Annotated in this window: 48 protein-coding genes (2 of these 48 running past the window's edge); 32 read left to right on the top strand and 16 right to left on the bottom strand. The window is 68.0% G+C overall.

What is annotated here, in order from left to right:
* Positions 1 to 585, bottom strand: partial view of a GntR family transcriptional regulator gene (locus AC1RGU_RS10130; RefSeq protein WP_095745340.1) — the 5' portion only. The gene continues 99 nt to the left of window position 1, outside the view; only the first 585 of its 684 coding nucleotides appear in the window; the start codon lies at positions 583 to 585; the stop codon falls past the left edge of the window.
* A gap of 123 nt (positions 586 to 708) precedes the next feature.
* Here AC1RGU_RS10130 and AC1RGU_RS10125 point away from each other — a divergent pair, with 123 nt between their 5' ends.
* Genes AC1RGU_RS10125 through AC1RGU_RS10115 form a run of 3 tightly spaced genes read left to right on the top strand, consistent with a single transcriptional unit; the run spans position 709 to position 3,794 of the window.
* Positions 709 to 1,395: a DUF2848 domain-containing protein gene (locus tag AC1RGU_RS10125; protein ID WP_492696309.1), complete on the top strand. Its 687-nt coding sequence runs from the start codon at positions 709 to 711 to the stop codon at positions 1,393 to 1,395.
* 16 nt (positions 1,396 to 1,411) lie between these two features.
* Entirely contained in the window at positions 1,412 to 2,770 is a 1,359-nt protein-coding gene (locus AC1RGU_RS10120) for an amidase (protein ID WP_492696307.1), read from the top strand.
* Positions 2,771 to 2,807: 37 nt separating this feature from the next.
* Positions 2,808 to 3,794, top strand: coding sequence for a Bug family tripartite tricarboxylate transporter substrate binding protein (locus tag AC1RGU_RS10115; RefSeq protein ID WP_492696305.1), 987 nt, complete (start codon positions 2,808 to 2,810; stop codon positions 3,792 to 3,794).
* A 48-nt stretch (positions 3,795 to 3,842) separates the two neighbouring features.
* Here the strand turns inward: AC1RGU_RS10115 and AC1RGU_RS10110 are convergent, their stop codons facing one another.
* From AC1RGU_RS10110 to AC1RGU_RS10085, 6 genes are all read right to left on the bottom strand, one after another.
* A complete protein-coding gene (locus AC1RGU_RS10110) occupies positions 3,843 to 4,628 on the bottom strand; it encodes a peptidylprolyl isomerase (protein WP_062471282.1) in 786 nt (261 codons plus the stop codon).
* Between the two features lie 129 nt (positions 4,629 to 4,757).
* Positions 4,758 to 5,039: a BolA family protein gene (locus AC1RGU_RS10105; protein ID WP_492696303.1), complete on the bottom strand. Its 282-nt coding sequence runs from the start codon at positions 5,037 to 5,039 to the stop codon at positions 4,758 to 4,760.
* Positions 5,036 to 5,575: a septation protein A gene (locus tag AC1RGU_RS10100; protein ID WP_099789138.1), complete on the bottom strand. Its 540-nt coding sequence runs from the start codon at positions 5,573 to 5,575 to the stop codon at positions 5,036 to 5,038. Before AC1RGU_RS10100 ends, AC1RGU_RS10105 begins: the two co-directional genes overlap by 4 nt.
* Positions 5,572 to 5,985 (bottom strand): peptide-methionine (R)-S-oxide reductase MsrB, encoded by a 414-nt coding sequence (gene msrB / locus AC1RGU_RS10095; protein WP_070060682.1) that lies wholly within the window; start codon positions 5,983 to 5,985, stop codon positions 5,572 to 5,574. Before msrB ends, AC1RGU_RS10100 begins: the two co-directional genes overlap by 4 nt.
* The gene (locus tag AC1RGU_RS10090) at positions 5,982 to 7,463 is read right to left on the bottom strand and encodes a protein adenylyltransferase SelO (RefSeq protein ID WP_492696300.1); all 1,482 of its coding nucleotides are present in this window, start codon (positions 7,461 to 7,463) and stop codon (positions 5,982 to 5,984) included. The genes msrB and AC1RGU_RS10090 overlap by 4 nt, the downstream gene beginning before the upstream one ends.
* A 73-nt stretch (positions 7,464 to 7,536) precedes the next feature.
* On the bottom strand, positions 7,537 to 8,628 hold the full coding sequence (locus tag AC1RGU_RS10085) for an AraC family transcriptional regulator (RefSeq protein WP_095948695.1): 1,092 nt from the start codon (positions 8,626 to 8,628) through the stop codon (positions 7,537 to 7,539).
* A 149-nt stretch (positions 8,629 to 8,777) separates the two neighbouring features.
* Between AC1RGU_RS10085 and AC1RGU_RS10080 the strand changes: the two genes are divergently transcribed.
* The 23 genes from AC1RGU_RS10080 (at position 8,778) to AC1RGU_RS09970 (ending at position 36,515) form a co-directional block, all read left to right on the top strand.
* Positions 8,778 to 10,610 carry a carboxylesterase/lipase family protein gene (locus tag AC1RGU_RS10080; protein ID WP_492696298.1) on the top strand — a complete coding sequence of 611 codons (1,833 nt, stop codon included), beginning with the start codon at positions 8,778 to 8,780 and terminating at the stop codon, positions 10,608 to 10,610.
* Positions 10,611 to 10,701: 91 nt separating this feature from the next.
* Positions 10,702 to 12,576: a CocE/NonD family hydrolase gene (locus tag AC1RGU_RS10075; RefSeq protein ID WP_492696296.1), complete on the top strand. Its 1,875-nt coding sequence runs from the start codon at positions 10,702 to 10,704 to the stop codon at positions 12,574 to 12,576.
* Positions 12,577 to 12,690: 114 nt separating this feature from the next.
* Positions 12,691 to 14,334, top strand: coding sequence for a 3-(methylthio)propionyl-CoA ligase (locus AC1RGU_RS10070; RefSeq protein WP_070060678.1), 1,644 nt, complete (start codon positions 12,691 to 12,693; stop codon positions 14,332 to 14,334).
* Positions 14,335 to 14,474: 140 nt separating this feature from the next.
* Positions 14,475 to 15,704, top strand: coding sequence for a branched-chain amino acid ABC transporter substrate-binding protein (locus AC1RGU_RS10065; RefSeq protein ID WP_062471303.1), 1,230 nt, complete (start codon positions 14,475 to 14,477; stop codon positions 15,702 to 15,704).
* A 201-nt stretch (positions 15,705 to 15,905) separates the two neighbouring features.
* Positions 15,906 to 17,147, top strand: coding sequence for a branched-chain amino acid ABC transporter substrate-binding protein (locus AC1RGU_RS10060; RefSeq protein WP_062471306.1), 1,242 nt, complete (start codon positions 15,906 to 15,908; stop codon positions 17,145 to 17,147).
* 83 nt (positions 17,148 to 17,230) lie between these two features.
* A complete protein-coding gene (locus tag AC1RGU_RS10055) occupies positions 17,231 to 18,184 on the top strand; it encodes a branched-chain amino acid ABC transporter permease (RefSeq protein WP_095745331.1) in 954 nt (317 codons plus the stop codon).
* Between the two features lie 4 nt (positions 18,185 to 18,188).
* Positions 18,189 to 19,514 carry a branched-chain amino acid ABC transporter permease gene (locus tag AC1RGU_RS10050; RefSeq protein WP_062471312.1) on the top strand — a complete coding sequence of 442 codons (1,326 nt, stop codon included), beginning with the start codon at positions 18,189 to 18,191 and terminating at the stop codon, positions 19,512 to 19,514.
* Positions 19,515 to 20,291: an ABC transporter ATP-binding protein gene (locus AC1RGU_RS10045; protein WP_062471315.1), complete on the top strand. Its 777-nt coding sequence runs from the start codon at positions 19,515 to 19,517 to the stop codon at positions 20,289 to 20,291.
* A gap of 1 nt (position 20,292) precedes the next feature.
* On the top strand, positions 20,293 to 20,988 hold the full coding sequence (locus tag AC1RGU_RS10040) for an ABC transporter ATP-binding protein (RefSeq protein ID WP_492677068.1): 696 nt from the start codon (positions 20,293 to 20,295) through the stop codon (positions 20,986 to 20,988).
* A gap of 237 nt (positions 20,989 to 21,225) precedes the next feature.
* The gene (locus tag AC1RGU_RS10035; protein WP_492696294.1) at positions 21,226 to 23,328 is read left to right on the top strand and encodes a 3-hydroxyacyl-CoA dehydrogenase NAD-binding domain-containing protein; all 2,103 of its coding nucleotides are present in this window, start codon (positions 21,226 to 21,228) and stop codon (positions 23,326 to 23,328) included.
* Positions 23,329 to 23,357: 29 nt separating this feature from the next.
* A complete protein-coding gene (locus AC1RGU_RS10030) occupies positions 23,358 to 24,836 on the top strand; it encodes a M20 family peptidase (protein WP_492696292.1) in 1,479 nt (492 codons plus the stop codon).
* 49 nt (positions 24,837 to 24,885) lie between these two features.
* Complete coding sequence (locus tag AC1RGU_RS10025) at positions 24,886 to 26,061, top strand: acetyl-CoA C-acyltransferase (protein ID WP_070060672.1); 1,176 nt, start codon at positions 24,886 to 24,888, stop codon at positions 26,059 to 26,061.
* Between the two features lie 2 nt (positions 26,062 to 26,063).
* A complete protein-coding gene (locus tag AC1RGU_RS10020) occupies positions 26,064 to 26,543 on the top strand; it encodes a PaaI family thioesterase (RefSeq protein ID WP_492696290.1) in 480 nt (159 codons plus the stop codon).
* Between the two features lie 18 nt (positions 26,544 to 26,561).
* Complete coding sequence (locus AC1RGU_RS10015; protein WP_492696288.1) at positions 26,562 to 28,415, top strand: acyl-CoA dehydrogenase; 1,854 nt, start codon at positions 26,562 to 26,564, stop codon at positions 28,413 to 28,415.
* Between the two features lie 2 nt (positions 28,416 to 28,417).
* Positions 28,418 to 28,657 (top strand): hypothetical protein, encoded by a 240-nt coding sequence (locus AC1RGU_RS10010; protein ID WP_062471340.1) that lies wholly within the window; start codon positions 28,418 to 28,420, stop codon positions 28,655 to 28,657.
* A gap of 20 nt (positions 28,658 to 28,677) precedes the next feature.
* On the top strand, positions 28,678 to 28,980 hold the full coding sequence (locus AC1RGU_RS10005; RefSeq protein ID WP_062471343.1) for a Dabb family protein: 303 nt from the start codon (positions 28,678 to 28,680) through the stop codon (positions 28,978 to 28,980).
* The gene (locus tag AC1RGU_RS10000) at positions 28,970 to 30,367 is read left to right on the top strand and encodes a DUF2252 domain-containing protein (protein WP_492696286.1); all 1,398 of its coding nucleotides are present in this window, start codon (positions 28,970 to 28,972) and stop codon (positions 30,365 to 30,367) included. Before AC1RGU_RS10005 ends, AC1RGU_RS10000 begins: the two co-directional genes overlap by 11 nt.
* Before the next feature lie 70 nt (positions 30,368 to 30,437).
* A complete protein-coding gene (locus AC1RGU_RS09995; RefSeq protein WP_095745325.1) occupies positions 30,438 to 31,238 on the top strand; it encodes an SDR family oxidoreductase in 801 nt (266 codons plus the stop codon).
* A gap of 1 nt (position 31,239) precedes the next feature.
* Positions 31,240 to 31,710 (top strand): PaaI family thioesterase, encoded by a 471-nt coding sequence (locus tag AC1RGU_RS09990; RefSeq protein ID WP_082817985.1) that lies wholly within the window; start codon positions 31,240 to 31,242, stop codon positions 31,708 to 31,710.
* 24 nt (positions 31,711 to 31,734) lie between these two features.
* Complete coding sequence (locus tag AC1RGU_RS09985) at positions 31,735 to 32,751, top strand: NADP-dependent oxidoreductase (RefSeq protein WP_492696284.1); 1,017 nt, start codon at positions 31,735 to 31,737, stop codon at positions 32,749 to 32,751.
* A gap of 127 nt (positions 32,752 to 32,878) precedes the next feature.
* Entirely contained in the window at positions 32,879 to 34,525 is a 1,647-nt protein-coding gene (locus tag AC1RGU_RS09980) for an isovaleryl-CoA dehydrogenase (RefSeq protein ID WP_492696282.1), read from the top strand.
* A 36-nt stretch (positions 34,526 to 34,561) separates the two neighbouring features.
* On the top strand, positions 34,562 to 35,500 hold the full coding sequence (locus tag AC1RGU_RS09975; protein WP_492696280.1) for a glutathione S-transferase family protein: 939 nt from the start codon (positions 34,562 to 34,564) through the stop codon (positions 35,498 to 35,500).
* 109 nt (positions 35,501 to 35,609) lie between these two features.
* Positions 35,610 to 36,515: an SDR family oxidoreductase gene (locus tag AC1RGU_RS09970; protein WP_062471360.1), complete on the top strand. Its 906-nt coding sequence runs from the start codon at positions 35,610 to 35,612 to the stop codon at positions 36,513 to 36,515.
* Between the two features lie 33 nt (positions 36,516 to 36,548).
* Here AC1RGU_RS09970 and AC1RGU_RS09965 read toward each other — a convergent pair whose 3' ends face one another.
* Complete coding sequence (locus AC1RGU_RS09965; protein ID WP_492696278.1) at positions 36,549 to 37,232, bottom strand: FMN-dependent NADH-azoreductase; 684 nt, start codon at positions 37,230 to 37,232, stop codon at positions 36,549 to 36,551.
* Positions 37,233 to 37,366: 134 nt separating this feature from the next.
* On the opposite strand from AC1RGU_RS09965, the gene AC1RGU_RS09960 reads away from it, so the two are divergent.
* On the top strand, positions 37,367 to 38,278 hold the full coding sequence (locus tag AC1RGU_RS09960; protein WP_492696276.1) for a LysR substrate-binding domain-containing protein: 912 nt from the start codon (positions 37,367 to 37,369) through the stop codon (positions 38,276 to 38,278).
* Positions 38,279 to 38,283: 5 nt separating this feature from the next.
* Here AC1RGU_RS09960 and AC1RGU_RS09955 read toward each other — a convergent pair whose 3' ends face one another.
* Positions 38,284 to 42,768 (bottom strand): Mur ligase family protein, encoded by a 4,485-nt coding sequence (locus tag AC1RGU_RS09955; protein ID WP_492696274.1) that lies wholly within the window; start codon positions 42,766 to 42,768, stop codon positions 38,284 to 38,286.
* Positions 42,769 to 42,851: 83 nt separating this feature from the next.
* Here AC1RGU_RS09955 and AC1RGU_RS09950 point away from each other — a divergent pair, with 83 nt between their 5' ends.
* Positions 42,852 to 43,493: an ABC transporter ATP-binding protein gene (locus AC1RGU_RS09950; RefSeq protein ID WP_492696272.1), complete on the top strand. Its 642-nt coding sequence runs from the start codon at positions 42,852 to 42,854 to the stop codon at positions 43,491 to 43,493.
* Here AC1RGU_RS09950 and AC1RGU_RS09945 read toward each other — a convergent pair whose 3' ends face one another.
* On the bottom strand, positions 43,494 to 44,021 hold the full coding sequence (locus AC1RGU_RS09945) for a GNAT family N-acetyltransferase (protein WP_492696270.1): 528 nt from the start codon (positions 44,019 to 44,021) through the stop codon (positions 43,494 to 43,496).
* Positions 44,022 to 44,048: 27 nt separating this feature from the next.
* On the bottom strand, positions 44,049 to 45,029 hold the full coding sequence (locus tag AC1RGU_RS09940) for a GlxA family transcriptional regulator (protein WP_492696268.1): 981 nt from the start codon (positions 45,027 to 45,029) through the stop codon (positions 44,049 to 44,051).
* 156 nt (positions 45,030 to 45,185) lie between these two features.
* On the opposite strand from AC1RGU_RS09940, the gene AC1RGU_RS09935 reads away from it, so the two are divergent.
* A complete protein-coding gene (locus tag AC1RGU_RS09935) occupies positions 45,186 to 46,025 on the top strand; it encodes a dienelactone hydrolase family protein (protein ID WP_492696266.1) in 840 nt (279 codons plus the stop codon).
* Here the strand turns inward: AC1RGU_RS09935 and AC1RGU_RS09930 are convergent.
* Positions 45,989 to 47,185: an MFS transporter gene (locus AC1RGU_RS09930; protein WP_492696264.1), complete on the bottom strand. Its 1,197-nt coding sequence runs from the start codon at positions 47,183 to 47,185 to the stop codon at positions 45,989 to 45,991. The genes AC1RGU_RS09935 and AC1RGU_RS09930 overlap by 37 nt on opposite strands.
* 90 nt (positions 47,186 to 47,275) lie before the next feature.
* Between AC1RGU_RS09930 and AC1RGU_RS09925 the strand changes: the two genes are divergently transcribed.
* Positions 47,276 to 48,238 carry a LysR family transcriptional regulator gene (locus AC1RGU_RS09925; RefSeq protein WP_492696262.1) on the top strand — a complete coding sequence of 321 codons (963 nt, stop codon included), beginning with the start codon at positions 47,276 to 47,278 and terminating at the stop codon, positions 48,236 to 48,238.
* On the opposite strand, the gene AC1RGU_RS09920 is transcribed toward AC1RGU_RS09925, so the two are convergent.
* The 3 genes from AC1RGU_RS09920 to AC1RGU_RS09910 form a co-directional block, all read right to left on the bottom strand.
* The gene (locus AC1RGU_RS09920) at positions 48,187 to 48,951 is read right to left on the bottom strand and encodes a fumarylacetoacetate hydrolase family protein (protein WP_492696260.1); all 765 of its coding nucleotides are present in this window, start codon (positions 48,949 to 48,951) and stop codon (positions 48,187 to 48,189) included. The two genes, AC1RGU_RS09925 and AC1RGU_RS09920, sit on opposite strands and share 52 nt — an antisense overlap.
* 302 nt (positions 48,952 to 49,253) lie before the next feature.
* Positions 49,254 to 50,231 (bottom strand): Bug family tripartite tricarboxylate transporter substrate binding protein, encoded by a 978-nt coding sequence (locus AC1RGU_RS09915; protein ID WP_070060655.1) that lies wholly within the window; start codon positions 50,229 to 50,231, stop codon positions 49,254 to 49,256.
* 130 nt (positions 50,232 to 50,361) lie between these two features.
* On the bottom strand, positions 50,362 to 51,606 hold the full coding sequence (locus AC1RGU_RS09910) for a pyridoxal-phosphate-dependent aminotransferase family protein (RefSeq protein WP_307638170.1): 1,245 nt from the start codon (positions 51,604 to 51,606) through the stop codon (positions 50,362 to 50,364).
* A 121-nt stretch (positions 51,607 to 51,727) separates the two neighbouring features.
* Here AC1RGU_RS09910 and AC1RGU_RS09905 point away from each other — a divergent pair, with 121 nt between their 5' ends.
* A complete protein-coding gene (locus AC1RGU_RS09905; protein ID WP_095745311.1) occupies positions 51,728 to 52,441 on the top strand; it encodes a GntR family transcriptional regulator in 714 nt (237 codons plus the stop codon).
* Between the two features lie 9 nt (positions 52,442 to 52,450).
* Positions 52,451 to 55,507, top strand: a complete 3,057-nt coding sequence (locus AC1RGU_RS09900; protein WP_492696258.1) for an FAD-binding and (Fe-S)-binding domain-containing protein — start codon at positions 52,451 to 52,453, stop codon at positions 55,505 to 55,507.
* A 27-nt stretch (positions 55,508 to 55,534) separates the two neighbouring features.
* On the opposite strand, the gene AC1RGU_RS09895 is transcribed toward AC1RGU_RS09900, so the two are convergent.
* Positions 55,535 to 57,147: the end of a pilus assembly protein gene (locus AC1RGU_RS09895; RefSeq protein ID WP_492696257.1), read on the bottom strand. 2,230 nt of this gene lie beyond the right edge of the window; the window shows 1,613 of its 3,843 coding nt (coding positions 2,231-3,843); its start codon lies off the right edge, out of view; its stop codon occupies positions 55,535 to 55,537.

Raw genomic sequence — 57,147 nt, 5'->3', positions numbered from 1 at the left:
GATGGTGCGGTGCTCTTCGATCACCTCGGCGAGGTGCCCCTCCGCGGCCAGTGAGATCGCCCAGAAGCGCTGCGAGCGCGCGTGCAGCACGCTCAGGATGTCCTGCAGCATCGCGTTGCGCGCCGCCGCAGCGATCTTTTCGTGGAAGAGGCGGTCGAGGTTCATGACCGACATCGCATCGCGCCGCTGCGCCGCGGCTTCGAACTGTTCGGCGATGGCCTGCAGCTCGGCCAGCTCGGCCTCGGTGATGGCCGCCGCGGCCAGGCGCATGCACAGCACCTCGTTCACCAGCCGGACCTCGATGAGCTCCAGCGCGTCGTTGATCGACAGCGGCGAAGCCATCGCGCCCTTGCGCGGAATGATGCGGACCAGGCCCTCGGCCGACAGGCGGTGCAGCGCCTGGTTCACCGGCGTGCGGCCCACGCCCAGCCGCTCCATCACCTGGGCGGTGTTGAGGTATTCCCCGGGCTTGTAGGCCAGGGTCACCAGGGCTTCCTTCAGGCGCAGGTAGGCGGTTTCGTTGAGGGAGATGGCTGCTTCGGGCCGCCGGACGGGGGCTTTGCGGGCGGGCGTGGCTGCGTTCATCGGGGCGGGAGGGTCATGGTGGAGTTCCCCGATGGTACCTGCGGGAAATCCCTTTGAAGTTTTTGTGGACTCACTGTAATATCGTTGTGAAATTTCACTGAAACTTCAATCGAGCTGCCACCCATGAAACTGTCTTTCGAACTTCCCGAGGGGAATGTCCCGCAAACGCTGAGCTTCGAGGCCCGGCACCTCGTGATCGCCGGCTGGACCGGGCGCGATACCGCCGCCATCGAGCACCACATCGAGGAACTCGCCGAGCTCGGCGTGCCTGCGCCCAGCGCCGTGCCGCTGTTCTACCGGGTGGCCACCCAGCAGCTGAGCCAGGCCGATGTCGTGCAGGTGGTGGGGGCCGACACCTCGGGCGAGGTCGAGCCGCTGCTGTTCCTGCACGGCGGCGAGTTCTTCGTCTCGATCGGCTCGGACCACACCGACCGCGCGCTGGAAGCGCACAGCGTGGCGCTGTCCAAGCAGATCTGCGTGAAACCCGTGGCGCGCAGCGCCTGGCGGCTGGCCGACGTGCAGGACCGCTGGGGCACGCTGGTGCTGCGCTCGTGGATCGAGGAGGGCGGTGAATGGCGCCTGTACCAGGAAGGCACGCTGGCCGCGCTGCGCCCGCCGGCCGATCTGCTGGCGCGCTGCGCCGCGGCCGACGGCGAACCGGCCGACGGCTTCGCGATGACCTGCGGCACGGTCGGCGCCATTGGCGGCATCCGCCCGGCGGCGCGCTTTCGCATGGAGCTGGTCGACGAACACACGGGCCGCCGCATCGCGCACGAGTACCGCGCGGTCTCGCTGCCGATCGTCGCCTGATGCACGAGGACCGCACATGCCCGCCGCGATCTCCCTCGAAGCCGCCCGCGCCGAACTGGCCACGGGCCGCACCACCTCTGTCGCGCTGACCGCATTGGCGCTGCAACGCATCGCCGACCCTGCCGGCGAAGGCGCACGTACCTTCACGCGCGTGCTGACAGAGCGCGCCCAGCACCTGGCGCGTGCCTCCGACAGCCTGGGCGAAGCCAGCGTCGTGCGCTCGCCGCTCGAAGGCCTGCCGGTCTCGGTCAAGGACCTGTTCGACGTGGCCGGCGAAACGACGACCGCCGGCTCCGTCGTGCTGCGCGATGCGCCACCCGCCGCGCACGACGCCGAGGCCGTGCGGCGCCTGCTGGCGGCCGGCGCGGTGCTGGTGGGCAAGACCAACATGACCGAGTTCGCGTACTCCGGCCTCGGCCTCAACCCGCACTACGGGACGCCGGCCAATCCGTGGCAGCGCGGCGAGCGGCGCATTCCCGGCGGCTCGTCCTCGGGCGCGGCCGTGGCGGTGGCCGACGGCCTGTGCGTCGCCAGCGTCGGCAGCGACACCGGCGGCTCGGCGCGCATTCCGGCGGCGCTGTGCGGCATCACCGGCTTCAAGCCGACGGCGCGCCGCATGCCCGGCACCGGGCTCGTGCCGCTGTCGCACAGCCTCGACGCGGTCGGTGTGATGGCGCTCGACGTGGCCGGCTGCGCGGCCATGGATGCGGTGCTGTCCGGCGTGTCAGAGGCGCCTCGGCTGCGGCACCTGCGGCAGGCGCGCTTCGCAGTGCCGACCACCTTGGTGCAGGACGGCATGGACGCGCACGTCGCTGCAACCTTCCAACGTGCGCTGCAGCGCCTCTCGGCCGCCGGCGCGCAGCTGGTCGAACTGGCGGTGCCCGAGTTCGACGAGCTTGCCGCCATCAACGCCGCAGGCGGCTTCAGCGCCGCCGAGTCATGGGCGTGGCATGCCGAGCTGATCGAACGCTGCGGCAGCGGCTACGACCCGCGCGTGCTCAGCCGCATCCTGCGCGGCAAGGACTTCACGGCGCGGGCCTACCTCACGCTGCAGGCACAGCGGGCCGACTGGCAGCGCCGCGTGGCGGTGCGCCTGGGCGAGTTCGATGGCTGGCTCATGCCGACCGTGCCGCTGGTGGCGCCGCGCATCGAGGCGCTCGAAGCCGACGAGGCGCAGTACGTCGCCGTCAACGCCGCGATGCTGCGCAACCCCTCCATCGTCAACTTCATGGACGGCTGCGCCATCTCCTTGCCCTGCCACGCGGCCGGCGACGCGCCCGTGGGCCTGAGCCTTGCTGGCCTGCCGATGCGCGACGCCGCGCTGCTCGCGTGGGCCGCCGACATCGAACGCACCCTGCGCGCCACCGCCGATTGACCCGTCTGCCCACCCTCAAGAAACTCCGGAGAACCTCATGACCCAGCGCTTCCGTTTCCCGCTCGCCTCGCTTGCCTGTCTTGCCGCCGGCCTGGCGTGCATCGTGCCCGCCGCCCATGCGCAGGATGCCTATCCGTCCAAGCCGATCCGCATGGTCGTGCCGTTCCCACCGGGCGGCAGCATCGACATGACGGCGCGCCTGGTCGGCCAGAAGCTCTCGACGGCGCTGGGCCAGCCCGTGCTGGTGGACAACCGTCCCGGCGCCAGCGGCAACATCGGCATGGACTACGTCGCCAAGGCCCCGAAGGACGGCTACACCTTGCTGATGGTGCACACCGGCCTGGCCTCCAACGGGCACATGTTCGCGAAGCTGCCCTATGACCCGATCAAGGACCTGGCACCCGTGATCCGCGTGGCCGACCAGCCCAACGTGCTCATCATGAATCCCAAGTGGACGTTCAAGAACGTCGGCGAGCTGGTGGCTTACGCCAAGGCCAACCCCGGCAAGCTCAGCGTCGGCACTTCGGGCGTGGGCGGCCCACAGGACGTGGCGGCGCGCCGCTTCATGCAGATGACCGGCACCGATTTGCTCAACGTGGCCTACAAGGGCGGGGCGCCCGCGCTGTCCGACCTGGTCGGCGGGCAGATCGACATGATGTTCGAAACCTCGCCCACCGCCGTGCCCTACGCCAAGAGCGGCAAGCTGAAGGCGCTGGCGGTCACGGGCGACAAGCGCGTTTCGACCTTGCCCGACGTGCCGACGGTGGCCGAGTCCGGCGTGCCGGGCTATCGCTTCATGGGCTGGGTCGGCCTGGTGGCACCGGCCGGAACGCCGGCACCGATCATCGCCAAGCTCAACGAGCAGGTGCAGGCGCTGCTCAAGAACGCCGACACGCAAAAGCAGTTCACCGACCTCAGCCTCGAGGTCATCGGCGGCTCGACGGCGGACTTCACAAGTTTCGTGCGCAAGGAGTCGAACGACTACGCCCGGTTCGTCAAAGACTTCAACATCACGCCGCAATGAAAAAAGCCCCGCGACTGCGGGGCTTTTTACTGGGCGATGGCTTGAGGCTTACTCGACCTTGGCCTTCGCGCGCAGGTCTTCCTGGTACTTCTGCAGGCGCTGCTGTTGCAGCTGCTGCGTGATCTGCGGCTTCACTTCTTCCAGCTTCGGCAGTTGGGCCTGGCGGATGTCGTCGACGCGGATGATGTGGTAGCCGAACTGGGTCTTGACCGGGGCAGGGGTGGTCTCGCCCTTCTTGAGCTTGATCATCGCTTCCGAGAACTCGGGCACGAAGCTGGCGGGGTTGGCCCAGTCGAGGTCGCCGCCGTTGGCGCCCGATCCCGGGTCCTTGCTTTGCTTCTTGGCGATGTCTTCGAACTTGGCGCCCTTCTTCAGGTCGGCCATGATCTTCTTGGCCTGGTCTTCGGTCTCGACCAGGATGTGGCGGGCCTTGAATTCCTTGCCGCCGTTGGCCGCCACGAACTTGTCGTACTCGGCCTTCACGTCGGCGTCGGACACAGCATTGGTCTTGCGGTAGTTCTCGAACAGCGCGCGGATCAGGATGGCCTGGCGGGCGAGTTCGAGCTGGTTCTTGTAGTCCTCGGTGGCGTCCAAGCCTTGCTTTTGCGCTTCCTGCATGAACACTTCGCGCGCCACGATCTCCTCGCGCAGCTGGCTTTGCATCTCGGGCGTCACCGGGCGGCCGGCTGCCGCCAGCTGCTGGGCCAGGACGTCCATGCGGGCCTTGGGCACCGGCTTGCCGTTGACGATGGCTGCGTTCTGCGCCAGGGCCGACAGGGGGAGTGCACCGATCAGCGCTGCGGCCGCAACGGCCTGCAAGATGTGTTTTTTCATGAAATGAATATCAGGCTGGAGAGGAAATGCGCGTGTAGGAAAAGGCGCGGGAAAGAAAGCAGGAATCAGGAGAAAAGAAGGAGAGGGTGGGCGGCCGCGGCGAACGCGGCAAGCAACCGATTGGACGACTCAGAGCACCTCGATGGCGATGGCGTGCAGACCCTGTGCGATAAAAACTTGGAGGGCATCATACACAAGCCGATGCCGCGCCACGCGGGGCTTTCCGTCGAACAGCGGGGAGGCGATGCGCACCCGGAAATGCGTGCCGTAGCCCTCGGCGTTGGCGCCCGCGTGGCCCGCGTGGGACGCGCTTTCGTCGATCACTTCGAGTTGCGTGGGCGCAAGCGCCGCGCGCAGCGCCGCCTCGAGTGCGGCCACGGTGGGCAGGGGGAAGGTGGTGGCGTCGGTCATGCGGTCGGCTTGTCTTCCTTGAGGTGCGGCGCGATGTACAGGCCCTGGGCCACCAGGAAGACGATCGGGAACACGTAGCCCCAGAGCTTGAAGTTGACCCAGGCCTCGGTCGTGAAGTAGGCCGCCACGTAGCCGTTGATGAGCGCCATGAAGAGGCAATAACCGATCCACGCCACGTTGAGCCGGCCCCAGATGCGCTCGGGCAGCTCGAGCTGTGCGCCCAGCAGCATCTTCAGGAAGTTCTTCTTCAGCGCCCACAGCGCCACCGCCAGCGCGATCGCCATGGCGCCGTACAGCACCGTCGGCTTCCACTTGATGAAGCGGTCGTCGTGCAGCACTAGCGTGAGCGTGCCGAACAGCAGGATCAGCACCAGCGTGGCCTTCTGCATCGCCTGCAGCTTGCGCTCCATCGCGTAGATGACGGCCATCTGCACCACGGTGGCGGCCATCAGCACGCCGGTGGCGGTGTAGATGTCGGCGAACTTGTAGGCGCCGAAGAACAGCAGGATCGGAAAGAAGTCGAGGAGCAGTTTCATTTCTTCTTCTGGAAGTCGAGCGACGCCGAGTTCATGCAGTAGCGCAGGCCGGTTTCGGTGGGTCCGTCGGGGAACACGTGGCCCAGGTGGGCGCCGCAATTGGCGCACACGTTCTCGGTGCGCACCATGCCGTGCGAGCGGTCGACGATGTTGCGGATGGCGCCGGGCACCGCTTCTTCGGAGAAGCTGGGCCAGCCGCAGCCGGCGTCGAACTTGGTGGCGGCTTCGAACAGCTTGGCGCCGCAGCAGATGCAGTGGTAGGTGCCGTCGTCCCAGTGGGCTTCGTACTTGCCGGTGAAGGGGCGTTCGGTGGCGGCGTGGCGCGTCACCTCGAAGGCGGCGGGTTCGGCGCCCTTCTCAGCGAGCAGGGCTTTCCATTCGGCGTCGGTTTTCTGTACGGGCGTGGTCATGAGGAGCAGCTGATTTCGATCGTGGAGGCCCAGTCGGGCGGGAAGCCGGCGTAGTCGTCGGCACCGGGGTGTTCTTCACATGGGGTTTGGAGCAGCGTCAGCAAGGTTGCCACACCCGCGTGGTCCTTTTGCTGACTGGCTTCGATGGCCTGCTGGCCCAGGTGGTTCCGCAGCACGAACTTGGGGTTCGACTGCAGCATCAATTTTGCCGCTTCGGCACGCTGCGATTGTGCATGGCGCTCCGAAAAAGAGAGCATCCAGGCATCGAAGCCGGCCCGGTCGAGGAACAGGTCGCGCACCGGCTCGACGTTGCCGTCGGCCATGTGGTTCGACAGGCGGCGCCAGAAGATGGTGTGGTCGACCTTCTCGGCCGCCATCAGCTTGAGCACGCCCTCGATGAGCGCACGGTCGCCCTCGGCGGGTGCCGTGAGGCCCAGCTTGGCGCGCATGCGGTCTTCGAAGGCGTTGGGAAACACGGTCTTGTACGACTCCAGCGCGGCCACGGCGATTTCCTGGTCGCCGATCAGCGGCAAGAGTGCCTGCGCCAGGCAGAACAGGTTCCAGTAGGCGACGTTGGGTTGCTGGTTGAAGGCGTAGCGGCCCTGGGTGTCGCTGTGGTTGCAGATGTGGCGCGGGTCGAAGCCATCGAGGAACTGGAACGGCCCGTAGTCGATGGTGAGCCCGAGGATGCTCATGTTGTCGGTGTTCATCACCCCGTGGCAGAAGCCCACGGCCTGCCATTGGGCGAGCAGGGCGGCGGTGCGTTCGCTCACGGCCTCGAGGAAGGCGGCGTAGGCATTGCCGTTGAAGCGCGCGGTGGCGCGGCATTCGGGGTAATAGCGGTCGATGACGTAGTCGGCCAGCGCGCGCAGCTCGTCTTCGCGCTGATTGGCGGCGAAGTGCTCGAAGTGGCCAAAGCGGATGAAGCTGGGCGCCACGCGTGTGACCACGGCAGCGCTTTCCAGCTCTTCGCGGCGCACGCGGGCGTCCGAGCCGGTCACGCACAGCGCGCGCGTGGTCGGAATGCCCAGGCCGTGCATGGCTTCGCTGCACAGGAACTCGCGGATGCTCGAGCGCAGCACGGCGCGGCCGTCGCCGCCGCGCGAGTAGGGCGTGCGGCCCGCGCCCTTGAGCTGCACCTCGAGCCCGCCCTCGGTCTCGCCGAGCAGGATCGCGCGCCCGTCGCCCAGTTGCCCGGCCCAGACGCCGAACTGGTGACCGCTGTAGACCGTGGCGAAAGGCCGCGTGCCGGCGACCGGCAGGCTGCCAGTGAGCGCGGCCAGCGTGGCGTCCGACTCGCGCCAGCCGGGCGGCAAGCCCAGCTCGCGCGCCACGGCGTCGCTGTGGCCGACCCAGTACGGGTCGGGCAGCGGCGTGGGGCGCAATTCGGTGAAAAAGGCGGGGCCCAGCGTCGAGAAGCCGGGCTTCCAGCGCAGGCCCAGGTCGGCGACCGGGGTGTCTTCGGCTAACAAGCTCATGCCCGGATTGTCCGGCAGCGCGCGAAACCCCTGGCCGCGGAGGCCATCGGGCGCGTGGGGCGGGTGCCGCCGGTCAGTTCAGCAGCGCGCCGCGCAGCGCCCCGGCGCCGTCGAGCGCGAGGCTGGCGCGGTACTGGGCCGGCGGCAGGCCGAACCAGCGCTTGCAGGCGCGAAAGAAGTTGCTGACGTCCACGAAGCCCAGCCGGTCGGCCACGTCCGCGAGCGTGTGGCGCTGTTCGGCCAGGTACTGCCTGGCGAGTTCGCGGCGGGTGCGGTCGAGCAGCGCCTGGAACGACACCGACTCCTCCTGCAGGCGGCGCTGCAGCGTGCGGTCGGCCAGCCCAAGGCCCGAGGCCACGTCCTGGCGGCGCGGCTCGCCGTGCTGCAGCCGGCGCGCGATCTCGGCGCACACCAGGCTGGCGGTGGTGGTCTGTCCCAGCAGGTTGAGCTGGTCGTCGAGCAGGTGCTCCTGCATCTCGCCCAGCGCCGGGTGGTGGGTGGGCAGCGGCATGGTCATGTCGGCCGACGACAGCAGCACGCGGTTGGCGGGCGCGTTGAAGCGGATCTCGCAGCCGAAGGCCTCGCGGTGCAGCCGGTCGTTGGCCGGCGGCGGGTAGACGAACTCCATGGCCAGCGGCTGCAGCTCGCGCCGCGTGAGCCACTGGCACTGCATGAGCACGGTCAGCAGGGCGTACTCGACGCGCTGGCGCGGGATCGGCAGGCTGCCACCGGTGTGTTCCATGACCATCCAGCAGCCGCGCGCGTCGGACTGCAGCGAGAACGCGGTGGCGTCGGAGATCACGGCCATGTAGCGCGTGAGCCGCGTGAGCGCCGCGCCCAGGGTGGGGCTGCAGGCCATGGCGTGGCCCACGGTGCCCAGCTTGCTGTGCGTGGCGGCCAGGTCGCGGTCCAGGCCCAGCGTGGGCCGACCGGCGTGCGCCACTGCCACCTGCCACAGCACGGAGATCTCGTCGACCGGGATGCGCGCGTTCTGGCGGTGCAGCGAGTCGGGGTCGAAGCCGGCATCGCGCAGCAGCGCGGGCACGTTCAGCCCCTCGGCCTCGAACATCGACAGCACCCCCTCCAGCCATGCGGCCGAGCTGGTGCGCAGCTCGGGCTGCGGACATCCGGGGCGGCGCGACGGCCGGCGCGAATGGCGCGGCAGGGAGGCTTCTGAAGTCATTCGATTGGCTCGCTTGCGATAGCGGTGAAAACGGGGCCGGTTCCTAGAATTTTTCCAGTGCACGGCGGCCCGGAGTATGGGTGCCGCGCGCCGAGCCAGGAATTCCGATTAACCCGGTGTGGAGACAAAACATGAAGACAACGACAACAGCACAAGACCAGGGTGCGGCAGGACAGACGGCGATGGCGCGCGCCATCGCCACCGTGGCCACGCTGGCCGCCGCGGCGGCGCTTGCAGCCTGCGGTGGCGGTTCGTCCGGGGCGACCGCCTTTCCCGTGTTGCCGCCTGCACCGGCTCCGGCACCCGCGCCCGCTCCGGCACCCGCCGCCGACGGCCCGATGGTGCGCCAGACCACGGCCGGCAAGGTCGAGGGCACGGACGAGAGCGCCAGGAACGGCACCTGGTCCTGGAAGGGTGTTCCGTTCGCCCAGCCGCCGGTCGGCGCGCTGCGCTGGCGCGCACCGGTCGAGCCCGAAGCCTGGACCGGCATCCGCCCGGCCAAGGCCTTCGGCAACGCCTGCCTGCAGATCGGGCGGATCTTCAGTCCCGGCACCAGCAACACCTACGACGCCACCATCGGCACCAACCTGGGCAAGCCGGTCGGCAGCGAAGACTGCCTGTTCGTCAACATCTGGCGTCCGGCCACCACCGAGAAGAACCTGCCGGTGCTGCTGTTCATCCATGGCGGCAGCAACATTTCGGGTTACACGGCCGATCCGCTGTACGACGGCGCGGCGCTGGCCAAGGCCACCAATGCGGTGGTCATCACCGCCAGCTACCGCCTGGGCATCCTGGGCTTTCTGAACATGCCGCAGCTGCGGCCGGGCGGCACGGCGGGCGACGACTCGGGCAACTTCGCGCTGCTGGACAACATGGCGGCGCTGCGCTTCATCCAGGGCAATGTCGCCAACTTCGGCGGCGACCCGGGCAACGTCACGCTGTCGGGCGAATCGGCCGGCGCGACCAACCTGCTGGCGGTGATGACCTCGCCGATGGCCAAGGGCCTGTTCCACAAGGCCTTCGAGATGAGTGGCGGCATTTCGCTCAAGACCAATCTGCCGCCCGGGACGCTGCCGACGCTGCAGCCGGCTTCGGCCTCGCTGACGCAGGGCCAGGCGATCCTCGAAAAGCTGCTTGTCGCCGACGGCACCGTGGCCGATGAAGCGGCGGCCAAGGTGTACATCGGCACGCGCACGCCGACGCAGATCGCCGAGTACATGCGTGCGCAGGCGGGTGGGGCGCTGCTGACCCAGGTCACGGCAGCCGGTCTGGGCAGCGTGGCACCCATTCCCGATGGCACGGTGTTGCCGGCGGACCCGATCGGCGCCATCGCAGCCGACAAGTACGTCAAGGTGCCCATGCTCGCGGGCAACACGCGCGACGAGGGCAAGCTCTTCGCGTCGCTGCTGGGCACCATCGGCTTCCCGACGTCGGGCTGGATCGTCACCGATGCCCCGCGCTTCTCGATGATGTTCAACTTCAACCCCGATGCTGCGCCCACGCTCACGGTGAACCACATCATCGACCCGTTCTACCTTCCGGTAGACAAGGCCGGCACCGGCTACAACGCGGCCACCGCGCTCATCACGAAGGGGCTGTTCGAGGCCAACCGCGACAACCTGCTCAACACCATGAAGACGCGCCAGTCGAACATCTGGCACTACCGTCTCGACTGGTCGCAGGAGGCCGCGCCGTGGAACGACGTGTACGGCGCATCGCACGCCTTCGACCTGCCGTTCGTGTTCGGCAACTTCGAGGGTTCGCTGCTGAGCAACGTGATGGGCGGCAAGGCCAACGAGAAGGGGCGCGTGGCGCTGTCGAAGGCCGTCATGGCCAGCGTCGGGGCCTTCATGCGCAACGGCGATCCGAACACGCCCGAGCTCGGTGCCACCTGGGGAACGTGGCCCTCGCAGTTGCTGCTCGACGCCACGCCCACCGCCACAAAGATCACCGCGGCGCCCTGAGACAGGGTATCGCCGTCCTGCCCCGAGACGCGCCTGGGCAACGCGTGCCATCCACCAGAACGATCACAGAGACAACACCATGAGGATTTCGATGCACCCCCGCCGATGGCGCCTTGCCGCGTCGCTGCTTGCCATCGCGGCGGGCCTTGCGGCCTGCGGTGGCGGTTCGTCGGGCGGCAGCGGGTTCAGCTTCTTTCCGCCCGTCGCCGAAACGCCACCCGCGCAGCCGCCGGTCGCGCCCGAGACGGGCCCGGTCCGCAAGTGGGGCTACATCACGCTGCCCGACGGCAACAGGATGCGCTACTCGCTGCTGCTGCCCAGCGGAGGCAATGCCACCTATCCGCTGCTGGTCGAGTACGACGGCTACGGCTCGGGCTCGGCCCCGAACATCGGTCAGCGCTGGCTGGCCGAGGGCTATGCGGTGATGGGCCTGAACGTGCCGGGCACCGGCTGCTCGACGGGCGACGACCAGGTCTTCGACGCCAGCACCGGCGCGGCCGGTGCCTTCGCCCTCGAATGGGCCGGCAAGCAGCCGTGGTCGAACGGCAAGATCGGCATGATCGGCTACTCGTACTCGGGCTACAACCAGCTTTGGGTGGCCGCGCACCGGCCCAAGGGCCTGCTGGCGATCACGCCCAGCAAGAACGTGACCGACCCGTACCGCGACGTGGGCTACCCGGGCGGCATCAAGAACGTCGGCTTTCCCGCGCAGTGGTGGGGCGGCTTCCCGGCCACCTGGAACCGCGCGGCCGCGCTGGCCGCCAAGCTCGACGGCGACACGGAGTGCGCCAAGACCGTGGCCGACAACATCGAGAAGCTCAAGCGCCCCGATCTCGACCTGACCAAGTGGCTCGAGAACCCGTACGCCGATGGCCTCTACGTGAAGCGCAGCGCGTTCTACGAGACCGGCAAGATCGACATTCCCGCACTGGGCACCCAGTCGTGGCAGGACGAGCAGATCGGCCCGCGCTCGGGCTACTACGAAGACACCATGGCGCCCGAAAAGATGTGGCTCGTCAGCTCCAACGGCGACCACCACACCAACGTCACCTCCGACTACATCGACGGTACGCTGAAGCGCTTTCTGGCTCATTTCGTGAAGGGCGAGGACAACGGTTTCGAGAAGGAGCCGCACGTGCGCCTGCTGCAGGAAATGCAGCAGACCGACCAGAAGGCGATCAACGGCGCCGCCAAGCTGAAGCAGACGGGCGTGGCCGAGTTCGACCGCCTGCCGGTCAAGGTCAAGCCGATGCGCCTGTGGATGCAGCCGGGCGGCGTGCTCGCCGATGCCAAGCCGACCGCCGGCGCGGCCTCGTCCGACTACCGCTATCCGGCCAAGAGCCCGGTGGTGAACAACCCGGCCGCCGAAGGCTGGCAGGCCGTGGCCGACGCGGAAAAGGACGGCCAGCTCACCTTCACCACCGCCGCCTTGCCCGAGGACCTGAGCTTCTACGGGGAAGGCTCGGCCGACCTGTACCTGAGCGCCACCGCTGACAGCACCGACCTGCAGGTCACAGTGTCGGAAGTGCGGCCCGACGGCAAGGAGATGTTCGTGCAGCGCGGCTGGCTGCGCGCCTCCAAGCGGGCGCTCGACGCCAGCCGCTCCACCGAGCTGCGCCCCTTCGGCGACTTCACCCAGCCCAAGGAAGCGCCGCTGCAGGCCGGCCAGCCCAACCTGGTGCGCATCGAGATCCAGAAGTTCGCCCATGTCTTTCGCGCCGGCTCCAGCATCCGCGTGACGGTGGACTCGCCGTCGCAGACCGGCTTCTGGCTGTTCGGCAACGACACGAGGCCGTCGACCAACACGCTGTGGCACCAGGGCGCGAACGCGTCGAGCATCGTGCTGGGCTACGTCGCCTACCCGCATGCGGCCGCGCTGCCCGAGTGCGGCAAGACGCTGCGCCAGCCGTGCCGCACCAACGTGGTGACGGTGCCTGCGGGCACCGGTCCGAAGGCGCCCACTTGAGCCGCTTCGTTCAATCATGCAGTGCGGGTTTGTGTCATTGTGCAAGTGGCCGAAGCTTGCGTGAATCTCTCGTTCGCAACGCTTTTTGAAGTCATTTCACATAGGAGTCCGTAGATGCTGGGTTTGATGCAAGACCAACCGCTTTTGATCTCGTCGCTGATCGAGTTCGTCGAGCGCCACAACGGCGACGGCGAGATCGTCTCGCGTCGTGTCGAGGGCGATATCCACCGTTGCACCTGGAGCGACATCGCATCGCGCGCCAGGCAGGTGGCCAATGCGCTGGATGGCGAGCAGCTGCTGTTCAGCGACCGCATCGCCACCCTGGCCTGGAACGGCTACCGCCACCTGGAGCTGTACTACGGCGTGAGCGGCAGCGGCCGCGTGCTGCACACCATCAACCCGCGCCTGCACCCCGACCAGATCGCGTGGATCGCCAACCATGCCGAAGACCAGATCCTGTGCTTCGACCTGAGCTTCCTGCCGCTGGTGCAGGCGGTGCATGCGCGTTGTCCCACGATCCGGAAATGGGTTGCACTGTGTGACGCCGACAAGCTGCCGGCCGACAGCGGTGTGCCCAACCTCGTGAGCTACGAGGCCTGGATCGGCACGCAGTCCACCACCTACGATTGGCCCACCTTCGACGAGAACTCGGCCTCGAGCATGTGCTACACGAGCGGCACCACGGGCAACCCGAAGGCCGCGCTGTACAGCCACCGCTCGACCATGCTGCATGCCTACGCTGCCGCGCTGCCCGATGTCATGCGCATCTCGGCGCAAGACTCGGTGCTGCCGGTGGTGCCGATGTTCCACGTCAACGCCTGGGGCATTCCGTACTCGGCCGCGCTGGTGGGCTGCAAGCTCGTGTTCCCGGGCCCGTCGCTGGACGGCAAGTCGGTGTACGAGCTCATCGAGTCCGAAGGCGTGACCTTCGCGGCCGGCGTGCCCACCGTGTGGCAGATGATGCTGGGCCACATGCAGACCAACGGCCTGAAGTTCAGCAAGCTGAACCGCACCGTCATCGGTGGTTCGGCCTGCCCGCCGGCCATGATCACGGCGTTCCAGGAGAACTACAACGTCGAGGTGCTGCATGCCTGGGGCATGACCGAGATGAGCCCGCTGGGCACGCTGTGCACGCTGAAGAACAAGCACCTGTCGCTGCCCGCCGACGCACAGCTGCAGATCCGCATGAAGCAGGGCCGCGCCATCTTCGGCGTCGACATGAAGATCGTCGACGGCAACGGCGACGAGCTGCCCTGGGACGGCAAGGCCTACGGCGACCTGTTGGTCAAGGGCCCCTGGGTCGTCAAGGAGTACTACAAGGGCGAGGGCGGCAACCCGCTGGTCGCCGACGCCGCGGGCCGGGGCTGGTTCCCCACCGGCGACGTGGCCACCATCGACGCCGAGGGCTACCTGCAGATCACCGACCGCAGCAAGGACGTGATCAAGTCCGGCGGCGAGTGGATCAGCTCCATCGACATCGAGAACATCGCTGTCGCGCACCCGGCCATCGCCATGGCGGCCTGCATCGGCGTGTTCCACCCCAAGTGGGACGAGCGCCCGATCATCGCCGTCGTGAAGAAGCCCGGCGCCGAAGTCACCCGCGAGGAGCTGCTGAAGTTCTACGAGGGCAAGACCGCCAAGTGGCAGATCCCGGACGACGTGGTGTTCGTGGAGGCCATTCCGATCGGCGCCACCGGCAAGATCCTCAAGACCAAGCTTCGCGAACTGCTCAAGGACTACAAGCTGCCGGGCCTCTGAAGCACGGCCAAAGCCCACCCGCACTGTCGCGCACGCGATAGGAAGGCCGCCCCGGCGGCTTTCCTTCCGGGCATTCCCTGTGCGGCGAAGAAAAGGGCGCTTGTACGCTGGCGTCCCGCCTTTCAACCAGGAGACTCTTCATGCACTTCGGTATCAAGTCAGTGGCCGCCTGCGCCATGTTGGTGAGTGTTTCAGCGTCGTTCGCCCAGAAGGGCGAAACCGTCAAGATCGCCTGGCTGGACCCGCTGTCGGGTCTGATGGCGGCCGTGGGCACCAACCAGCTCAAGACGACCCAGTACCTGGCTGACGAGTTCAACAAGAAGAATGCGTCGGGCGTGAAGTTCGAGATCATCGCGATCGACAACAAGCTGAGCCCGCAGGAGACCACCGCGGCGCTGCGCTCGGCGCAGGACCAGGGCGCGCGCTACATCACCCAGGGCAACGGCTCGGGCCCGGCGCTCGCGATCATCGACGCTGTCGAGAAGAACAATGCGCGCAATCCCGGCAAGGAACTGCTCTACCTGAACTACGCGGCGGTCGATCCCGACCTCACCAACAGCAAGTGCAGCTACTGGCACTTCCGCCTCGATGCCGACACCTCCATGAAGATGGAAGCGCTGACCACCTGGATGAAGGACCAGGCCGACATCAAGAAGGTCTACATCCTGGGCCAGAACTACTCCCACGGCCAGCAGGTGTCCAAGTTCGCCAAGGACAACCTCAAGACCAAGCGCCCCGACATCCAGATCGTGGGCGACGACCTGCACCCGCTCGCGCAGGTGCGCGATTTCTCGCCGTACATCGCCAAGATCAAGGCCTCGGGCGCCGACACGGTCATCACCGGCAACTGGGGTTCCGACCTCTCGCTGCTCATCAAGGCAGCCAACGACTCGGGGCTGGACGTCAAGTTCCTCACGTACTACGCACCGGGCGCCGGCACGCCCACGGCCATGGGCGCCACCTCGGCCGGCAAGGTCTACACCGTGGCCTATGCCCACTACAACATGGGCGGCGAAATCCAGCGGCTGCTGACCGGCTACAAGAAGAAGATGAACGACGACCTGACGCAGTCCTCGATCTATCACACCTTCGCCTTGCTCGATGCTGCGTTCGTGCAGACCAAGTCGACCGACCCCGTCAAGGTGGCTGCGGCGCTCGAAGGCATGAAGATCAAGAGCTTCAACGGCGAGGTCGAGATGCGCAAGGCCGACCACCAGTTGCAGCAGGGCCTGTACATCTCGCGCTGGGAGAAGGCCAGCGCCAAGTACCCCTACGACGCCGAGAACACCGGCTACACCAACGTCCCCGTGAAGTATTACGAGTCGTATGTGGCGAGCACGCCCACGACCTGCCAGATGAAGCGCCCCTAGGCGTCTTTGTGAACGCATTTCCTACCCATCGGTAGAAGATACCTACCGTCGGGTAGCAAAAGAAGGAAATGCACTGTCGCCTGCGCGATAGATACGTGCCTTTGCAGCCCCTTCCTTACGGGCATTCCCTGAGGGGTGGGGTGGCAAAGACTTGTACGCTTGTGCAGCGTTTTTGATATCGGTTTGACCAGGAGATATAGATTGAAGTTCGCTCTGAAGATCGCTACCGCCGCCGTGCTCGCGGCAAGTGCCACCGGTGCCCTTGCCCAGAAGGGTGAGACCGTCAAGATCGCGTGGCTGGACCCGCTGTCGGGCCTGATGGCGGCCGTCGGTACCAACCAGCTCAAGACCTTCCAGTTCCTGGCCGAAGAATTCAACAAGAAGAACGTGGCCGGCGTGAAGTTCGAGGTCATCGGCATCGACAACAAGCTCAGCCCGCAGGAAACCACCGCCGCGCTGCGCTCGGCCATGGACCAGGGCGCGCGCTACGTGGTGCAGGGCAACGGCTCCGGCCCGGCGCTGGCCATCATGGACGCGCTCGAGAAGCACAACGCCCGCAACCCGGGCAAGGAAGTCGTGTACTTCAACTACGCGGCCGTCGATCCCGACCTGACCAACAGCAAGTGCAGCTACTGGCACTTCCGCCTCGACGCCGACACCTCCATGAAGATGGAAGCCCTGACCACCTTCATGAAGGACCAGGCCGACATCAAGAAGGTGTACCTGATCAACCAGAACTACTCGCACGGCCAGCAGGTCGCCAAGTACGCCAAGGACAACCTCAAGACCAAGCGCCCCGACGTGCAGATCGTCGGCGACGACCTGCACCCGCTGGCCCAGGTGCGCGACTTCGCGCCCTACATCGCCAAGATCAAGGCCTCGGGCGCCGACACCGTCATCACCGGCAACTGGGGCTCCGACCTGGCGCTGCTCATCAAGTCGGCCAACGACGCGGGCCTGAACGTCAAGTTCTACACCTACTACGCCGTGACCAACGGCACGCCGACCGCCATGGGCGCGGCCTCGGACGGCAAGGTCTACATGGTGGGCTACAGCCACTACAACGCGCCGGGCCCGATCGCGCCGATGATGAACGAGTTCAAGAAGCGCTTCAACGAAGACCTGTACACGACGTCGCCGTACACCGTGTACGCGATGCTCGCCGAAGCCTTCGTGCGCACCAAGTCGACCGACCCCGTGAAGGTGGCGGCCGCCATGGAAGGCATGAAGTTCAAGAGCTTCAACGGCGACGTCGAGATGCGCAAGTCCGACCACCAGCTGCAGCAGGGCCTGTGGATCACGCGCTGGCAGAAGGCCGACGCGAAGAGCCCGTACAGCCCGGAGAACACCGGCTACACGCTGGCACCGGTCAAGTACTACGAGCCCTACGTCTCGAGCACGCCCACCTCGTGCCAGATGAAGCGACCCGGCGGCGCCTCCTGATCGCCTGCTGATCGCCCCCTGACCGGTCGAGGCCCGACTTCAACACTCGGGCCTCTTTCTTTTTCAACCGACACGGAAGACCGATGAACGTCGAATTCTTCGTCATCTCACTGCTCAACGGCGTCAGCTACGGCCTGCTGTTGTTCATGCTGAGCTCTGGCCTTACGCTGATCTTCAGCATGATGGGTGTGCTCAACTTTGCACACGCCAGCTTCTACATGCTGGGCGCCTATTTCGCCTACACCCTGTCAGGCATCGTCGGCTTCTGGCCCGCGCTCTTTCTCTCGCCGCTGCTGGTGGGTGCATTGGGCGCGGCCTTCGAACGCTACAGCCTGCGCCGGGTCCACAAGTTCGGCCACGTGCCCGAGCTGCTGGTGACCTTCGGTCTTTCGTACCTCATCCTCGAGCTGGTCCAGCTGGTCTGGGGCCGCTCCACGGTGCCCTACGGCCTGCCCGAGGCGCTGCAGGGGCCGCTGTTCTCGCTGTACGGCACGCAGTTCCCCAAGTCGCGCTCGTTCATCATGCTGGTGGCGATGTTGATGCTGGTGTCCGTGTGGCTGCTGCTCACGCGCACGCGCATCGGCCTGGTGATCCAGGCGGCGCTGAAGCACCCCGACATGGTCGAGGCGCTGGGCCACAACGTGCCGCGCGTGTTCATGCTGGTGTTCGGCGGCGGCGCCGCGCTCGCGGGCCTGGCGGGCGTGATCGGCGGCAACACCTATGTCACCGAACCGGCCATGGCCGGCTCGGTCGGCACCATCATCTTCGTGGTGGTGGTGGTCGGCGGCATGGGCTCGCTGGCGGGCGCCTTCCTGGCGTCGCTGCTGATCGGCATCATCCAGACCTTCGCCGTTGCGCTGGACCACTCGCTGGCCACCGCGCTGCAGGCGCTGGGCGTGGCCGTGAGCGACCAGACCTTCGGCTACGAGCTGCTCAAGCTCACCATCTCGCAGGTCGCACCGATCCTGCCGTACCTGTTCCTCGTGCTGATCCTCATCTTCCGCCCGAAGGGTCTTCTGGGCACCCGGGAGGACTGACACCATGACCACCGCAACCACCACTTCACCGACGACCCCGACGCGGTACTACCGCTTCAAGCCCTGGAACATCGGGCGCTACCTGGTCTGGGCGCTGTTCGCCCTGGTGCTGATCATCTCGCCGATGCTGTTCAAGAGCAGCCTGGCGCTGACGATGCTCTCGCAGATGGGCTACCTGATCATCATCTGCCTGAGCTACAACATCCTGCTGGGGCAGGGCGGCATGCTGAGCTTCGGCCATGCCGTCTACACCGGCCTGGGCTCGTTCATCGCCATCCACGCGATGAACATGGCGACCAAGGGCGGCCCGACCATTCCGCTGGTGCTCATTCCGCTCGTCGGCGGTCTGGCGGGGATGTTCTTCGCCATCCTGCTGGGCTTCGTGACCACCAAGAAGTCGGGCACCACCTTCGCCATGATCACCATGGGCATCGGCGAGCTCGTGGCCTCGATGGCGCTGATGTTCCCCAGCTTCTTCGGCGGCGAGGGCGGCATCACCACCGACCGCGTGTACGGCCCGAGCTTTTTCGGCTTCACCTTCGGTCCGCAGATCCAGGTGTACTACCTGATCGCCGCGTACTGCTTCGTGTGCACCGCCCTGATGTATGCCTTCACCGGCACGCCGCTGGGCCGCATGCTGAACGCGGTGCGCGACAACCCGGAGCGCGTGGAGTTCATCGGCTACAACACGCAGCGCGTGCGCTACTTCGCGTTCATCATCGCGGGCTTCTTCGCCGGCATCGGCGGCGGCCTGGCCTCGATCAACTTCGAGATCGTGAACGCGGCCGACAGCCTGAACGCCATCCGCTCGGGCGGCTACCTGCTGTTCACCTTCCTGGGTGGCGCGGTGTTCTTCTTCGGCCCGATCATCGGCGCGGTGCTGCTGGTGTTCGCCTCGATCCTGCTGTCCGAACTGTCGAAGGCCTGGCAGCTGTACTTCGGCCTGGTGTTCGTGTTCATGGTGATGTTCGCCCCCGGCGGCATCGCCAGCCTGGTCATGATGAACCTGCGCGTGGCCAAGTTCGGCAAGTTCAACCGCTTCTGGGGCCTGTATGCCGCGCTCGCTGTGGCCCTGGTGCCGGTGGTGGTCGGCGCTGCCGCGCTGATCGAGATGATCTATCACATCCAGCTCAACGCGGCGATGGGCCCGGATCTGAAGTTCTTCGGCACCATGCTGAACACGGCGGGCGTGACCAGCTGGCTGGGCGCCATCGCGATCCTGGCCGTCGGCCTGGGCCTGCTCGAGGTGGCACGGCGCCGCTTCGTGCGGGTCTGGGGCCAGGCGCAGGAAGAGATCGAAGCAGAAATCAAACGTCGGGAGGCGGCGTAAATGAGCGCGCAATACGCATTGGAACTGAAGGCGCTGCGCAAGAATTTCGGCAAGACCGAAATCATCCGCGGCGTGGACCTGGCGGTGAAGGCCGGCGAACGCATCGCCGTGATCGGGCCGAACGGCGCGGGCAAGTCGACGCTGTTCAACCTGATCAGCGGGCGGCTCACGCCCACCAGCGGCGAGGTGCTGCTCAACGGCCAGCGCATCGACGGCAAGAAGCCTTACGAAATCAACCGCCTGGGGCTGTCGCGCAGCTTCCAGATCACCAACATCTTCCCGAAGCTCAGCGTCTTCGAGAACCTGCGCTGCGGCGTGCTGTGGAGCCTGGGCTACAAATACACGTTCCTGCGCTTTCTCTCGAACCTGGACGACGCCAACGCGCGCACCGAAGAGCTCATCAAGCAGATCGGCCTGGAGCGCAAGCGCGACGTGCATGCGGTGAACCTCACCTATGCCGAACAGCGCGCGCTCGAGATCGGCGTGACCATCGCTGGCGGCGCCGGCGTGATCCTGCTGGACGAGCCCACGGCCGGCATGAGCAAGACCGAGACCTCGCACTTCATCTCGCTCATCAAGCACGTCACCGTCGGCAAGACGCTGTTGACGGTGGAGCACGACATGGGCGTGGTCTTCGGGCTGGCCGACAAGATCGCCGTGGTGGTCTACGGCGAAGTCATCGCCTTCGACACGCCGGCTGCCGTGCGCGCCAATGCACGCGTGCAGGAGGCGTATCTGGGTTCGTCGGTTGCCGACGCGCAAGGGGCGGGACACTGACATGCTGAAGCTTCACGACATCCACGCCTACTACGGCAAGAGCCATGTGCTGCATGGCGTTTCCTTCGACGTCCGCCCGGGCGAAATCGTGGCCCTGCTGGGTCGCAACGGCTCGGGCCGTTCGACCACCGCCAAGGCCATCATGGGCCTGGTGCATGCCGAAGGCACGCTGCAGTGGAAGGGCAGCGACATCCTGCGTCGCAAGGCCTACGAGATCGCGCACATGGGCATCGGCTACGTGCCCGAGAACCGCGACATCTTTCCCAAGCTCACGGTGCACCAGAACCTGCTCTTGGGGCAGAAGGGCTCGGGCAAGGGCAGCCGCTGGTCGTTCGACGACATGTACGGCATGTTCCCGCGCCTGAAGGAGCGCCAGCACACCGAGGCCGGCGTGCTCTCGGGCGGCGAGCAGCAGATGCTCACGCTGTGCCGCACGCTCATGGGCGACCCCGACCTGATCATCATCGACGAGCCCACCGAAGGCCTCGCGCCCAAGATCGTCGAGCTGGTGGGGCAGTACCTGCGCACGCTGAAGGACAAGGGCATCTCGGTGCTTCTCATCGAGCAGAAGCTCACCATCGCGATGCAGATTTCCGACCGCGCGCTCGTCATGGGCCACGGCAGCATCGTGTTCGACGGCACGCCCGACAGCCTGCGCGCCGACGGCACCACCCGCAGGGAGTGGCTGGAGGTTTAAGCAAACCCCCAGGCTTCGCGCACTTCGTGTCGCGCGCGCCTTCCCCCTTGCAGGGGGCAACACCTGCGGCCCGGCAAAGCCGGTTCCGCGGTGTTCCTGGAAAGTCCGGCTCTCTCTTGAGGCCCTTGTCCCGACAGCGACTGCGTGCCATTGTTCGGCCACGCAAAACGCCTAGAATCTTCGAAAAAGAACACTCGTGCTTTTTCTTCTTTTTCTTCACACACCAAGGAACGCAGCATGACGGCTGAATACAAAGTGCTCGGCGATGTCGCCGTGATCACCCTGACCAACCCGCCGGTCAACGGTCTCGGCTTCTCGACACGCATCGGCATCACCGACGGCCTGTCCAAGGCCAATGCCGACAGCGCCGTCAAGGCGATCGTCATCACCGGCGCCGGCAAGGCGTTCTCGGGCGGTGCGGACATCAAGGAATTCGGCACGCCCAAGGCGCTGCAAGAACCCAACCTGCTGAGCGTGATCCTCTCGCTCGAAGCCTCGCCCAAGCCCATCGTCGCAGCCATCCACTCCGTGTGCATGGGCGGCGGCCTCGAGCTGGCCCTGGGCTGCCACTACCGCGTGGCCGCACCGGGCACCAGCGTGGCACTGCCTGAAGTCAAGCTCGGCCTGCTGCCGGGCGCCGGTGGCACGCAGCGCCTGCCGCGCGTGATCGGCGTGGAAACCGCCCTGAACATGATCGTCAGCGGCGAGCCGGTCAAGAGCGAACTGCTCGCGAGCCTGCCGGGCCAGAAGCTGTTCGACAAGCTGGCCGCCTCGGCCGAGTCGGTGTTCGACGAAGCCGTCGAGTTCGCCAAGTCGGTCGCTGCCAAGGGCGGCGAGCTGCCGCTGGTGCGCAACCTGCCGTGCAAGCACCCGCAAGGCGATGCCTACTTCCAGTTCGCCAAGAACATGGTCGGCGGCATGTCGAAGAACTACCCCGCGCCGCTGAAGTGCGTCGACGCCGTGCAAGCCGCGACCAAGATGAAGTTCGACGACGGCATGGCCGAAGAGCGGCGCCTGTTCACCGCGCTGATGTTCACGCCCGAATCGCTGGCCCTGCGCCACCTGTTCATGGCCGAGCGCGCCGCGAGCAAGATTCCCGACGTGCCCGAAGACACGCCCAAGCGCGACATCAAGGCCGTGGGCGTCATCGGCGCCGGCACCATGGGCGGCGGCATCTCGATGAACTTCCTGAACGCGGGCATCCCCGTCAAGATCCTCGAGATGAAGCAAGAGGCGCTCGACCGCGGCATTGCCACCATCAAGAAGAACTACGAAGCCCAGGTCAAGAAGGGCAAGCTCAAGCAGGACAAGTACGAGCAGCGCATGGCGCTCCTGAGCACCACGCTGAGCTACGACGACCTGAAGGACGCCGACCTCATCATCGAAGCCGTGTTCGAAGAAATCGGCGTCAAGGAAAAGGTCTTCAAGGAACTCGACCGCGTCGCCAAGAAGGGCGCCATCCTGGCCTCGAACACCTCGACGCTCGACGTCGACAAGATCGCCTCGTTCACCGACCGTCCGCAGGACGTGGTCGGCATGCACTTCTTCAGCCCCGCCAACGTGATGAAGCTGCTCGAAGTGGTGCGCGGCAAGGCCACGTCCAAGGACGTGCTGGCCACCGTGATGGCCATCGGCAAGAAGATCAAGAAGACCTCGGTCGTGTCGGGCGTGTGCGACGGCTTCATCGGCAACCGCATGATCGAGCAGTACAGCCGCCAGGCCGGCTTCCTGCTGGACGAAGGCGCCACGCCGCAGCAGGTCGACAAGGCCATCGAGAAGTTCGGCTTCGCCATGGGCCCGTTCCGCATGGGCGACCTGGCCGGCAACGACATCGGCTGGGCCATCCGCAAGCGCCGCGCCGTCGAGCGCGCCGACATGAAGTACAGCCGCACGGCCGACAAGCTGTGCGAACTGGGCCGCTTCGGCCAGAAGACCGGGGCAGGGTGGTACGACTACCAGGCCGGCAAGCGCGACGCCATTCCGTCGGAGCTCGTCAACAAGATGATCGAGGACCACCGCAAGGAACTGGGCATCACGCCGCGCAAGATCACCGACACGGAAATCGTGCAGCGCCTGGTGTTCGCCCTCGTCAACGAAGGCGCGCACATCCTGGAAGACGGCATTGCCTCCAAGTCGGGCGACATCGACATGGTGTACCTGACCGGCTACGGCTTCCCGATCTACCGCGGTGGCCCGATGCACTACGCCTCGCAGGTCGGCCTGTACAACGTGGCCGAGACGATGAAGCGCTTTGCGCAGAACCCGCGCGACGACGCCGAGTTCTGGCAGCCCGCACCGCTGATCCAGAAGCTGGTGGCCGAAGGCAAGTCCTTCAGCTGAGACGACTGAACCCAGGATCAAGACCGCCCATGTTGAAACGCATCTTCCTCGGGCTGCTGCTGGTGCTCCTGGCACTCGTGGCGGCCGTGGCGGTCAAGACCTGGACCACGCCATCGCAGCAACTCGCGGTGGCGCCCGCACCCAAGCTGGACATCGACCTGCAGGCAGCCGCCAAACGGCTGTCCACGGCGATCACGTTCCGCACGGTGTCGAGCATGGACGACTCGGCTGCCAACGCGGCCGAGTTCGACAAGCTCCACGCTTACCTCGAACAGCAGTACCCCAAGGTCCACGCCACCCTGAAGAAGGAAGTCGTGGGCAACAAGGCACTGCTCTACACATGGGCCGGCACCGACCCGTCCGCCAAGCCCATCGCGCTGATGGCGCACCAGGACATGGTGCCCATCGCCCCCGGTACTGAAAAAGCCTGGACGGTGGACCCCTTCGCCGGCGAGATCAAGGACGGTTTCGTCTGGGGCCGCGGCACGCTCGACAACAAGAGCAATCTTTTCGCGCAGATGGAAGCCATCGAGCTGCTCATCGGCGCCGGCTTCAAGCCGAAGCAGACCGTCTACCTGGTGATGGGCGACGACGAAGAGGTGAGCGGCCTGCGCGGCGCGCTGCCCATCGCCGAACTGCTCAAGTCGCGCAACGTGCGCCTCGATTGGGTGCTCGACGAAGGCCTGCTGGTGCTCGACGGCGTGCTGCCCGGTCTCTCGAAGCCTGCAGCGCTCATCGGCCTGGCCGAAAAGGGCTATGGCACGTTCTTCCTGTCGCTCGACACCGCCCCCGGCCATTCGTCGATGCCGCCGCAACACAGCGCCATCGGCAGCATGAGCGCAGCGCTCGCCCGGCTCGAAGCCAACCCGATGCCCGGCGGCATCCAAGGCGTGGCCGGCCAGATGTTCGGTGCGCTCGCGCCCGAAATGAGCGGCGTCAACCGCGTGATGCTGTCCAACCTGTGGCTCACCGAGTCGCTGGTGCGCGGCCAGCTCGAGAAGAGCCCGAGCAGCAACGCCATGCTGCGCACGACCACGGCGCTGACCATCGTGCGCGCCGGCAACAAGGACAACGTGCTGCCCGGCCGCGCCGAGGCCGCCGTCAACTTCCGCATCCTGCCGGGCGACAGCATCGCGAGCGTCGAGGCGCACCTGCGCAAGACGCTGGCCAACGACGACATCAAGATCAAGCAGTACCCCGGCAACTCGGAGCCGTCGCCCGTGTCGCCCACCGACAGCACCGGCTACCGCGCGATCCAGCAGGCGGTGCGCCAGAGCTTCCCCGATGCAGTGGTGGCACCCGGCCTCATGACCGCCGCCACCGATTCGCGCCACTTCAGCCTCGTGAGCGACGCTGTCTTCCGCTTCTCGCCGTTCCGCGTGAAGAGCGAGGACCTGGCGCGCTTCCATGGCAACAACGAACGCCTGGCCATCTCGAACTACGGCGAGATGATCGGCTTCTATCACCAGCTCCTGCGCAACACCCACGCGGCCGCGCCGGCGCAATGACGACCCCGTCTTTTCCCTCTTTTCCCTTCCATCTTCAAAGGACCTCACCATGACCAGCGCCGTCATCGTTTCCACCGCCCGCACGCCGCTCGCGAAGAGCTGGAAGGGTGCCTTCAACATGACCCACGGCGCCACGCTGGGCGGCCATGCCGTGCAGCACGCGGTGCAGCGCGCCGGCATCGACCCGGCTTCGGTCGACGACGTCATCATGGGGTGCGCCACGCCAGAAGGCGCCACCGGTTCCAACATCGCGCGCCAGATCGCCCTGCGCGCCGGCCTGCCGGTCACCACCTCGGGCATGACCATCAACCGTTTCTGCTCGTCGGGCCTGCAGACCATCGCCACCGCCGCCCAGCGCATCATCGCGGGCGAGGGCGACGTGTACGTGGCCGGCGGCGTCGAGAGCATCTCGTGCGTGCAGAACGAAGCCAATACGCACATGCTGGCCGACCCCTGGCTCGTGAAGCACAAGCCCGAGATCTACTGGAACATGCTGCAGACCGCCGAGCAGGTCGCCAAGCGCTACAACATCGGCCGCGACGCCATGGACGAGTACGGCGCACAGAGCCAGCAGCGCGCCACCGCCGCGCTCGAAGCCGGCCTCTTCAAGGCTGAAATCGCCCCCATCACCGTGCTGGCTGGCGTGGCCGACCCCGTGATGGGCCTGCGCACCAAGGAAGTCACGATCGAGAACGACGAAGGCATCCGCCCCGGCACCACCAAGGAAGGCATCAGCGGCATCCGCTCGGCCATGCCCGGTGGCCTGATCTCGGCCGGCAACGCCAGCCAGTTCTCGGACGGCGGCGGCGCCTGCGTGGTGGTCGACGAGAAGTACGCCCAGCAGAAGGGCCTGAAGCCCCTGGGCCGCTTCCTCGGCTTCGCCGTGGCCGGCTGCGAGCCCGACGAAATGGGCATCGGCCCGGTCTTCGCCATTCCCAAGGTGCTCAAGCGCCTGGGCCTCACGGTCAACGACATCGACCTGTGGGAGCTGAACGAAGCCTTCGCCGTGCAGGTCATCTACTGCCGCGACAAGCTGGGCATTCCGGGCGACCGCCTGAACGTCAACGGCGGCGCCATCGCCGTGGGCCACCCCTACGGCGTGAGCGGCCAGCGCCTCACGGGCCACGCGCTCATCGAAGGCAAGCGCCGCGGCGCCAAGAAGGTCGTGGTCACGATGTGCATCGGCGGCGGCATGGGCGCTGCGGGCGTGTTCGAGGTCCTGTAACCATGTCCGGCTTGGGCAATGACCAGGAGGTCTCGCCCGAAGCCGTCCTGGCCTACGGCCGCAGCGTGCTGGCTGCGCAGCCCTTCAGCGTGCTGATCGGCGCCGAGCTGCATGCGCTCGCGCCGGGCCATGCAGAGCTCCAGCTGCCGCTCGGCGCGCAGCTGAAGCAGCAGCACGGTTTCGCCCATGGCGGGATCGTGAGCTACATGGCCGACAACGCGCTGACCTTTGCCGGCGGCAGTGCCTTGCGCGTGCCGGTCGTGACCTCCGAATTCAAGATCAACTACGTGCGGCCCGCCATCGGCCAGCGGCTGATTGCGCGCGCCCGGGCCGTGTACACCGGCAGCTCGCAGGCCGTGTGCACCTGCGAGGTGGTGGCGGTGGCCGACGACGGCACCGAGAAGCTCTGCGCGCTGGCGCAGGGCACCATCGCCAAGCTGCCCGATTCCCCGAAGAAGACTTCGTCGCCCGCGAAGTCGTAGCCTGAAGAAGACATCACCATGAGCCTGCGTCCCACCCTCGACTTTCTGCTCTACGACTGGCTCGACGCCGAGAAGCTCAACCAGAGCGAGCGTTTTGCCGACCACTCGCGCGAGACCTTCGACGCCGTGCTCGACACCTGCGAGCGCATCGCGCGCGAAAAGTACGCGCCGTTCAACCGCACCGTCGACATGCAGGAGCCGCATTTCGACGGCGAGAAAGTCATCCTGCCGCAGGCCACGCACGACGCGCACAAGGCCTTCGTCGAGTCCGGCATGCTGAGCGCCGCGCAAGACTACGATATCGGCGGCATGCAGCTGCCCTACACGGTGCAGGCCGCGGCCAACAGCTTCTTCGCGATGGCCTCGGTGAGCATCGGCTCGAACATGCTCACCAGCGGCAACGCCAACCTGCTCATGGCGCACGGCACCGAGAAGCAGAAAGAGGTGTTCGCCAAGAATGAATTTTCGGGTCGCTGGGCGGGCACCATGTGCCTGTCGGAGCCGCAGGCCGGTTCGTCGCTGAGCGACGTGGCCACGCGCGCCGTGCCCGATGGCGCCGACTTCCAGGACGACCCGCTGGGCCCGCGCTATCGGCTCACGGGCAACAAGATGTGGATCTCGGCGGGCGACCATGAGCTGACCGAGAACATCGTGCACATCGTGCTGGCCAAGATTCCCGACGAGAACGGCAAGCTCATTCCGGGCACGCGCGGCATTTCGCTGTTCATCGTGCCCAAGCGCATGGTGGACACCCAGGGCGAACTCACCGGTGAGCGCAACGACGTGGCACTGGCCGGCCTGAACCACAAGCTCGGCTGGCGCGGCACCACCAACACGCTGCTGAACTTCGGCGAGGGCAAGTACCCGGTCGGCGGCAAGGCCGGCGCGGTGGGCTACCTGGTCGGTGCGCCCGGCAAGGGCCTGCACTGCATGTTCCACATGATGAACGAGGCCCGCATCGGCGTCGGCACCGCCGCCACCATGCTCGGCATGGCCGGCTACTACGCCTCGCTCGAGTACGCCAAGAGCCGCCCGCAGGGCCGGCTGGTGAAGAAGCCCGAAGCCGCCGGCGCCGCCGTGGCCAAGGACTCGGCCGCGCCGCAGGTGCGCATCATCGAGCACGCCGACGTGCGCCGCATGCTGCTCGCCCAGAAGGCGTACTGCGAGGGCGCGCTGGCGCTGGAGCTGTACTGCGCCCGCCTGGTCGACACGCAGAAGACCGGCGACGCCGCGCAGGCCGACAACGCCCGCCTGCTGCTGGAGGTGCTCACGCCCATCGCCAAGAGCTGGCCCAGCGAGTGGTGCCTGGAGGCCAATTCGCTGGCCATTCAGGTGCACGGCGGCTACGGCTACACGCGCGACTTCCCGGTGGAGCAGTACTGGCGCGACAACCGCCTGAACATGATCCACGAGGGCACGCACGGCATCCAGGCGGCCGACCTGCTGGGCCGCAAGGTGCTGATGGAAAAGGGCCGTGGCCTGCAGCTGCTGGCCGGCCGCGTCACCGAGACCATCGGCCGTGCCGCCAAGGTGCCCGCGCTGGCGCCGCACGCCAAGGCGCTGGGCGCCGCGCTGCAGCGCATCGGCAGCGCCACGGAGGCCGCCTGGTCCACCGGCGACCCGGCCGACGCGCTGGCCAACGCCGTGCCCTACATGCAGGCCTTCGGCCACACGGTGCTGGCCTGGATCTGGCTCGACGTGGCGCTGCGGGCCCTGGAAATCGACGCACAGAAGGCGAGGGCGGTAACAGCTGGCAAGATCGGCGCCACGGACTATTTCTTCCACTACGAGCTGCCGAAAATCGGTGCCTGGCTCCAGGTGGTCGAAACCCGTGACCCGACCTGTACCGCTTTGCCCGAGGACGCTTTCTGACAATGGCCAACGCCGCCCCGAATTCACCCCCGCCCGCCGCCCAACCGCCGAAACCACCCAAGCCGCATGCGCGGCTCGAGAAGTGGATCTGGATCCTGATCTACGGCGGCCTGTTCCTCGTGATCCTGGGCATCGCCACGGGCCGCACCGAGCCCACGCTGGGCTGGTCGATGGCCGTGCCCGGCGTCGTGGTCGCTGCGGTGGGCGTCGTGCTCATCTACGTGCGTTCGCGGCTCAAGTAAGAACAAGGCAAGGACCGACCATGCTCAAGCACATCGTGATGTGGAAGTTCAAGGAGCACGCCGAGGGCGCCGACAAGGCGACCAACCTGCTCAAGGCCAAGGCGCTGCTCGATGCCTGCGCGACGCTCTCGCCTGGCACGCACCGTTTCGAGGTGGTCATTGCCCAGCCCGGGCTCGAGGCCACCTACGACCTGATCCTGAACTCGGAGTTCACCGACGCCGCCGCGCTGGCGGCCTATGCGGACCATCCGCAGCACGTGGCACTGAAGCCCTTCATCGGCGCCGTGCGAGAAGCCCGCCAGTGCATGGACTATGAGCTCTGAACCCCACGCGCCCGACGCCACGGCCTCACCGGCCGAGCGGAGGGCGTTCGGCCGTGCGCAGCGCCAGCGCTGTGCGCTCGGCCAGTGGGCGCAGGTGCCCCGGCCCGACGCGGCCGACCGCGATCCGCTCGGCTGGCTGAAGGCGTCCAACCGCGGCCGCGTGCCCGAGCTGGTGCCGGTGCGCCACGGCCGCATGCTGGCCAGCCCCTTCACGTTCTACCGCGGCGCCGCCAGCCTGATGGCGAACGACCTCGCCAGGCTGCCGCACAGCGGCATCGCGACGCAGCTGTGCGGCGATGCGCACCTCGCGAACTTCGGTTTCTTTGCCAGCCCCGAGCGCGCGCTGGTCTTCGACATCAACGATTTCGACGAAACCCTGCAAGGGCCCTTCGACTGGGACGTGCGCCGGCTGGCCACCTCGTTCGTGGTGGCCGCGCGCGACCGGGGTTTCAAGCCGCGCATCGGGCGCGAGGCCGTGCAGCAGCTGGCCGAGGCCTACCGCGACCGCATGCGGGCCTTCGCGCGCATGGACACGCTGGAGGCCTGGTACGCGCGGCTCACCTCGCAAACCCTGCTGAAGCTCGGCGCCGAAGACGCGACCGAGCTCGCGGTCATCAAGAAGGCGCGCCGCAGCACCTCGCGCGTGTTCGCCGACAGCGCAACCGAGACGGTCGACGGCCGCCTCATGATCCGCGACCAGCCGCCGTTCGTGTACCACGACGCCCGCGCGACGGCGCGTGAAATCAAGCGCTTTCGCGCCGGGCTGCCGGCCTTCCTGGCGCAGTACCGCGCCAGCCTGCCGCCCGAGCGCCAGCGGCTGTTCGACCGCTACGAACTGCATGACGTCGCGGTGCTCACGCCCGGCGTCGGCTCGGTCGGCCGACGCTGCTTCCTGCTGCTGCTCGTGGCCGACCGCGCGCACCCGCTGTTCCTGCAGTGCAAGGAGGCCGGCGATTCGGTGCTCGAAGCCCCGCTGGGCGCGGCACCAGGCGCAGCGTCGCCGGGCCAGCGCGTGGTGCAGGGCCAGCGGCTGGCCCAGGCCGCCAGCGACGTCTTCCTGGGCTGGGCCCAGGGACCGGGCGGGCGCGGCTTCTACGTGCGGCAGCTGCGCGACATGAAGGCCTCCTACAAGCTCGAGGACTTCAAGCCGGTCGACCTGCTCGAGTTCGCCGAGGCCTGCGGCTACAGCCTGGCCCGCGCGCATGCCAAGGGCGGCGACGCCTGGGCCATCGACGGCTACCTGGGGCGCTCCAGGAGCTTCAACACGGCGCTCGCCGATTTCGCCGAAGGCTATGCCGACGTGAACGAGGCCGACTGGCGCCGGCTGAAAAAAGCCGTGGCCGCCGGCAAGGCCGCCGCCGTCGAGGCCGACGACACCGCGTCCTGACGGCCCGAAGCCACCGCCTTCACAGCCAACGCAACCCTCTTCTTTCATCATCCACACCGGAGACACCGACATGACGAAGCCCCGCACCACCCAACAGCTGTTCGACCTCACGGGTCAGACGGCGCTCATCACCGGCGGCTCGCGCGGCCTGGGCCTGCAGATGGCCCATGCCCTGGGAGAAGCCGGCGCGAAGATCATGCTGAGCTCGCGCAAGGCCGACGACCTGGAACAGGCCGCCGCCGAGCTGCAGGCCGCCGGCATCGACGCGCGCTGGATCGCCGCCGACTGCTCCAAGGAAGAAGACACCCGCCGCCTGGCCGACGAGACCCTGCAGCGCATGGGCGGCGTCGACATCCTCATCAACAACGCCGGCGCCAGCTGGGGTTCGCCGGCCGAGAGCCACCCCGTCGAGGCCTGGGACAAGGTGATGAACCTCAACGTGCGCGGCTACTTCATCCTGGCGCAGCAGGTTGCCAACGGCTACATGATCCCCAAGAAGCGCGGGCGCATCATCAACATCGCCTCGATCGCGGGCCTGAACGGCAACCCGCCCGGCATGCAGACGCTGGCCTACAACACCTCGAAGACCGCGGTGATCGGCTTCACGAAGACGCTGGCCGCTGAATGGGGCAAGTACAACATCAACGTGAACGCGATCTGCCCGGGCTTCTTCATGACGAAGATGGCGGCCGGCCTGATCAAGACCCTGGGCGAAGAGCACATGGCCGCCTCGGCGCCGCTGGGCCGCCTGGGCGACGACGAAGACCTGAAGGGCCTGACGCTGCTGTACGCGAGCGATGCCGGCAAGCACATCACCGGCCAGTGGGTCGCGGTCGATGGGGGCGTGAGCGTGGTGCTGGGTGCGGCCTGACATGTCCGATTCGCCTGAAAAGTCCAGCGACATCAACATCCGCTCGTACACGAGCCAGATTCCGTTCGCGCGCCACCTCGGCTTCGAGCTCACGAAGTTCGAGGACGGCCAGTCCGAGATCATCTACACCGCCAAGCCAGAGCATCTGAACACCTTCGACGTGACGCACGGCGGCGCCTGCATGACGCTGCTCGACATCGCCATGGCGGCCGCCGCGCGCAGCGTGGCGCCCGAGACCGGCGTGGTCACCATCGAGATGAAGACCAGCTTCATGCAACCGTCGGTCGGCCCGCTGCACGCGCGCGGCACGCTGCTGCATCGCACCGCGACGCTGGCTTTCACCGAAGCCAAGATCTACGACGAGCAGGAGCGCGTGTGCGCCCATGCCACCGGCACCTTCAAGTACGTGAAGCGCCGGCTGCCGACCGGCCCCGCGAGCGCGAACGCGATGCGTCCGCCATCCACCGACTGACATCCCATTCCCCCGGAGACTTTCATGCCCACCAACAAGCAGATCCACCTCGACAACCGCCCCGAGGGCGAAGCCACGGCCAGCAACTTCAAGCTGGTGACTGTCGAGACGCCCGCGCTCGCCGACAACCAGGTGCTGGTGCGTCACCACTTCATGAGCCTCGACCCGTACATGCGTGGGCGCATGAACGACGCGAAGAGCTACGCGCAGCCGCAACCCGTGGGCCAGGTGTTCCAGGGCGGCACGGTCGGCGAGGTGGTCGAGAGCAAGCACCCCAAGTTCGCCGTGGGTGACAAGGTCGTCGGCTTCGGCGGCTGGCAGGAATACAGCGTGGTCGATGCCTCGCAGCCCGGCGCGCTGAAGAAGGTCGACACCACGCACGTGCCGCTGTCGCACTACCTCGGCGCCGTCGGCATGCCCGGCGTGACGGCCTGGTATGGCCTCGTGAAGATCATCGCGCCCAAGGCAGGTGAAACCGTCGTCATCACCGCCGCCAGCGGCGCGGTGGGCAGCGCCTTCGGCGCGCTGGCCAAGGCGCGCGGCTGCCGCGTGGTCGGCATCGCGGGCGGCCCCGACAAGTGCAAGTACGTGACCGACGAACTCGGCTTCGACGCCTGCATCGACTACCGCCAGCACCCCGACGTGAAGACCATGAGCGCCGCGCTCAAGGAAGCCTGCCCGAACGGCATCGACGGCTACTTCGAGAACGTCGGCGGCTACATCTTCGACGCCGTGCTGCTGCGCACCAACGCGTTCGCGCGCGTGGCACTGTGCGGAATGATCGCGGGCTACGACGGCCAGCCGCTGCCGCTGGCGAACCCGGCGCTGATCCTCATCAACCGCCTGAAGATCGAGGGCTTCATCGTCAGCGAGCACATGGAAGTGTGGCCCGAGGCGCTGACCGAACTCGGCACGCTGGTGGGCACGGGCAAGCTCAAGCCGCGCGAGTCGGTGGCGCAGGGCATCGAATCCGCCCCTGAAGCCTTCCTGGGTTTGCTCAAGGGCAAGAATTTCGGCAAGCAACTGGTCAAGCTGATCTGAGCCTGAGCTCGCCTCCAGGCTGCGCGCACTTCGTGTCGCTTCGCCAACCCCCTACCGGGGGCAACACCTGCGGCCCGGCAAAGCCGGTTCCGCGGTGTTCCTGGAATTGAATCGTCGGAGGTCCTGTATGAACAATGCTGGAACACACGAGGTCTTCAACCAGCCCACGCCGCTGGTCGACTACAACCTCTTCGACACCCACCGCCCCCTGCGCGATGCGTTGAAGTTCAACGCGCCCACGCTGCAGACCACGCAGCTGCAGGAGCTGGGCGCCACCCTCGGCTCGGCCGCCATGCAGACGCATGCGCGGCTGGCCAACATCCACACGCCCGAACTCCACACGCACGACCGCTTCGGCCGTCGCATCGACGAGGTGGAGTTCCATCCGAGCTACCACGCGCTGATGACTGCCGCGGTCGGCGCCGGCCTGCACGGCACGCCGTGGACCGGCACGTCGGCTTCGCCGCACGTGCTGCGCGCGGCGGGCTTCATGCTCTTCACCGAGCTGGAGCCGTCCATCCTGTGCCCGATCTCGATGACCTACGCCGTCACGCCCGCCTTGCGCGGCAACGCAGGCGTGCATGCCGAGTGGGGCCCGAAGCTCGCCAGCCTCTGGTACGACCCCGCGCTCAAGCCGCTGCACGACAAGCCCGGCGTGACCATGGGCATGGGCATGACCGAGAAGCAGGGCGGCTCCGACGTGCGGGCCAACACCACGCAGGCCGTGCGCGACGGCAGCGACGCCTGGGGCGAGCGCTACGCGATCACCGGCCACAAGTGGTTTTTCTCGGCGCCGATGTGCGATGCCTTCCTCATCCTCGCGCAGGCGCCGGCCGGGTTGTCGTGCTTCTTCCTGCCGCGCGTGCTGCCCGATGGCACGCGCAACGCCATCCACATCCAGCGGCTGAAGGACAAGCTCGGCAACAAGGCCAACGCCAGCTCCGAGGTCGAGTTCCACGGCGCCAGCGCCTGGCTGGTGGGCGAGGAGGGCCGCGGCATTCCGCAGATCCTCGAGATGGGCACGATGACGCGGCTCGACTGCTCGCTCGGCACCAGCGGCCTCATGCGCCAGGCGCTGGGCATCGCGCTGAACCACACGGCGCAGCGCCAGGCCTTCGGCAAGCCACTGGTCGAACAGCCGCTCATGAAGAACGTACTGGCCGACCTCGCGCTCGAAAGCGAAGCCGCCACCGCGCTGGCCATTCGCCTGGCCCGCGCCTTCGACCAGCAAGGCGACGAACACGAACGCCTGATGGCGCGCCTGCTCACGCCGGTCGCCAAGTTCTGGATCTGCAAGCGCGGCAGCCACTTCGCGCAGGAGGCCATGGAGTGCCTGGGCGGCAACGGCTACGTGGAAGAGGGCGGCGAGGGCATCCTCGCGCGCATCTACCGCGAGATGCCGCTCAACTCCATCTGGGAGGGCGCCGGCAACATCATGGCGCTCGACCTGCTGCGCGGCCTGCGCAAGGGCGACGCCGTGGCCGCGCTGGCGCACGAGCTGGCCCCCGCGCGCGGCCAGCAGGCCGCCCTCGACCGCCTGGCCGACGCCTTGCCCGCACGCATCGAGGCCATGGCCTCCGAGACCGAGGCACGCCGCCTCGCCCAAGACGTGGCGCTGGCCGTGCAGGCCGCCTTGCTGGTGCAGACCGCGCCCGCCGCCGTGGCCGATGCCTTCTGCGCTTCGCGCCTGGGCGGCGACTGGGGCCAGGCCTTCGGCACGCTGGGCGCGGGCACCGATTTCGATTCGATCATCCAGCGCGCGCAGCCGCGCTGAACCCCGACAGACAAGAACACCTCCACGAAAGACACCATGGCCGACCTCATCCTCCACCACTACACCACCTCGCCGTTCTCGGAGAAGGTGCGCCTGATCCTCGGCGCCAAGAAGCTGCCATGGAAGTCGGTCTTCATTCCGCAGATCATGCCCAAGCCCGACGTGGAAGTGCTCACCGGCGGCTACCGCAAGACGCCGTTCCTGCAGATCGGCGCCGACATGTACTGCGACAGCGCGCTCATCGCCGACGTGCTGGAGCACCTGCAGCCCGAGCCCACGCTCTATCCGCAGCCCGAAAAGGGCATGTCGCGCATCCTCGCGCAGTGGGCCGACACCTCGTTGTTCTGGGCCGCGATGGCCTGGAGCCTGCAGCCCAAGGGCGCGGCCGAGGTGTTCGCCAAGGCGCCGCCCGAAGCCATCAAGGCCTTCGGCGAAGACCGCGGCAAGATGAGCGCCGGCAACATGACGCGCCTGCGCCCGGCCGACGCCACCAGCGCCTACAAGTCGTACCTGCGCCGCCTGTCGGACATGCTCGACGACAAGCCCTTCCTGCTGGGCGAAGTGCCCAGCATTGCCGACTTCTCGGCCTACCACCCGCTCTGGTACACGCGCCGCATCGAGGCGGTGAAGGGCATCCTCGATCTGACGCCCGCGGTGCTCGACTGGATGGACCGCATGGCGGCCATCGGCCACGGCACTTCGTCGAAGTTCTCCAGCGACGAGGCCATCGCTGTTGCCAAGGCCGCCACGCCGCACACGCTGCTGACCGACAGCACCTTCCAGGACGACCACGGCATTGCACTGGGCAGTGCCGTCACCATCCGCGCCGAGAGCTTCGGCCTCGAGGAGACGGCGGGCACGCTGGTGGCCGCCACGCGTACCCACTACACGCTGGAGCGCAACAGCGAGCGCACGGGCAGGGTGCATGTGCACTTTCCGCGCATCGGCTACGTGTTGAAGAACGCAGAGGCCTGAAAACGTCCGATGTGAACGTGGGGCGGGGCACCTTCGTGACTGCGCCGGCGCGCGTTCCGTATTTCAATAGCGGCTTCAGCTTCAACGTCAGAGACAAGGACACCGGCAAATGATCCAGGACTTCAAGGGCAAGACCGCCGTACTCACCGGCGCAGGCTCGGGCTTCGGCCTCGAATGCGCGCGCATCGGCGCCGCCCGCGGCATGAACCTCGTGCTGGTCGACGTGCAGCAGGACGCACTCGACAAGGCCAAGGCCGAAATGGAAGCCCTGGGCGTCCAGGTGCTGGCGCGCAAGGTCGACGTGTCCGACGCGGCGCAGATGGAAGCGCTGGCCGCGGCCGTCAAGGAGCGCTTCGGTGCGCCGCACTTCGTGTTCAACAACGCCGGCGTGGGCGCCGGCGGCCTGGTGTGGGAAAACACCGTGGCCGACTGGGAATGGGTGCTGGGCGTCGACCTGTGGGGCGTGATCCACGGCGTGCGCCTGTTCACGCCGATGATGCTCGAGGCCGCAGCCAAGGACCCGAGCTACCGCGGCCACATCACCAACACCGCCAGCATGGCCGGCCTGCTCACGCCGCCCAACATGGGCATCTACAACGCGGCCAAGGCCGCCGTCGTGAGCCTGACCGAAACCATGTACCAGGACCTGAACCTGGTCACCGACCAGATCGGCGCCAGCCTGCTGTGCCCGTACTTCGTGCCCACCGGCATCACGAGCAGCGAGCGCAACCGCCCGAACGCACCGAAGGACACCGAGCTCACCAAGAGCCAGCTCATCGGTCAGGCCATGAGCAACAAGGCGGTGAGCAGCGGCAAGATCACGGCCGCCGAGGTGGCGCACAAGGTGTTCGAGGCCATCAGCGACAACCAGTTCTACGTGTTCAGCCACCCCAAGGCGCTGGGCAACGTGAAGAGCCGCATGGAGAACATCGTGTCGATCACCAACCCGGCCGACCCGTTCCTGGAGCGGCCCGAGATCGGGCAAAAGCTGCGCGAGCAACTCCGTTCCGCCTGATCTCTTCCTGAGGCGGCCCATCGCGGGCCGCCTTCAGCCGGCCTGCACCTTCGCCTGCAGGTCGCGCACCAGTTCCTCGATGCCCGCCAGCGCCTCGGCCATCGAACGCTCGAGCAGGTCGCCCCGGTCTTCCGCATGCTCGACCGCGATGTCGTGCACCTCGCGCAGCCCGACCAGGCCCAGCGCGGCCTTCACGCCCGGCACCAGGAAATTCAGATGCGCCTGCATGCCGCCGGGCCCGAAGCCGCTGCTGCCGTGCGCGGTGAGCAGCACCGTGCGGCGCGGGCGCTCGGCCAGCAGGGGCACATAGGGGTCGTCCAGGCTCGGGTCCATGTCGAAGGTCTCGCCGACCCGCACGATGTTGTCGATCCACGCCTTCACGGTGGCCGGGGCGCTGTAGTTGTACATGGGCGTGCCCATGACGATCACGTCGGCACGGCGCAGCTCGGCAATGAAGGTGTCGCTCTCGGCCAGCACCTCGTGCATCCAGGGCTCGCGCGCTTCGGCGGGCGTGTAGGCGCTGTGGATCCAGTCGCCGGTGACCGCTTGCGGCGGGGCGATGCCGAAGTCACGGTAGATCACCTCGTCGTGCGGGCGGGCCGCCTGCCAGGTGCTGACGAAGTAGTGGCTCAGGCGCCGCGAATGCGAGCCGTGGACGACGGCGCCCGAACGGCCGGAACGGGGGCTGGCATCGATGTGGAGCAGGGTGGTGGTCATGGCGTGGTCCTCGGTTGGATGAAGGGAATTCAGCTGTCTGCTTGACACGGTTCCCAATCTATCGAAGCATTCATGGCCGGACAAACGACGAATTTTTCTCGCTGCAGAAAATTCAATTCATCTATCAGCACGCCATGGCCCTCCTGCATTCCCTGCCTCCGCTGGCCTCGCTGCGCGCCTTCGAGGCCGCCGCGCGCCATTGCAGCGCCAAGCTCGCGGCGAACGAGCTGTCGGTCACTCCCACGGCCATCAGCCACCAGGTGCGACAGCTCGAAGAGTCGCTGGGCGTGGCGCTGTTCGTGCGCCAGCCGCGCCAGCTCGTGCTGACGCCGCAGGGCCGCGAGCTGCAGGCGGTGCTGAGCGATTCGTTCGCTGCCATGGCCCAGGCCGTGGCGCGCCTGCGGTCGCCGCCCGAGCGCAGCGCGATCACGCTGTCGACCACGCCCGCCGTCGCCGCGCGCTGGCTGCTGCCGCGCGTGGGGGCGCTGCGCGCGGCGCATCCCCGGCTCGACCTGCGCATCCACGCCTCGCACGACGCCGTGCCGCTGGACGGCCTCACCGCCGACGTCGCCATCCGCTACGGCAAGGGCCAGTGGCCGGGCCTCGTGGCCGAGAAGCTGTTCGACACCGTCTTCGCGCCGGCCTGCAGCCCCGCGCTCAAGCTGCGCCGCCCGGCCGACCTCGTGAAGCACACGCTGCTGCATTTCGCGGTGCCGAACAGCAAGACCCAGCCGGGCACCTGGGCCGCGTGGCAGCAGGTGGCCCAGGTGCCCGGCCTGGACGTGTCGGCCGGGCCCGTGTTCTCTGACGAAACCCACACCGTCTCGGCCGCGCTGCAGGGGCAGGGCGTGGCGCTGATGGGCCTGGCGCTCATCGCCGACGAGCTGCGCGCGGGCAACCTCGTGCAGCCCTTCGGGCCGGTGCTGCAGGGCTCGCCGTTCTACCTGGTGTGCCCGCAGGCGCGGCGCGACGATCCGAACGTGGCGGCGGTGTTCGAGTGGGTGAAGGGGTTGTCGCCGCTGGACGCAGCCGCCGCCGGGCGCTGACCCTGCTACTGCAGCCCAGGCGCCGCCGGCGTCTCGAACCCGCGCTGCAACAGCAGCGCCGACAACCGCGCACAGGTCTGGCGATCCGGCGCACCGAGCACGACCGACACCAGCCGGCGCTGGTCGCGCTGCGCGGTGGCGATCAGGTGCGCGCCCAGGCCCGGGAGCGAGCCGGTCTTCAGGCCGTCCACGCCGGGCACGCGGCCCAGCAGCAGGTTGGTGCTCGGGGCTTCGGCGGGCACGCCGTCGAGCCGGTCCTTGCCGGCCATCTCGAGCAGTGCCGGAAAGTCGCGCAGGACGTGGCGCGCCATCGTGAGCATGTCGACCGCGGTGGTGCGCGCCGTGCGCACCAGGCCGGCGGGGCAGGCGAAGTGCGTGTCGTGCATGCCCCAGGCCTGCGCCTGGCGGTTCATCGCCGCGACGAAGCTGTCGAAGTCGCCGCTGTGCCACGATGCCAGCGTGAGCGCCGCCTTGTTGGACGACACGACCAGCGCCGCTTCGAGCAGGCGATGCACGGGCAGCGGCGGCGCATCGGTCGCATACAGCGCGGCCGACGGATCGTCGCGCGCGGGCACGGGGTCGACGGGCACCTGCACGGCTTCGGCATGACGGTCGAGCCGGTCGTCGCGCAGCTTCTGCTCGACCAGCGCAGCGGTGACCAGCTTCGACAGCGAGGCGGGCACAAAGCTGTGTTCTGACGGCTGATGGGTCAGCAGCCGGTCGTGCGTGAAGTCGTACAGCACCCAGCTCGGCGTGGGCTGCGCGCTCTCCGTCGGCGAACCGGCGCGCCGGATCACGACGGCGGGCGGCTGGGGCATGGGGGGAAGCACGGGTGGTTTCGGCGCTGCCGCCGCAGCCGCGCGTTCGCGCGCGCGGCGTGCCTGTTGTTGCTGCTCTTTTTCCTTTTCTTCTTCCTGCAGCTCGGTCATGTTGCGAACGATCTGCCACAGCCCCGTGCCGTTGGAGCTCTTGAAGAGCACGGTGTCGTCGATGGCGACCTGTTCGAGCAGTGCGCGCTCCAGCGCCTCCAGCGTGTCGAAGGCCTGCACGGTGGCGCCCTGCGGCAAGGCGGCGGTGAGGCGGTCGTGCAGCCGCGTCATGCACTCGCCCAGCAGGAACACGCGCGCCGGATGGCACTGGACGATAGGCTCGACCAGCGCATCGTGGTGGCGCTGCGTGTCGTCGCCCAGCTCCTTCATGTCGCCGAGCACGAGCAGCTTGCGGCCCTGTTCGCCGGGCTGATCGGCCAGCGAGGCGAGCGCCGCGGTCATCGACAGCGGGTTCGCGTTGTACGACTCGTCGATGACGCGAAAGCGCCTGTGGCCGAGCGTGAACGACAGCTCCTGGCCGCGCCCCTTCACGGCGGCGAACGAGGCCAGCTGCTCGGGCACGCGCCGGCTGTCGAGCGACAGCGCATGCGCCACGGCGAAGCACACGAGGCTGTTGACGGCCATGTGGCGGCCCTTGGCGCCGAGCGTGTATTCGAAGCGCTGGCCGTCGCTGTGGGGGCGGCTGGCGCGGACGTGGCCGGTGGCCGGGTCGTGCGCGTCGAGCCGGAAGTCGGCCGATGCGGCGCTGCCGTAGGTCAGCACGCGCAGCTCGCGCGCCCGCGCACGCTCCACGAGGTAGTCGAAGTGGTCGGTGTCGGTGCAGATCACGGCCCAGGCACCGGGCTGCATGCCCTCGAAGATGTTGGCCTTGCGCCGCGCGACGTCCATCACGGTCTCGCCTTCGCCCAGGTGCGAGGCCGTGATGTTCGTGACCACGGCCAGGTCGGGCCGCACGCGCTTGATGTTCTGGTAGTCGACCGCGTTGATCGCGCTCACGGCCACCTCCAGGATCACCAGGTCGGTCTGCGCGGGCGTGTTGGCCAGCATCGACAGCATGCCCACGCGCGAGTTGTAGTTGTCGATGGTCGCGAAGCGGGTGTGCGTGGGCGCGAAGGCGTGGTCGAGCATGTGGCACACCGAGGTCTTGCCTGCGCTGCCCGTGATGCCGATGACCTTGCCCTGCAGCCGCTCCCGCGCGGCAATGCCCAGCTCGACCAGCGCCTGGATCGGGTCGTCGACCAGCAGCACCGGGAAGTCGGGCGCCAGGCCCGGCACGGGCTTGCGCAGCACCGCGCCGGCCAGCGTGGGCTGCATGCGCGCGACCGACTCCGACCAGTCCCAGTTGCGCTCGCCCTCGTTGTCGCCGAAGCGCTCGTGGGTCGCCAGGGTCCAGTAGTCGGAGGCGACGAACATCGTGGGCGACGGCACCAGCGGCGTGTGGCCTTCGCCGCGCGTGAGCGAGCGAATGAACCAACCCGGCGGCGGGGCCACGTGCCATCTGCCGCCCGTCACGGCTTCGATCTGCGCGGCGTTCCAGGTCTGCCGCGGCTCGCCCGGCTGGTCGGGCGGCAGCGACGCGGGCGCGACGACGCGGTAGCGCGGCACCGGCGGATAGCGCCACATCGGCGCGGGCGATGCCTTGCCTTCCTGCACGACGAGGTCGAAGAAGCGCGGCATGCGCAGGCGCTCCACACGACGACCATCGGGGCCGATCAGGCCGGCTTCCATCTGCATGTCGACGTCGTACAGCCGCGTGGCCAGCGGCGGGCGCAGCACGTGGACGTCGCGGTAGACCTTGCCCGGCGTCCAGCGGCTGACGGGGTGACGGCCCTGGCAGGGCGCGTGGCCGCTCGACAGGCCCCAGGCCGGCGCGGTGACGCAAGTGGCGGGGCGCGTGCCGATGTCCAGGAGCCAGTCGGTGTCGACGGGCGCGTCGGCCTGCCACCAGGTCTCGACGGTGAGCGGGCCGGGGCCGGTCATCTCGCGCGGGCGCACGCGGGCGCCGAGCAGGCGCAACGGGCCCAGCGTGAGCGGGTGGGTGAAGCGGACGTCGCGCGGCACGGCATCGAGCACCGCGTCGGCCGGCGGCTGGCGTGCGGCGGTGCGGACCGCCTCGGCCAGGGCCTCGTCGCGCAACGGCGCACCGGCGGGCGACTGCAGCAGTTTCAGAACAGCCATGGCGTCGGCGAGCGCCTGTGCCGTGTCGCCGAAGAAGCTGCCTTCGATCGCGGCCGGCTGCGCAAAGAACATCGCACGCTCGGGCCCCACGTGGCTGTCAGCGAGGCGCTGCATGCTGTGCACCAGCGCGCGGTGCATGGCGCTGCGATCGAGCCCGTCGAGCAGCGGCTGCTGGGCGGGGTTTGCGTCGAGCCGCGCGACCAGTTCGGCACCGGCCGCCAGCTGGGCCGGCAGCGCCGCCACGGCGGCGCTCTGCATGAGCGCGAAGTCGAGCGAGGCATGGAGGTTCTGCAGACCGAACTGGACGTAGCGCGGTTCGGGCCGGTAGCGCGTGAGTGCGGTGGTGGCGCGGCACAGCGCGTGGTCTTGGGCGTTAGCGTAGCCGACGGCAGCGAAGTGCTCGAAGGCCTTTTCGACCGCGCCGAACCAGCGGCGATTGCCGGTCAGCGCGTACAGCCGCAACAGCGCGACGATGGCTTCGTCGTCCTCGCGGGCGTCGCCGGAGGCTTCGGTCTTCACCGCCATCGACGGGTGGTGCAATGCGTGGGCGAAGCGCCCGGACACCGGGTCCTGCATGTGCAGCACGGCGCGCGCGAGCTGGTCGAGCAGGGGCAGGTAGCGCCGGTCGCGGCTGAGTTCGGTGTAGCGCACCAGCGCGCCGATGCAAGCGGCGTTGGCGCCCAGCGAGGTGTCGCTGCTGCCGGGCTCCACGAGGCAGGCGACGTGCGTGCCGTTGGGCAGTGCGGCGGGCCGGATCAGTGTGCGCGTCAGCCGCATGAGCGCGCGGTGGATCGCGGCCTGGCGGGTTTCGGCCTGCGCCGGGTCCCAGGCGCCGAGCAACGCGTGCACGGCGTGGGCATGGTCGGCGCCGCGGGGGGCGTCGGCATCGGGCGTGCTCGGCGCGAGCGCGCCGTCTGCTTGCACGCGTGCGGCGAGATGGTCGGCGCTGGCGGCGATCAGGCGGCGCAGCAAGGGTGCGTCGATGGATTGCCGTTCGCGGTGGCCGTCGGTAGCGATGGTGTGCACGCCGCTGGCGTCCACGTGCACCGCGCGGGTCTGGAAGGCCCAGACGGCCGTGTCGTCGTCGGTGGGGGCGTCCAGAAGGCGCAGGCGCTGGTTGTCGATCTGCGGAGCGAGCAGGGCGGTATCGCATCGCGCGTCGAAGGCCAGTCCTTCGGCGGCGGGGGAGGTCAGGGCCGCCTTGAACGCGCCCCAGTGCAGCGGACGCACGCGCCGGACCCAGTCCACGCGCAGGTCGCGCAGTGCGCCCGTGGCTTGCGCTTCGAGCGCCTGCGTGCCTTGCGCCCAAGCCGCTTCGAGGTTCTTGCCGCGGGCCGACATCACCCGTGCCTGCGTCGTGCCGTCGCTCCAGGCGAAGAAGACGAGGCAGTCCTCGAGGCCTTCGGCGGCGGGCGTCTCGTCGGGGTTCGATGCGGAGTGCAGGCCCTGCCAGGCGCTGCCTAGAAGATCGGAGAGACTCACGGCGTTGTGTCCTGTCCTGCCCGACTCGCGGCGGGTGCGGTTACAAATGGCGTTCAGTCTAGCGTTACAGATACATATTCCGCATGAGGCTTTCCATAGCTCCCTCTCTCCTCGAGATCCAGAACCTGCGCTTCGCGTACCCCGACCAGCCTGCGTTGGCCGACCGCTGGTCCGCCGCCATCGGCGAGGGCGTCACGCTGCTGTACGGCGACACCGGCAGCGGCAAGTCGACCTTGCTGCGCGTGCTGGCGGGTCAGCAGCCCGCATCGGCCGGGCAACTGCGCGCGGCCGGCGTGGCGCTCGACGCCGAACCCGCGGCCTACCGGCGCCAGGTGTTCTTCTGCGAACCCGCGTCGGAAGCCTTCGACGCGCTCAGCGTGCAGGCCTGCACGGCCTTGCTGGGCGAGGGCGATGCGGGGTTCGACAAGGCCGAATGGCAGCGCTTGGTCGAGGCCTTCTCTCTGGTGCCGCACCTGGAAAAGCAGATGTTCATGCTGTCGACCGGCTCGCGCCGCAAGGTCGGGCTGGCCGCCGCGCTCGCATCGGGACGGCCCGTGGTGCTGCTGGACGACCCGGTCGGTGCGCTCGATGCGCGTTCGATCCACGGCCTGTGGCGGGCCATCGAACGGCGCATGGCGCAGCCGGGGCGGGCGGTGGTTGTGGCGAGCAGCGAGCGCGTCACGGAGGTGCCGCTGGCCGCCTGCATCGAGCTGCCGCTGGGTTGATCAGCGGCGCGGTGTCGCCATCACGTGGTTGTCGTGCGGCTTACCGCCGAGCATGAACTGCGTGAGCCCCATCGCGACCAAGCCCTGCTTTTCGTAGAACGCGACGGCGCGCGGGTTCTTCGCGTACACCGCGAGCCACAGGCCGTCGCTGCCCGTGCGTGCGTGGGCGGCGCTGCGGGCTTCGCGCAGCAGCATCGACCCGACACCGCTGCGCTGGAAGGGTGACTGCACATAGAGCGTGCGCAGCTCGGTGTCGCAGCCCGACACCAGCGGCTGCGCGGCGCCGAACTGCAGCAGCGCATAGCCCACGAGCTGGTCGCCGACCTGCGCCACGCGCAGCGCGACATGGGGCGATTCCGACCACGCGGCGAACGCTGCCGGCGTGAAGGTCGAGAGCACGTAGCGCCCGAGCACGTCGTTCACGCCGTCGGTGGCGTAGGTGTCGAGCCAGACCTGGATCGCGAGCGCGGCAAGCGTGTGCGCGTCGGCTGCGGTGGCGGGGCGAAGGGTGACAGGCGGACGGTTCATGGTGCGGCGCATTCTGCGACAAGCGCGTCACGCCGCCTGCAGCGCCGAGCGGAACCGGCTCGGCGGTGCACCGGCCGACTTGCGCATCAGCCGCCGCAGCGCCGTGGCGTCTTCGTAGCCGACCTGCGCCGCGACCTGCTCAATGGTCATGCGGCTGCTTTCGATGAGCAGGCGTGCGCGGTTCAGCCGCACGCTCTGCACCAGCGCCAGCGCCCCCAGGCCGGTGGCGGCGCGCACGCGCCGGGCCAGCGTGCGCTGCGACATCGCGAACTCTTCGGCCAGCGCGGCCACGCTGGGCGGCGTGGGCAGTGCGGCCTCGATGCGCCGCGTGAGGCGCGCGACCAGCTCGTTGCCGTTGGACAGCATCGACGGCACGACGAACGGGGCCTGCGCCTGGCGGCCGTCGATCAGCAGCACCTTGCTCACGGCCTCGGCCAGCGCGGGGCCGAAGCGCGTGCGCAGCAGGTGCAGCATGAGGTCCGACTGCGCAAAGGCCGCGCCCGCGGTGCTCACCGGCCCGTCGGCGCAGACCATGCGGTCGGCATCGACGTGGCAGGCCGGTTCGAGGCGGCGCAGCTCGGGCGCCAGCCACCACGAGGTGGTGACGCGGCGCTGCGCCAGCAGGCCGGCCGCCTGCAGCAGGAACACGGCTGAGCACGAGGCCGCGACCGCGCCGCCGCGTGCGGCATGGCGTCGCACCGCATCGATGGCGGCGCGGGCGTGGTCGTCGGTCAGGCGCAGTGCGAGGTCGGCCGGCTTGTCGACGCCGAGGCCGGGCACGATCCACGTTGAGCCGTCGGCGCGCGCGCGGCGGGGCATGGCGAGGGTGTCGATCCGTAGGCCGTTGCTCAGCGGCACGCTGCCGCCATCGGGCGACACCACGCGCCAGGTGGGGCGAGGCATCCGGTGGCGCGGCGCGAGCGTGGCGGCGGCCGCCAGCACGTCGAGCGTGACGGCGGTGCTGGTGGCGAAGCTGCCAGGAAGAACGAGAACGGTGAAATCGCGCATGGCAGAAAACGCCCGATAGGCGTCTGAATGGACACTGGCAGTCTAGTGCGTGCTCGGGTGCAATGGGCATCGTCGCAACACCGAAAGTGCCTTCGTGTCCCACATCCTTGCCCTTGCTCCTCACGGCGCCCACCTGCACGCCCGGGAGGCCTTGCCATGACCGACCCGCTCGACGACTTCACCCGCCGCGAGATCACGCTCGACGGCGCCACCAAGGCGGTCTACGTCGCCGGCACTGGCCCGGCCGTGATCGTGATGACCGAGATGCCGGGCATCAGCCCCCACGTGGCGCGTTTCGCCCGCTGGGTGCGCGATGCCGGCTTCACGGTCTACATGCCGTCGATGTTCGGCCGCGATGGCGCGGTGCCGGATGCGGAAGAGGGCAAGGCCGTGTTCCAGCGCGCCTGCGTGAGCGCCGAGTTCCGCGCCTTCGCGGGCAACGCCTCGAGCCCGGTGACGCAGTGGCTGCGCGCGCTGGCGAGGCTGGCGCATGCGGAATGCGGCGGGCCGGGCGTGGGCGCCATCGGCATGTGCTTCACCGGCAACTTCGCGCTCACCATGATGCTGGAGCCAGCGGTGCTGGCACCCGTGCTGTCGCAGCCGTCGTTGCCGCTGGACAACCCCGGCGGCATCGAAATCTCTCAGGAAGAGATCGCCCAGGTGCGCCAGCGCCTGGAGCGCGAGGACCTGACGGTGATGGCCTACCGCTTCGAGGGCGACCGCTTCTGCCGGGCCCAGCGTTTCGCGGCGTATGCGGACGCATTGGGCGACCGCTTCGTGGCCCGCGTGCTGCCCGACAGCGCGGCCAACACGCGCGACCTGCCGTCGTTCTTTTCGCAGGTGGTGGCGAGCCCGCACAGCGTGGTGACAGCGCACCTGATCGACGAGGCCGGTCAGCCGACCATTGCGGCGCGCGACGAGATCCTTTCGTTCTTCGCGCGCCGCCTGGGGGTGCAGGATCAGGCCCGTGCCGAGGCGCCGTCGGCCGGCAGCTGACCGGTCTTCTGTGCGCGGCGGTCGAGCGCGCGGCTCCATAGCGCGATCGCCAGGCCCACGAGCGTGAGCAGCGCGGCCACCCAGCCCAGCGCGCGCAGCCCCGGGCCGTGGTCGATGGTCACGCCGCCGACCCAGGCACCCAGCGCGTTGCCGAGGTTGAAGGCTGCGATGTTCAGGCTCGACGCGAGGTTCTGGCCCGCGCCCGAAGCCTTTTCGAGCACGCGCAGCTGCATCGGCGCCACGGTGGCGAACGAGGCCACGCCGAGCAGGCCGACGAAGACCACGGCGGTGAACGGCGTGCCGATGGTGAACTGCATCGCACCGAGCACCACGGCCAGCGCCACCAGCGTGCCGAGCACGGCGGCCATCGGTGCGCGGTCGGCCAGCTTGCCGCCCAGGATGTTGCCGACGGCCAGGCCGCCGCCGAACACCAGCAGGATCGGCGACACGGCCGATTCCGACAGGCCGGTGACCTGCGTCAGCAGCGGCTGGATGTAGGTGTAGACCACGAACACGCCGGCAAAGCCGAGCACCGTCATCGCCAGGCCCAGCAGCACCTGCGGGCGGGCGAGCACGGCCAGCTCTTCGCGCAGCGGTGCCGGCTTGGCCTCGCCCTTCATGCGGGGAACGAAGGCCGCGAGCACCACGAAGGCCAGCACGCCGATCAGCGTCACCGCCCAGAAGGTCGAGCGCCAGCCCAGCTGCAGGCCCAGCCATGCGCCGGCCGGCACGCCCAGCAGCGTGGCGGCGGTGAGGCCGGTGAACATGATCGCGATGGCCGAGGCGCGGCGCTCGGGCGCCACGAGGCCGGTGGCGACCACCGAGCCGACGCCGAAGAAAGTGCCGTGCGCCAGCGAGGTGATGACGCGCGCGGTCATCAGCATTTCGTAGTTGGGCGCGAGCGCACAGGCGAGGTTGCCGAGCGTGAAGATCGCCATCAGCGCGAGCAGCACGGTCTTGCGCGGCAGCTTGCGGGTGGCGATGGTGAGCACGGGCGCGCCGACCGCGACCCCGAGCGCGTAGCCCGAGATCAGCAGGCCGGCGGCCGTGATGGAGACGTGCAGATCCGTCGATACCTGCATGAGCAGGCCCATGATGACGAATTCGGTGGTGCCTATTCCGAAGGCACCGGCGGTGAGGGCAAGAAGAGCGATGGGCATGATGCCTGTACTGTGCGGATGATCGGCCTCGATGACTAGAATGCCGCCAGTACATGCACTTGTGAATTCAAGTCACAGCTAAGGAAGCCCATGCCGCGCATCGATGTCAACCGCTCCGGTGAAATGGAGGCCTTCGTGCAGGTGGTGGAGGCGGGCGGTTTCTCGGCGGCGGCGCGGCTGCTGGACATGACGCCCTCGGCCGTCAGCAAGCTGGTGGCGCGGCTCGAGCTGCGCCTGGGCATCCAGCTGGTGCACCGCTCCACGCGCAAGCTGCAGCTCACGCCCGAGGGGCTGCATTTCTACGAGCGCAGCACGCGCGTGCTGGCCGACATGGACGAGGCCGAGCGGTGCGCCGCGGCCGGTGCGGCGCCGCGCGGGCGGGTGAGCATCAACGCCAGCGTGTCTTTCGGGCACCACAAGCTGGTGCCGCTGGTGCCGCGCCTGCTCGAGATGCATCCGCAGATCACGCTCGACATTGCGCTGACCGACCGCATCGTCGATCTGATGGACGAGCGCGCCGACATCGCGATCCGTTGGGGCCAGTTGCCGTCATCCGACCTGGTGGCGCGGCGCCTGGGCGAAACCAGCCAGGCCATCGTGGCCGCGCCGGACTACCTGGCGAAATACGGCACGCCGCGCACGCCGCAGGAGCTGGCGGCGCACAACCGGCTGGGCTGGAGTTACCGGCGCAACACGCCCGACTGGCCGTTGCGTGTCGATGGACGCATGGTGATGCTGCCGGTGGCGGGGCCGGTGCGCGCGGGCGACGGCGAGACGCTGCGGCAGCTGGCAATTGCGGGGGCGGGTGTGGCGCGCTTGTCGCTGTATCACATCCAGCACGACATCGATGCCGGCCGGCTGATGCCGCTGCTCGAAGAGTTCAACCCGGGCGAGATCGAGCCGATCCACGCGGTGTACATCGGCAAGGCCGGCACGCTGCCCGCGCGGGTGCGGGCGGTGCTCGACTTTCTGGTGGCGTGCTCGGGGGTGAGCGGCGGGCGTTACACGCTCAAGCGCACGGCGCCGATGCCGGGGAACTCGGCCGTCACCTGATCGCCGCGGCGGCAGGGCAGCACGCCGACCCACGAGCCGGTGGTGACGACGGTGCCGGCGGGCACGGTCTGGCCGTGGCGTGTGAGGTGGCGCAGCCAGATCGGCAGCAGCCAGGCCGGGTCGGCCAGCGGATGCGTGCCTTCGCGCACCACCGTTTCGGCATCGCCGATCTTCGTTTCGCAGCGCTGCGAGGCCCAGTCGACGGCGGCGTACGGTTGCCAGTCGCCGAGCACGAGTGCGCCGTGGACCTGCGAATCGGCGAGGCGCAGCAGGGCGGGCGTGGCGGCCAGGTCTTGCCAGCGGGCATCGACGATTTCGACGGAGACGGCCATGGCGTCGATGAGGGCTGCCGAGTTCTCGTGGTCGAGTGCGGCGGCTTGGGCGGGGGTGACGTCCTGGCCGAGTCTCAATGCAATTTCTGCCTCGATGCCGGGGGTGTGGAATGTGAGGTCGCTGAAGTTGGCGGGGCTTTGGCGCACGCCATGTGGGGGCAGCGGGGCATGCGTGAGGGTGGCGCTGCGGGAGCCGCCGCCGGACTTCCAGGTCTTTGGAACACCGTCGAACCAGCCGAGGGCCGCGGCTACGGCGTCTTGCACTTCATACGCTTGAGGTGCGTCTGGCAGGGCATCGATCCAGGGCGTGGCGTCGAGCGTGCGATTGGCCTGGCGTGCGGCGATGAGGGCTTCGGTGAGGGCTTTTTGGTCGGGCGTCATTTTTGGGATCTTCTCAGTTTCTTTGGGGTTCGTTTGTTCAGGGCGCGTGCCCAGGCCACCGGGTACTTCCCTCCGCGAATGTCCCCCGGCCTGCGGCCTCCTCCTTGATTTCGCTGCGGGAAGCACCCAGTGTCCTGGGCACATGGACGCGCTGTTGGTGTGCGGCCGATCAACAACCGCTCTGAACTCGCTCACGCCGATGGGGCGCCTTGCGCAGCGAAATCAAGGAGGAGGGCGAAGCCCGGGGGACATTCGCGGAGCAAGGTGCCCCGTCGGCGTGAGCGTCGCCCTGAACAAAAGCCTCAAGTCTCGACCTGTACCTTGCCGTCCTTGACGACTTTCGCCCACTTGGCGATCTCGGTGCTGATGAACTGCTTGAACTTGTCCTGCGAACCACCGCCGTCTTCCGCGCCGTAGGTGTCGAGCCGCTCCTGCACATCGGGCATCGCGAGCACGGTGTTGACGTCGCGGTTCACCTTCTGCGCGATGGCGGGTGGCAGCTTGCCGGGGCCGGCCAGGCCGTACCAGGTGGTCGCTTCGAAGCCGGCGAAGCCTTGCTCCTGCATCGTCGGCACGTTCGGATGGCCCTTGGCGCGCTTGGTGCGCGTCTGCGCCACGGCGAGCACGCGGCCGTTCTTCACGTGCGGCGTGGCGGCGGTCATGGTCTCGAAGCTGTACTGGATCTGCCCGCCCATCAGGTCGGCCAGCAGCGGGCCGCTGCCCTTGTAGGGCACATGCAGCGCATCGACGCCGCCCTGCAGCTTGAACATCTCCAGCGCCAGGTGCTGGGCCGAGCCCGCGCCGGCGGAGCCGAAGCTCACGGTGCCGGGTGCGGCCTTGCAGGCGGCGACGATGTCTTTCACGCTGAGGGCCTTCTGGCCCGGGTTGGCGATGAGCAGGTTGGGCGTGACGCCCACGAGCACGATCGGCACGAAGTCGCGCTCGACGTTGTAGCGCAGCTTGGGCTGCAGGCTGGGCGCGAGCGCGTGGCTGTTGATGTGGGCCATGAGCAGGGTGCTGCCGTCGCTGGGCTGCTGCGCCACGTAGTCGGCCGCGAGCACGCCGGCGACGCCGGCCTTGTTCTCGACGATGACCTGCTGGCCCCACATCGTCGTGAGTTTCTGCGCGACCACGCGCGCGAGTGCATCGGTGCCGCCGCCGGGTGGAAAGCCCACCACGATGCGCACGGGGCCCGTGGGCCACTCCTGCGCGAACAGCCGGGGCACGCCCAGCGTGGCGGCCGCGCCGGCGGCGGCCTGGATCAGGGAACGTCGTTGCATCTTCTTTGTCTCCGTCGGTTGGGGAATCCGATGCGTGCCGGGAGCCGCTTGCGCGGGCCCGGCAGGGTGGTGGACCGCCGCATCGTTCGAGCGATGCGCTGCGGCCGGTGTGGGTTGGCGTGCGCCGGGTTCAGGCTGCTTTTTGCAGGCCGACCGGTGCGGCCTGGTGGCTCGCGAAATAGTCCATCGCCGCCTGCACGCCGCTGCCCGCGAGCTTGATGCCGCTGAGCTTCATGCCCATCTCGACACCCGCGACCATGGCCACGAGCGTGAGGTCGTTGCTGTCGCCCAGGTGGCCCATGCGGAACATGCGGCCCTTGAGCTTGCCCAGGCCGGTGCCCAATGACAGGTCGAAGCGCTGGTGGATGAGGCGGCGCACGGCGTCGGCATCGACACCCTCGGGCGTGATCACGCCGGTGAGCACGGGCGAGTACACGGACGGGTCGGCGCACTGGATCGGCAGGCCCCAGGTGTTGACCGCGGCGCGCACGCCGGCGGCCCAGCGCTGGTGGCGCGCGAACACGTTGTCCAGGCCTTCGCCGAGGATCATGTCGAGCGACTCCGAGAGGCCGTACAGCAGGTTGGTGTTCGGCGTGTAGGGCCAGTAGCCATCCTTGTTCATCTCGACGATCTCGTCCCAGGCCCAGAAGGCCTTGGGCAACTTCGCGTGCTTGGCCGTTTCGAGGGCGCGCGGCGACAGCGCGTTGAAGCTGATGCCGGGCGGCAGCATCAGGCCCTTCTGCGAGCCGCTCACGCACACGTCGACACCCCATTCGTCATGACGGTAGTCGGCGCTGGCCAGGCCCGAGATGCTGTCGACCATGAGCAGCGCGGGGTGGCCCGCCGCGTCGATGGCCTTGCGCACCGAGGCGATGTCGGAGGTGACGCCGGTGGAGGTCTCGTTGTGCACCACGCACACGGCCTTGATCTTCTTCTCGGTGTCCTTGCGCAGGCGCGCCTCGATGAGCTCGGCCTGCACGCCGCGGCGCCAGCTGGGCGCATTCGGCAGGTGGGCGTCGGTGCCGGTGTAGGCCAGGAACTCGGTCGACAGGCCCAGGCGCGTGGCCATCTTCTGCCACAGCGACGCGAAGTGACCGGTCTCGTACATGAGCACGTGGTCGCCGGGGCTGAGCGTGTTGGCGAGTGCGGCTTCCCATGCACCGGTGCCCGACGCGGGATAGATGGCGACCGGGTGCTTCGTCTTGAAGATCTCCTTGATGCCGCCGAGCACCTTCAGGCCCAGCGTGCCGAACTCGGGCCCGCGGTGGTCGATGGTGGGCAGGCTCATGGCCCGCAGGATGCGGTCGGGGACCGGGCTGGGGCCGGGAATCTGGAGGAAGTGACGGCCGGTGGGGTGGATGTCGAGTTGCAGCATGGGCTCTCCTTGTGCGCTCAGTTTTGCATTCAAAATGCATTTATGTATGCTGGTTTACACCTATCAACCTCGGTTGTAGAGGCTATTTTTTGCATTCAAAATGCAGACAAGGGAACCCCATATGACCGCTGAAATCATCGAAATCTCCAGGCTGGCCTTGCATGACCAGGTGGTGGCGCGCCTGCGCACCATGCTGGTGGAGGGGCGCATCGCACCCGGCGCCAAGCTCAACGAACGCGAGCTGTGCCTGCAGCTGAACGTGTCGCGCACGCCGCTGCGCGAGGCCATCAAGTTGCTGGCGGCCGAGGGGCTGGTCGACCTGCTGCCCAACCGCGGCGCGGTGGCGGTGAAGCTCACCGAGGCCGACGTGCTCAACACCTTCGAGGTGCTGGCGATGCTCGAGGGCATGTCGGGCGAGCTGGCGGCCAAGCGCATCACCGACGAGGAACTTGCCGAGGTGCGCGCGCTGCACTACGAAATGATGGCCTGCTTCGCACGGCGCGACCTGTCGGGCTACTACCGCCTGAACGCGCGCATCCACACGGCCATCAACGACGCGGCGGCGAACCCGGTGCTGTCGAACACCTACCGCTCGATCAACGCCCGCGTGCAGTCGCTGCGCTTTCGCACCAACCAGGACGAGACCAAGTGGAAGCACGCGGTCGAGGAGCACGAGCAGATGGTGCAGGCGCTGGCCGCGCGCGACGCGCAGGCCATGCGCAAGGTGCTCACGGCGCACGTGCTGCGCAAGCGCGACACCGTGCTGGAGCTGCTGCGCGCCGGGCAGATCTATCCGCAAGCCAAGAGCAAGAGCACAACCAACAAAGCGAGCTGACATCCCACCATGCGCATTGATCCCGCCAGCCACATGCAGCCAGCCGGAACCGTTCTTCCGCCCAACGACACCTGCGAACTGCTGGCGCGCCGGCTGCGCACCGACACGCAGGGCGAGGTGCTGTTCGACGACGGTTCGCGCGGGCGCTACGCCACCGACGCGTCGATCTACCAGATCACGCCGGTCGGCGCCTTCGTGCCCACGAACGAGCGCGACATCGCCACCGCCATCGACATCGCGCGCGACCTGAAAGTGCCGGTGCTGGCGCGCGGCGGCGGCACCAGCCAGTGCGGCCAGACCACGGGCGCGGCGCTGGTGATCGACAACAGCAAGCACTTTCGCAAGGTGCTCGAGGTGAACGTGGAAGAGGGCACCGCCACGGTCGAGCCCGGCCTGGTGCTCGACCACCTGAACGCTCAGCTCAAGCCGCACGGGCTCTGGTACCCGGTCGACGTGTCGACCAGCGCGCAGGCCACGCTGGGCGGCATGGCGGGCAACAACTCCTGCGGCTCGCGCTCTATCGCCTACGGGAACATGGTGCACAACGTGCTGGGTGCGAGCGCGTGGCTGTCGAGCGGCGAGCTGGTCGAGTTCGGTCCGCTGGGCCAGCTGGGCGCGCGCGCGGCGGGCATTGCGCAGTTCGTGCACGGGCTGGCGCAAGCGCACCGCGACGCCATGGCGCAGCACTGGCCCAAGGTGATGCGCCGCGTGGCGGGCTACAACCTCGACATCTTCGACAACCAGAGCGAGAAGCCGTACACGGCCGACGGCAGCGTGAACCTGGCGCACCTGCTCATCGGCGCCGAAGGCACGCTGGCCTACACGCGCAGCCTGAAGCTCAAGCTGGCGCCGCTGCCGCGCGCCAAGGTGCTGGGCATCGTGAACTTTCCGACCTTCCATGCGGCCATGGACGCGGCGCAGCACATCGTGAAGCTCGGGCCGACGGCGGTGGAGCTGGTCGACCGCACGATGATCGAGCTGAGCCTGGCCAACCCCGCGTTCAAGCCGACTGTGGAAACGGCGCTGATCGGCAAGCCCGCCGCCATCCTGCTGGTCGAGTTCTCGGGGGCCGACAAGGCCGCGTTGCTGCCGCAGCTGAAGCGGCTGGTCGAGCTGATGGGCGACCTGGGCCTGCCCGGCAGCGTGGTCGAGATGGCCGACGACGCGCGGCAGAAGAACCTGTGGGAGGTGCGCAAGGCCGGCCTCAACATCATGATGAGCCTCAAGGGCGACGGCAAGCCCGTGAGCTTCATCGAGGACTGCGCGGTGCCGCTCGAACACCTGGCCGAATACACCGATGCGCTGACGGAGGTGTTCGCGAAGTACGGCAGCCGTGGCACCTGGTACGCGCATGCCTCGGTCGGCACGCTGCACGTGCGGCCCATTCTCGACATGCGCGCCGACGGCGCGGCCAAGATGCGCGCCATCGCCGAAGAGGCCAGCGCGCTGGTGCGCAAGTACAAGGGCGCCTTCAGCGGCGAGCACGGCGACGGCCTGTGCCGCGGCGAATGGATCGAATGGCAGTTCGGGCCGGCGATCAACGAGGCTTTCCGCGCGATCAAGCAGCAGCTCGACCCGATCGGCCTGTTCAACCCCGGCAAGATCATCGACCCGCCGCGCATGGACGACGGCGCGCTGTTCCGCTTCGCGCCGCCCACGGCGCCCAAGCCGTACCGCCGCATCGAATTGAAGCCCGTGCTCGACTGGTCGGGCTGGAACGTCAACGCCGACCCCGTGACCGAGGTGACCACCGCGCCCGGCACCGGCGGCGACAGCACCGGCGGCCTCGCCAAGGCCGTCGAGATGTGCAACAACAACGGCCACTGCCGCAAGTTCGACGCCGGCACCATGTGCCCCAGCTACCGCGTGACGCGCGACGAGCAGCACCTGACGCGCGGGCGCGCCAACACGCTGCGCCTGGCGCTGTCGGGCCAGCTCGGTGCCGACGCCTTCACCAGCGAGGCCATGCACGAGACCATGGACCTGTGCGTGGGCTGCAAGGGCTGCAAACGCGATTGCCCGACGGGTGTCGACATGGCGAAGATGAAGGTCGAGTTTCTCGACCACTACAAGAAGCGGCACGGCCATACGCTGAAAGACAAGCTGGTCGCCTACATGCCCGACTACGCGCACCGCGCCAGCCGCATGCCCTGGCTGCTGAACCTGCGCAACCGCGTGCCGGGGGCGGCGTGGCTGGGCGAGAAGATGCTGGGCTTTTCGGCGAAGCGCTCATTGCCCGAATGGCGCACCGACACCTTCTGGCGTGCGAAGGACGCGGTGGCGGCCGGCCTCTTTTCCGATCAGGCCTCGGTGCTGGCCGCTGCGGCGCGCGGCGAGAAGGTCGCCGTGCTGTTCGTCGACACCTTCAACGGCACCTTCGAAAGCGAGAACGTCTTTGCGGCGGCGCGCGTGCTGCACGCCGCGGGCTATGCGTTGCACACGGTGGAGAAGGGCGGCGGGCACCACTGCTGCGGCCGGACCTTCCTGGCCAGCGGCATGGTGGACGAGGCCAAGGTGCGCGCCGGAGCGCTGATCGATGCATTGCTGCCACTGGCGCAGGCCGGTGTTCCCATCGTCGGTCTCGAGCCCTCGTGCCTGCTCACGCTGCGCGACGAAACGCTGGTGATGGGCTTCGGCGACAAGGCGCAGGCCGTCGCGAAGCAGGCATTGCTGTTCGAGGAGTTCATCGCCCGCGAACGCAAGGCCGGCCGCTTCGAACTCGCGCTGAAGCCGGCCACGGCGCCGATCCTGCTGCACGGCCACTGCCACCAGAAGGCCTTCGGCGCGGTGAGCCCGATCATGGACGTGCTGAAGCTGATTCCGGGCGCCGAGCCCGAGCTGATCGAGAGCTCATGCTGCGGCATGGCCGGCAGCTTCGGCTACGAGGCGAGCCACTTCGAGGTGTCGATGCAGATGGCCGAGGCGAGTCTGCTGCCGGCCATCCGCGCGAGGCCCGATGCGGTCGTGGTGGCGGACGGCACGAGCTGCAGGCACCAGATCGGCGACGGTGCGCAGCGCGAGGCGGTGCATGTGGCCGTGCTCCTGGCGCGGCACATGATGCTCTGAGGCGGCTGCGGTTTTCTCTTTCGGAACTCAGAAGGGGGGCGAGACCACCTGGCGCCAGCTGCGGCGCCAGGTGCGGGACACCCCGCAGCCGTCGCCGATTTTCTGCGTGTCGCCCACGCCGGTCAGGAAGCCCGTTTCATTGGTGCAATTGACTTCGGGCTTGCCATCGGGGCGGCCTTCGTTGGTCTGGCCGACCATGTTGCGCGAAGTCACGTTGCCGCGCGTGAACCCGCCGGCAGGGTTCGAGACGATCGAATAGAAGTCGAAGCTGCCGTTGCCATCGACGTCGAACGAATACTTGTTTTTGCCCGTCAGCGCGTCCAGCACGTAGGTGTTGTTCGGCAGGCTGCCGGTGGCCGTGCAGGACTCGATGCCCAGGTTCTTGTCCTCCGGCAGGAAGGACGTGACGATCACGCTGCTGCCCAGGTTGGCCAGGTCGCCCACCACGCGCTCGCCGTTCTCCATCGCCCCGGGGTAGGGAATCATGCCGAGGCTCAGCAGCCATCCCTTCTTGGCTTTCCAGTCCACGGCGTTGCTGCTGACCTGGTAGAAATTCTTGTCGCGCTCGTTGAGCAAGCCGACCTTCGCCGAGGCCTTGTCGATGGTTTGCTCCACGAGGTCGGCGAGTTCGACCTTGCGTGCGTCGGCCTTGGCGTCGCCGCCGATGGGCGTCGGGTCCCAGATGCCGTAGATCGCCTGCTTCCTGGCGGGCGTCGCGAGGTCTTCCTCGTCGAGCAGGATGCCCGTGCCCACGACCACGATGGCGCCGCACTGCGCGGACGCGCTGTACGTGCAGGTGCTTCCGTCGCCGGGGTGGACCTGCCATGCCGGTGCGGCGTAGATCGGCTGCGTCTTGCCGCCCGGTGTGGTGAACAGCAGCTGGCCCTTGGCGGAAGGCCCGAGCTTTGCGCTGCGCAAGTCGAAACGCCACAGGTTGCCGTTCGCGTCGCCGGCGTAGGCGGCGACGATGCGGCGGGTGGTGTCCCGCACGGCGACCACGCCGCCCAGGCCGCGGTTGCCGCCAGTGGCGGTGTTGCCATATTCCGTGGGGAGCCCGATGAATTTCTTGAGCTTGCCGGTGAGCGCCTCCACCATGTACAGCCCGACCTGCTTGCCGGCTTCGGGGTAGTGACCGCTGCCTGTGAGCATGACCCAGGTGCCGTCGTCCAGCTGGCCCGCGGCGGGGTTGTTGGTCACGTGGGCCAGGTCGGCGTAGTCCTTGTGCTTGTTGTTCACCTCCCAGAGAAAGTGGTTCTGGGTCGGCGTGCGGCTGGTGGCACCCAAAGGCGATTCCAGGCCGTACATGAACGGGCCCGCGCGCCCCCCGGTGCCCAGCACCACCTGGCGCCATGTGTTCTTTCCGCCTGCCGGCGCCACGCCGTTCTTGTCGTACACGTCCTGCTCGACCAGTGGGCCGTCGAGTGTGTAGCGGAAGCGGAAGTTCGGATTGGCCAGGTCGACCTGCGACGCCATGGCGCCCTTGGGCATGAAGGCAGCCAGCTCGATGCCCCCTGCGTCGTTCCTGGCGGCGTTCAGCACGTGGACCTTGCCGTTGTTGGTGGCGGCAAAGATAGTGGGAGGGGCTGAGCTCTTGAGCGCCTTGTAGTCGGCATATGCGGTGCCCCTGCCGTCCACCGCGC

It is taken from the genome of Variovorax sp. GW823-FHT02B07, from assembly GCF_058797695.1.
Note: the sequence above shows the minus strand (reverse complement) of the source record. Positions and strands in the feature narration are given on the sequence as shown.

Excerpts from the sequence above, each read along its gene's own strand:
- AC1RGU_RS10080 (WP_492696298.1), top strand. The coding sequence starts at position 8,778 with ATGAAGACAACGACAACAGCACAAGACCAGGGTGCGGCAGGACAGACG.
- AC1RGU_RS09945 (WP_492696270.1), bottom strand. The coding sequence starts at position 44,021 with ATGAACCGTCCGCCTGTCACCCTTCGCCCCGCCACCGCAGCCGACGCG.
- AC1RGU_RS09935 (WP_492696266.1), top strand. The coding sequence starts at position 45,186 with ATGACCGACCCGCTCGACGACTTCACCCGCCGCGAGATCACGCTCGAC.
- AC1RGU_RS10005 (WP_062471343.1), top strand. The coding sequence starts at position 28,678 with ATGCTCAAGCACATCGTGATGTGGAAGTTCAAGGAGCACGCCGAGGGC.
- AC1RGU_RS10010 (WP_062471340.1), top strand. The coding sequence starts at position 28,418 with ATGGCCAACGCCGCCCCGAATTCACCCCCGCCCGCCGCCCAACCGCCG.
- AC1RGU_RS10100 (WP_099789138.1), bottom strand. The coding sequence starts at position 5,575 with ATGAAACTGCTCCTCGACTTCTTTCCGATCCTGCTGTTCTTCGGCGCC.
- msrB (WP_070060682.1), bottom strand. The coding sequence starts at position 5,985 with ATGACCACGCCCGTACAGAAAACCGACGCCGAATGGAAAGCCCTGCTC.
- AC1RGU_RS10075 (WP_492696296.1), top strand. The coding sequence starts at position 10,702 with ATGCACCCCCGCCGATGGCGCCTTGCCGCGTCGCTGCTTGCCATCGCG.
- AC1RGU_RS10030 (WP_492696292.1), top strand. The coding sequence starts at position 23,358 with ATGTTGAAACGCATCTTCCTCGGGCTGCTGCTGGTGCTCCTGGCACTC.
- AC1RGU_RS10105 (WP_492696303.1), bottom strand. The coding sequence starts at position 5,039 with ATGACCGACGCCACCACCTTCCCCCTGCCCACCGTGGCCGCACTCGAG.
- AC1RGU_RS10090 (WP_492696300.1), bottom strand. The coding sequence starts at position 7,463 with ATGAGCTTGTTAGCCGAAGACACCCCGGTCGCCGACCTGGGCCTGCGC.
- AC1RGU_RS10125 (WP_492696309.1), top strand. The coding sequence starts at position 709 with ATGAAACTGTCTTTCGAACTTCCCGAGGGGAATGTCCCGCAAACGCTG.
- AC1RGU_RS10045 (WP_062471315.1), top strand. The coding sequence starts at position 19,515 with ATGAGCGCGCAATACGCATTGGAACTGAAGGCGCTGCGCAAGAATTTC.
- AC1RGU_RS09985 (WP_492696284.1), top strand. The coding sequence starts at position 31,735 with ATGCCCACCAACAAGCAGATCCACCTCGACAACCGCCCCGAGGGCGAA.
- AC1RGU_RS10120 (WP_492696307.1), top strand. The coding sequence starts at position 1,412 with ATGCCCGCCGCGATCTCCCTCGAAGCCGCCCGCGCCGAACTGGCCACG.
- AC1RGU_RS09990 (WP_082817985.1), top strand. The coding sequence starts at position 31,240 with ATGTCCGATTCGCCTGAAAAGTCCAGCGACATCAACATCCGCTCGTAC.
- AC1RGU_RS09995 (WP_095745325.1), top strand. The coding sequence starts at position 30,438 with ATGACGAAGCCCCGCACCACCCAACAGCTGTTCGACCTCACGGGTCAG.
- AC1RGU_RS09910 (WP_307638170.1), bottom strand. The coding sequence starts at position 51,606 with ATGCTGCAACTCGACATCCACCCCACCGGCCGTCACTTCCTCCAGATT.
- AC1RGU_RS10110 (WP_062471282.1), bottom strand. The coding sequence starts at position 4,628 with ATGAAAAAACACATCTTGCAGGCCGTTGCGGCCGCAGCGCTGATCGGT.
- AC1RGU_RS09920 (WP_492696260.1), bottom strand. The coding sequence starts at position 48,951 with ATGACGCCCGACCAAAAAGCCCTCACCGAAGCCCTCATCGCCGCACGC.
- AC1RGU_RS10070 (WP_070060678.1), top strand. The coding sequence starts at position 12,691 with ATGCTGGGTTTGATGCAAGACCAACCGCTTTTGATCTCGTCGCTGATC.
- AC1RGU_RS09925 (WP_492696262.1), top strand. The coding sequence starts at position 47,276 with ATGCCGCGCATCGATGTCAACCGCTCCGGTGAAATGGAGGCCTTCGTG.
- AC1RGU_RS09915 (WP_070060655.1), bottom strand. The coding sequence starts at position 50,231 with ATGCAACGACGTTCCCTGATCCAGGCCGCCGCCGGCGCGGCCGCCACG.
- AC1RGU_RS10025 (WP_070060672.1), top strand. The coding sequence starts at position 24,886 with ATGACCAGCGCCGTCATCGTTTCCACCGCCCGCACGCCGCTCGCGAAG.
- AC1RGU_RS09940 (WP_492696268.1), bottom strand. The coding sequence starts at position 45,029 with ATGCGCGATTTCACCGTTCTCGTTCTTCCTGGCAGCTTCGCCACCAGC.
- AC1RGU_RS10020 (WP_492696290.1), top strand. The coding sequence starts at position 26,064 with ATGTCCGGCTTGGGCAATGACCAGGAGGTCTCGCCCGAAGCCGTCCTG.
- AC1RGU_RS09965 (WP_492696278.1), bottom strand. The coding sequence starts at position 37,232 with ATGACCACCACCCTGCTCCACATCGATGCCAGCCCCCGTTCCGGCCGT.
- AC1RGU_RS09905 (WP_095745311.1), top strand. The coding sequence starts at position 51,728 with ATGACCGCTGAAATCATCGAAATCTCCAGGCTGGCCTTGCATGACCAG.
- AC1RGU_RS10040 (WP_492677068.1), top strand. The coding sequence starts at position 20,293 with ATGCTGAAGCTTCACGACATCCACGCCTACTACGGCAAGAGCCATGTG.
- AC1RGU_RS10035 (WP_492696294.1), top strand. The coding sequence starts at position 21,226 with ATGACGGCTGAATACAAAGTGCTCGGCGATGTCGCCGTGATCACCCTG.
- AC1RGU_RS09970 (WP_062471360.1), top strand. The coding sequence starts at position 35,610 with ATGATCCAGGACTTCAAGGGCAAGACCGCCGTACTCACCGGCGCAGGC.
- AC1RGU_RS09900 (WP_492696258.1), top strand. The coding sequence starts at position 52,451 with ATGCGCATTGATCCCGCCAGCCACATGCAGCCAGCCGGAACCGTTCTT.
- AC1RGU_RS10000 (WP_492696286.1), top strand. The coding sequence starts at position 28,970 with ATGAGCTCTGAACCCCACGCGCCCGACGCCACGGCCTCACCGGCCGAG.
- AC1RGU_RS10115 (WP_492696305.1), top strand. The coding sequence starts at position 2,808 with ATGACCCAGCGCTTCCGTTTCCCGCTCGCCTCGCTTGCCTGTCTTGCC.
- AC1RGU_RS09975 (WP_492696280.1), top strand. The coding sequence starts at position 34,562 with ATGGCCGACCTCATCCTCCACCACTACACCACCTCGCCGTTCTCGGAG.
- AC1RGU_RS10015 (WP_492696288.1), top strand. The coding sequence starts at position 26,562 with ATGAGCCTGCGTCCCACCCTCGACTTTCTGCTCTACGACTGGCTCGAC.
- AC1RGU_RS09930 (WP_492696264.1), bottom strand. The coding sequence starts at position 47,185 with ATGCCCATCGCTCTTCTTGCCCTCACCGCCGGTGCCTTCGGAATAGGC.
- AC1RGU_RS09960 (WP_492696276.1), top strand. The coding sequence starts at position 37,367 with ATGGCCCTCCTGCATTCCCTGCCTCCGCTGGCCTCGCTGCGCGCCTTC.
- AC1RGU_RS10065 (WP_062471303.1), top strand. The coding sequence starts at position 14,475 with ATGCACTTCGGTATCAAGTCAGTGGCCGCCTGCGCCATGTTGGTGAGT.
- AC1RGU_RS09980 (WP_492696282.1), top strand. The coding sequence starts at position 32,879 with ATGAACAATGCTGGAACACACGAGGTCTTCAACCAGCCCACGCCGCTG.
- AC1RGU_RS10050 (WP_062471312.1), top strand. The coding sequence starts at position 18,189 with ATGACCACCGCAACCACCACTTCACCGACGACCCCGACGCGGTACTAC.
- AC1RGU_RS09950 (WP_492696272.1), top strand. The coding sequence starts at position 42,852 with ATGAGGCTTTCCATAGCTCCCTCTCTCCTCGAGATCCAGAACCTGCGC.
- AC1RGU_RS10055 (WP_095745331.1), top strand. The coding sequence starts at position 17,231 with ATGAACGTCGAATTCTTCGTCATCTCACTGCTCAACGGCGTCAGCTAC.